Source organism: Streptomyces sp. NPDC057302, assembly GCF_042667685.1.
Lineage (GTDB): Bacteria > Actinomycetota > Actinomycetes > Streptomycetales > Streptomycetaceae > Streptomyces.
Genome location: NZ_JBHUZJ010000027.1, coordinates 1 through 57,130, shown reverse-complemented (window position 1 = coordinate 57,130; position 57,130 = coordinate 1). Strand labels below are relative to the sequence as shown.

Annotated in this window: 48 protein-coding genes and 1 riboswitch (1 of these 49 cut by a window edge); of the genes, 33 read left to right on the top strand and 15 right to left on the bottom strand. The window is 70.6% G+C overall.

Translation table 11 applies throughout. From position 1 onward, the window contains the following. Positions 1-555, top strand: the 3' end of a protein-coding gene (locus tag ACFUPX_RS20415) for a vitamin B12-dependent ribonucleotide reductase (protein WP_383324102.1). The gene continues 2,343 nt to the left of window position 1, outside the view; only the last 555 of its 2,898 coding nucleotides appear in the window; the start codon falls outside the window, past its left edge; its stop codon occupies positions 553-555. A gap of 110 nt (positions 556-665) precedes the next feature. Here the strand turns inward: ACFUPX_RS20415 and ACFUPX_RS20410 are convergent, their stop codons facing one another. Further along, complete coding sequence (locus ACFUPX_RS20410; RefSeq protein WP_383324099.1) at positions 666-1,196, bottom strand: TerD family protein; 531 nt, start codon at positions 1,194-1,196, stop codon at positions 666-668. Between the two features lie 182 nt (positions 1,197-1,378). Here ACFUPX_RS20410 and ACFUPX_RS20405 point away from each other — a divergent pair, with 182 nt between their 5' ends. The 5 genes from ACFUPX_RS20405 (at position 1,379) to ACFUPX_RS20385 (ending at position 6,448) form a co-directional block, all read left to right on the top strand. Continuing rightward, complete coding sequence (locus ACFUPX_RS20405; RefSeq protein WP_383324097.1) at positions 1,379-2,212, top strand: arylamine N-acetyltransferase; 834 nt, start codon at positions 1,379-1,381, stop codon at positions 2,210-2,212. A 33-nt stretch (positions 2,213-2,245) separates the two neighbouring features. Then, the gene (locus ACFUPX_RS20400) at positions 2,246-2,851 is read left to right on the top strand and encodes a YdbC family protein (RefSeq protein ID WP_383324094.1); all 606 of its coding nucleotides are present in this window, start codon (positions 2,246-2,248) and stop codon (positions 2,849-2,851) included. A 118-nt stretch (positions 2,852-2,969) separates the two neighbouring features. Continuing rightward, the gene (locus ACFUPX_RS20395) at positions 2,970-3,629 is read left to right on the top strand and encodes a histidine phosphatase family protein (protein WP_383324091.1); all 660 of its coding nucleotides are present in this window, start codon (positions 2,970-2,972) and stop codon (positions 3,627-3,629) included. Between the two features lie 12 nt (positions 3,630-3,641). Continuing rightward, on the top strand, positions 3,642-4,550 hold the full coding sequence (locus tag ACFUPX_RS20390; protein WP_383324088.1) for an ADP-ribosylglycohydrolase family protein: 909 nt from the start codon (positions 3,642-3,644) through the stop codon (positions 4,548-4,550). A 431-nt stretch (positions 4,551-4,981) separates the two neighbouring features. Continuing rightward, on the top strand, positions 4,982-6,448 hold the full coding sequence (locus ACFUPX_RS20385) for a DUF4153 domain-containing protein (RefSeq protein ID WP_383324085.1): 1,467 nt from the start codon (positions 4,982-4,984) through the stop codon (positions 6,446-6,448). 167 nt (positions 6,449-6,615) lie between these two features. On the opposite strand, the gene ACFUPX_RS20380 is transcribed toward ACFUPX_RS20385, so the two are convergent. Then, a complete protein-coding gene (locus ACFUPX_RS20380; RefSeq protein ID WP_383324082.1) occupies positions 6,616-8,178 on the bottom strand; it encodes an MFS transporter in 1,563 nt (520 codons plus the stop codon). Positions 8,179-8,302: 124 nt separating this feature from the next. Here ACFUPX_RS20380 and ACFUPX_RS20375 point away from each other — a divergent pair, with 124 nt between their 5' ends. The 3 genes from ACFUPX_RS20375 (at position 8,303) to ACFUPX_RS20365 (ending at position 10,427) form a co-directional block, all read left to right on the top strand. Beyond that, positions 8,303-8,917 carry a TetR/AcrR family transcriptional regulator gene (locus tag ACFUPX_RS20375; RefSeq protein WP_383324079.1) on the top strand — a complete coding sequence of 205 codons (615 nt, stop codon included), beginning with the start codon at positions 8,303-8,305 and terminating at the stop codon, positions 8,915-8,917. Between the two features lie 47 nt (positions 8,918-8,964). Next, positions 8,965-9,666, top strand: a complete 702-nt coding sequence (locus ACFUPX_RS20370) for a ribonuclease HII (RefSeq protein WP_383324077.1) — start codon at positions 8,965-8,967, stop codon at positions 9,664-9,666. 77 nt (positions 9,667-9,743) lie between these two features. Beyond that, positions 9,744-10,427, top strand: a complete 684-nt coding sequence (locus tag ACFUPX_RS20365; protein ID WP_383324074.1) for a hypothetical protein — start codon at positions 9,744-9,746, stop codon at positions 10,425-10,427. A gap of 274 nt (positions 10,428-10,701) precedes the next feature. Here ACFUPX_RS20365 and ACFUPX_RS20360 read toward each other — a convergent pair whose 3' ends face one another. Continuing rightward, positions 10,702-11,340, bottom strand: coding sequence for a hypothetical protein (locus ACFUPX_RS20360; protein WP_383324071.1), 639 nt, complete (start codon positions 11,338-11,340; stop codon positions 10,702-10,704). 211 nt (positions 11,341-11,551) lie between these two features. Next, a complete protein-coding gene (locus ACFUPX_RS20355) occupies positions 11,552-13,741 on the bottom strand; it encodes a RecQ family ATP-dependent DNA helicase (RefSeq protein ID WP_383324068.1) in 2,190 nt (729 codons plus the stop codon). A gap of 133 nt (positions 13,742-13,874) precedes the next feature. Here ACFUPX_RS20355 and ACFUPX_RS20350 point away from each other — a divergent pair, with 133 nt between their 5' ends. The 7 genes from ACFUPX_RS20350 to ACFUPX_RS20320 all read left to right on the top strand — a co-directional run bounded on the left by ACFUPX_RS20350 (position 13,875) and on the right by ACFUPX_RS20320 (position 24,644). Further along, entirely contained in the window at positions 13,875-15,341 is a 1,467-nt protein-coding gene (locus ACFUPX_RS20350; protein WP_383324066.1) for a DUF4192 domain-containing protein, read from the top strand. A 240-nt stretch (positions 15,342-15,581) separates the two neighbouring features. Beyond that, positions 15,582-17,642, top strand: coding sequence for a glycogen debranching N-terminal domain-containing protein (locus ACFUPX_RS20345; protein WP_383324063.1), 2,061 nt, complete (start codon positions 15,582-15,584; stop codon positions 17,640-17,642). Positions 17,643-17,762: 120 nt separating this feature from the next. After that, positions 17,763-18,524 (top strand): NUDIX domain-containing protein, encoded by a 762-nt coding sequence (locus ACFUPX_RS20340; protein ID WP_383324060.1) that lies wholly within the window; start codon positions 17,763-17,765, stop codon positions 18,522-18,524. Positions 18,525-18,725: 201 nt separating this feature from the next. Next, positions 18,726-20,636, top strand: coding sequence for an ATP-binding cassette domain-containing protein (locus ACFUPX_RS20335; protein ID WP_383324057.1), 1,911 nt, complete (start codon positions 18,726-18,728; stop codon positions 20,634-20,636). A gap of 161 nt (positions 20,637-20,797) precedes the next feature. Continuing rightward, positions 20,798-21,685 (top strand): FadR/GntR family transcriptional regulator, encoded by an 888-nt coding sequence (locus ACFUPX_RS20330; RefSeq protein ID WP_383324054.1) that lies wholly within the window; start codon positions 20,798-20,800, stop codon positions 21,683-21,685. Positions 21,686-22,105: 420 nt separating this feature from the next. Next, positions 22,106-23,650, top strand: a complete 1,545-nt coding sequence (locus ACFUPX_RS20325; RefSeq protein WP_383324051.1) for an RNA polymerase sigma factor — start codon at positions 22,106-22,108, stop codon at positions 23,648-23,650. Between the two features lie 163 nt (positions 23,651-23,813). Beyond that, entirely contained in the window at positions 23,814-24,644 is an 831-nt protein-coding gene (locus ACFUPX_RS20320; protein WP_383324048.1) for a S1 family peptidase, read from the top strand. Positions 24,645-24,813: 169 nt separating this feature from the next. Here the strand turns inward: ACFUPX_RS20320 and ACFUPX_RS20315 are convergent, their stop codons facing one another. Next, positions 24,814-25,041, bottom strand: coding sequence for a hypothetical protein (locus ACFUPX_RS20315; RefSeq protein WP_351173659.1), 228 nt, complete (start codon positions 25,039-25,041; stop codon positions 24,814-24,816). Between the two features lie 440 nt (positions 25,042-25,481). Here ACFUPX_RS20315 and ACFUPX_RS20310 point away from each other — a divergent pair, with 440 nt between their 5' ends. The 6 genes from ACFUPX_RS20310 (at position 25,482) to ACFUPX_RS20285 (ending at position 32,392) form a co-directional block, all read left to right on the top strand. Then, positions 25,482-27,605, top strand: a complete 2,124-nt coding sequence (locus tag ACFUPX_RS20310; protein ID WP_383324044.1) for a type IIA DNA topoisomerase subunit B — start codon at positions 25,482-25,484, stop codon at positions 27,603-27,605. Positions 27,606-27,785: 180 nt separating this feature from the next. Then, entirely contained in the window at positions 27,786-28,298 is a 513-nt protein-coding gene (locus ACFUPX_RS20305; RefSeq protein ID WP_383324041.1) for a DUF1453 domain-containing protein, read from the top strand. Then, positions 28,295-29,437: a sensor histidine kinase gene (locus ACFUPX_RS20300; RefSeq protein ID WP_383324038.1), complete on the top strand. Its 1,143-nt coding sequence runs from the start codon at positions 28,295-28,297 to the stop codon at positions 29,435-29,437. The genes ACFUPX_RS20305 and ACFUPX_RS20300 overlap by 4 nt, the downstream gene beginning before the upstream one ends. Next, positions 29,434-30,126, top strand: a complete 693-nt coding sequence (locus ACFUPX_RS20295) for a response regulator (RefSeq protein ID WP_383324035.1) — start codon at positions 29,434-29,436, stop codon at positions 30,124-30,126. The genes ACFUPX_RS20300 and ACFUPX_RS20295 overlap by 4 nt, the downstream gene beginning before the upstream one ends. A 125-nt stretch (positions 30,127-30,251) precedes the next feature. After that, on the top strand, positions 30,252-30,803 hold the full coding sequence (locus ACFUPX_RS20290; RefSeq protein ID WP_383324033.1) for a DUF485 domain-containing protein: 552 nt from the start codon (positions 30,252-30,254) through the stop codon (positions 30,801-30,803). Further along, positions 30,800-32,392 carry a cation acetate symporter gene (locus ACFUPX_RS20285; RefSeq protein WP_383324030.1) on the top strand — a complete coding sequence of 531 codons (1,593 nt, stop codon included), beginning with the start codon at positions 30,800-30,802 and terminating at the stop codon, positions 32,390-32,392. The genes ACFUPX_RS20290 and ACFUPX_RS20285 overlap by 4 nt, the downstream gene beginning before the upstream one ends. A gap of 6 nt (positions 32,393-32,398) precedes the next feature. Here the strand turns inward: ACFUPX_RS20285 and ACFUPX_RS20280 are convergent, their stop codons facing one another. From ACFUPX_RS20280 to ACFUPX_RS20265, 4 genes are read right to left on the bottom strand one after another with little or no spacing between them, the layout of a single operon-like run. Next, positions 32,399-33,079 carry a response regulator gene (locus tag ACFUPX_RS20280; RefSeq protein ID WP_383324027.1) on the bottom strand — a complete coding sequence of 227 codons (681 nt, stop codon included), beginning with the start codon at positions 33,077-33,079 and terminating at the stop codon, positions 32,399-32,401. Further along, the gene (locus tag ACFUPX_RS20275) at positions 33,076-34,716 is read right to left on the bottom strand and encodes an ATP-binding protein (protein ID WP_383324024.1); all 1,641 of its coding nucleotides are present in this window, start codon (positions 34,714-34,716) and stop codon (positions 33,076-33,078) included. Before ACFUPX_RS20275 ends, ACFUPX_RS20280 begins: the two co-directional genes overlap by 4 nt. A 28-nt stretch (positions 34,717-34,744) precedes the next feature. Next, positions 34,745-35,692: a sucrase ferredoxin gene (locus ACFUPX_RS20270; protein WP_383324021.1), complete on the bottom strand. Its 948-nt coding sequence runs from the start codon at positions 35,690-35,692 to the stop codon at positions 34,745-34,747. 36 nt (positions 35,693-35,728) lie between these two features. Next, entirely contained in the window at positions 35,729-36,997 is a 1,269-nt protein-coding gene (locus ACFUPX_RS20265) for a citrate synthase family protein (RefSeq protein WP_383324018.1), read from the bottom strand. Positions 36,998-37,103: 106 nt separating this feature from the next. On the opposite strand from ACFUPX_RS20265, the gene ACFUPX_RS20260 reads away from it, so the two are divergent. Then, positions 37,104-38,288 carry a citrate synthase gene (locus ACFUPX_RS20260; RefSeq protein ID WP_383324015.1) on the top strand — a complete coding sequence of 395 codons (1,185 nt, stop codon included), beginning with the start codon at positions 37,104-37,106 and terminating at the stop codon, positions 38,286-38,288. A gap of 54 nt (positions 38,289-38,342) precedes the next feature. Here the strand turns inward: ACFUPX_RS20260 and ACFUPX_RS20255 are convergent, their stop codons facing one another. The 3 genes from ACFUPX_RS20255 to ACFUPX_RS20245 form a co-directional block, all read right to left on the bottom strand. After that, complete coding sequence (locus ACFUPX_RS20255) at positions 38,343-39,041, bottom strand: DUF6082 family protein (RefSeq protein ID WP_383324011.1); 699 nt, start codon at positions 39,039-39,041, stop codon at positions 38,343-38,345. 101 nt (positions 39,042-39,142) lie between these two features. After that, entirely contained in the window at positions 39,143-39,379 is a 237-nt protein-coding gene (locus tag ACFUPX_RS20250; protein ID WP_383324009.1) for a hypothetical protein, read from the bottom strand. A gap of 185 nt (positions 39,380-39,564) precedes the next feature. Next, complete coding sequence (locus tag ACFUPX_RS20245) at positions 39,565-40,089, bottom strand: DUF6082 family protein (protein WP_383324006.1); 525 nt, start codon at positions 40,087-40,089, stop codon at positions 39,565-39,567. 349 nt (positions 40,090-40,438) lie between these two features. Between ACFUPX_RS20245 and ACFUPX_RS20240 the strand changes: the two genes are divergently transcribed. Next, positions 40,439-41,515 carry a CobW family GTP-binding protein gene (locus ACFUPX_RS20240; RefSeq protein WP_383324003.1) on the top strand — a complete coding sequence of 359 codons (1,077 nt, stop codon included), beginning with the start codon at positions 40,439-40,441 and terminating at the stop codon, positions 41,513-41,515. Here ACFUPX_RS20240 and ACFUPX_RS20235 read toward each other — a convergent pair whose 3' ends face one another. Further along, positions 41,516-43,969 carry a DNA topoisomerase (ATP-hydrolyzing) subunit A gene (locus ACFUPX_RS20235; protein WP_383324001.1) on the bottom strand — a complete coding sequence of 818 codons (2,454 nt, stop codon included), beginning with the start codon at positions 43,967-43,969 and terminating at the stop codon, positions 41,516-41,518. 236 nt (positions 43,970-44,205) lie between these two features. On the opposite strand from ACFUPX_RS20235, the gene ACFUPX_RS20230 reads away from it, so the two are divergent. From ACFUPX_RS20230 to ACFUPX_RS20215, 4 genes are all read left to right on the top strand, one after another. Continuing rightward, positions 44,206-45,561 carry a M16 family metallopeptidase gene (locus ACFUPX_RS20230; protein ID WP_383323998.1) on the top strand — a complete coding sequence of 452 codons (1,356 nt, stop codon included), beginning with the start codon at positions 44,206-44,208 and terminating at the stop codon, positions 45,559-45,561. Next, complete coding sequence (locus ACFUPX_RS20225) at positions 45,558-46,943, top strand: M16 family metallopeptidase (RefSeq protein WP_383323995.1); 1,386 nt, start codon at positions 45,558-45,560, stop codon at positions 46,941-46,943. Before ACFUPX_RS20230 ends, ACFUPX_RS20225 begins: the two co-directional genes overlap by 4 nt. Before the next feature lie 198 nt (positions 46,944-47,141). After that, a riboswitch (cyclic di-AMP (ydaO/yuaA leader) is annotated at positions 47,142-47,305 on the top strand. Between the two features lie 12 nt (positions 47,306-47,317). Next, positions 47,318-48,118, top strand: a complete 801-nt coding sequence (locus ACFUPX_RS20220) for a M23 family metallopeptidase (protein ID WP_383323993.1) — start codon at positions 47,318-47,320, stop codon at positions 48,116-48,118. A 228-nt stretch (positions 48,119-48,346) separates the two neighbouring features. Next, on the top strand, positions 48,347-49,060 hold the full coding sequence (locus tag ACFUPX_RS20215) for a GntR family transcriptional regulator (RefSeq protein ID WP_383323990.1): 714 nt from the start codon (positions 48,347-48,349) through the stop codon (positions 49,058-49,060). A gap of 174 nt (positions 49,061-49,234) precedes the next feature. Here the strand turns inward: ACFUPX_RS20215 and ACFUPX_RS20210 are convergent, their stop codons facing one another. Next, entirely contained in the window at positions 49,235-49,516 is a 282-nt protein-coding gene (locus ACFUPX_RS20210; protein ID WP_249587283.1) for an HPr family phosphocarrier protein, read from the bottom strand. Positions 49,517-49,641: 125 nt separating this feature from the next. Here ACFUPX_RS20210 and ACFUPX_RS20205 point away from each other — a divergent pair, with 125 nt between their 5' ends. From ACFUPX_RS20205 to ACFUPX_RS20190, 4 genes are read left to right on the top strand one after another with little or no spacing between them, the layout of a single operon-like run. Next, the gene (locus tag ACFUPX_RS20205) at positions 49,642-52,560 is read left to right on the top strand and encodes a GNAT family N-acetyltransferase (RefSeq protein ID WP_383323986.1); all 2,919 of its coding nucleotides are present in this window, start codon (positions 49,642-49,644) and stop codon (positions 52,558-52,560) included. 42 nt (positions 52,561-52,602) lie between these two features. Continuing rightward, the gene (locus tag ACFUPX_RS20200) at positions 52,603-53,199 is read left to right on the top strand and encodes a DUF5998 family protein (protein WP_383323983.1); all 597 of its coding nucleotides are present in this window, start codon (positions 52,603-52,605) and stop codon (positions 53,197-53,199) included. Next, positions 53,199-54,392 (top strand): alkaline phosphatase family protein, encoded by a 1,194-nt coding sequence (locus ACFUPX_RS20195; RefSeq protein ID WP_383323980.1) that lies wholly within the window; start codon positions 53,199-53,201, stop codon positions 54,390-54,392. The genes ACFUPX_RS20200 and ACFUPX_RS20195 overlap by 1 nt, the downstream gene beginning before the upstream one ends. Before the next feature lie 48 nt (positions 54,393-54,440). Further along, complete coding sequence (locus ACFUPX_RS20190) at positions 54,441-55,100, top strand: thymidine kinase (protein WP_383323977.1); 660 nt, start codon at positions 54,441-54,443, stop codon at positions 55,098-55,100. Between the two features lies 1 nt (position 55,101). Here the strand turns inward: ACFUPX_RS20190 and ACFUPX_RS20185 are convergent, their stop codons facing one another. Next, complete coding sequence (locus ACFUPX_RS20185; protein WP_383323974.1) at positions 55,102-55,908, bottom strand: VOC family protein; 807 nt, start codon at positions 55,906-55,908, stop codon at positions 55,102-55,104. A gap of 320 nt (positions 55,909-56,228) precedes the next feature. On the opposite strand from ACFUPX_RS20185, the gene ACFUPX_RS20180 reads away from it, so the two are divergent. Then, positions 56,229-57,083, top strand: a complete 855-nt coding sequence (locus ACFUPX_RS20180) for a sulfurtransferase (RefSeq protein WP_383323971.1) — start codon at positions 56,229-56,231, stop codon at positions 57,081-57,083. The last annotated feature ends 47 nt before the right edge of the window (positions 57,084-57,130 follow it).

Here is a 57,130-nt window from a genome sequence, read left to right as displayed (position 1 = left end):
TCCAAGCAGGGTTCGACCCTCGCGGGCATGATGGACGCCTTCTCGATCGCCGTCTCCGTAGGCCTGCAGTACGGCGTCCCGCTGGAGACGTACGTCTCGAAGTTCACGAACATGCGCTTCGAGCCGGCCGGCATGACGGACGACCCGGACGTGCGGATGGCGCAGTCGATCGTCGACTACATCTTCCGCCGCCTGGCGCTGGACTTCCTGCCCTTCGAGACCCGCTCCGCGCTCGGCATCCACTCGGCCGAGGAGCGTCAGCGTCACCTGGACACCGGTTCGTACGAGCCGTCCCTGGACGAGCCCGAGGTGGACGTCGAGGGTCTGGCCCAGTCCGCCCCGCGGCAGCCCGAGGTCCTGAAGTCGGTCGCCGTGCCGAAGGCCGAGGCCGAGAAGCCCGCTCCGCAGCAGGCGCACACCAGCGCCGAGCTCGTGGAGATGCAGCTGGGCATCCAGGCCGACGCGCCGCTGTGCTTCTCCTGCGGGACGAAGATGCAGCGTGCCGGCTCCTGCTACATCTGCGAGGGCTGCGGCTCGACCAGCGGTTGCAGCTGATCGCGCACCGGCGAAGCTTCAGGCACTGACCTGGAGTGAAGCCTGAACGCCAAGGGTGGTGGCGCCGAGAAATCGGCTCCACCACCCTTGGCGTTGGAGCGTCGTCGCGCTCAGATCTCGGTGCCCATCACCGCCGCGAAGGACGTCGGGTCGGCGTCGAATCCGCGGATCATTTCGTGGAAGGACCATGAGCCCGACTCGACGTCCCGGGTGAACTCGGCGATCGTCGCTGCCGTGAACCCGGAGACCGCGGAGAGGTCGTTCAGCGCGAGATCGGTGTGGCCGTGGCGGATGCGCACCGCCGTGTTCGGGATGTCGGCGAACGCCTTCTGTCCCCCGTGGGGCTGTATGGCCACACCGACCACCACGCGCGCGTACGTGGCCGCGAGCCGGTCGAGCTCAAGCGTCATGACCTCGTCGAAGCCGAAGCCCTGACCCGTCTTGCTGTCCCTGTTGAGGGTGATCGTCCCGTCCGGGGCGCGGCTGTCGAAGTGCACCAGGTATACGGGGCTGTCGTACGGGGCGTCCGCGGTGTATGTCGCGGCGATGATGTCGAGATCGTGCGGGGGAGTGCCGACGGGGCTCGGATCCCATCTGAGCCCCACCTCGACCTTCTTGATCCCCTTGCTGACACTGCTCACGTAGTTCCCCCTCCTCGTAGACGCCGGCTGACGCTCACGCCCAAGGCATGTCCACATGGCACGCCCTACAGACACGCTACGACGTATGGCTGACATCGCCGAAGTTTCGTGGTCGGCAGGGCTGTTGGGCCCTCGCGGCATTCCCGGTGGCGTACGTACGCCACCGCGACGATCATTGCCCCATGACGTGGAACGGGGAAGAAGTGGACATCGAGGCCTACTTGGCCAGGATCGGCCACGAAGGAGGGACGAAGCCCGACCTCGACACACTCCGCGCGCTTCACCGGGCGCATGTGGCGGCGATCCCCTTCGAGAACCTGGAGATGATGCTGGGCCGGTCCGTACCGCTGGATCTGGCCGCGCTCCAGGACAAGCTCGTGCGCCAGCGCAGAGGCGGCTACTGCTACGAACAGAACCTCCTCTTCGCGGCGGTTCTGGAGCGGATCGGCTTTGCCGTCACGGGGCTGGGCGGGCGGGTCAGGGCGGGCGCCTCGTCGCGTCGCGCGGTGACGCACATGCTCCTGAAGGTGGAGGCGGACGGCCGGCAGTGGCACTGCGATGTCGGCTTCGGTGCCGAAGGACTTCTCGAACCGATCCCCATGGGGGACGAGGGCGACGTACGACAAGACGTACGACAAGGAGAGTGGCGGTTCGGGATCGTGCAGGAAGCGAACGGTGCGCGGGTGCTGCGGACCGAGCACGCGGACGGCTGGTTCGATCTCTACGAATACACGCTGGAAGAACGCCTACCCGTCGACTACGTAGTGATGAACCACTACACGTCGACCCACCCCTTGTCGCCGTTCATTCGCCGCCCGGTGATCCAGAGGCCCACTCCGGAGGAGCGCCGCACTTTGGTCGGTGATCGCCTGACGGTGATGCGGCCGGACGGCACATCGGACGAACGTCGCGTATCGGCAGGGGAGTTGGGGGAAGTTCTCGATCGCGAGTTCGGTATTGAACTGAACGCCGATGATCGCGCCGAGCTGATCCGGGCGCACTACGCCGGAGCGTGACCCGGGCCACGCTCCGCGCCGTACGATGGCGCGGTGCTGGTCAAGTGGATTCGCTGCACCGTGGTGGACCGACGGGGGTTCGAGCGGGGACAGCGAAAGTGGGCGGGGCTTCTGGGGGAGCCGGGGTTCCGGGGACAGGGTGGAGGGTGGAGCCGTGAGCGGCCGGGTGTAGCGCACGTATTCGGCTTCTGGGAGAGCAGAGCCTTCTACGACTCCTTCATGGCACGCTCCCATGACCGGCTCGCCGCCACGCAGTCAGGCACCTTCAAGGACATCCAGATCAAGCTCTTCGACCACCGTTTCGACGTGAAGACGGGCTTCGAACCGCGCTTCACGGACGCCGACGTGGTGCGGGTGGCGCACTGCCGGGTCCGCGAGGCGCGGGTGGAGCACTTCGCGCTGATGCAGGAGAAGGTCTGGAACCCGGCGATGGCGGGCTCTCCGGGGATGGTGCGCGGGCTCTTCGGAGAGGCACCCGGGCACGAATTCCTCGTCCTCTCCATGTGGCTCTCGGCCGCCGAGCACGGCAAGTACCGCAGGGAACGGGTGGAACGCCTCTCGCTGCGCGCCCAGACGGAGGCGGATGTCGCGGCGCTGGCCGGCGACATCGTGGAACTGGAGCCGTCGTGGACGGTGTGACGTCGCACGGGTGAGCTACCGGGAGGCGGGGCCGGCGGATGGCGGCCGCATACGCCGGATGGAGCCCGGACGGCCGACCGGTTGAGCCGCCCGGGAAGGGCCGATCTAGGGTTTCCGTATGGCACGTCCCCGGCGCATCTTCCTTGTCCGGCACGGCGAGTCGGCCGGAAACGCCGACGACACCGTGTACGAACGCGAACCCGACCACGCGCTGGCGCTCACCGAGAAGGGGTGGCGGCAGGCGGACGAGACGGGCGGGCAGCTGCGCGACGCTGTCGGCCTGGAGCGGGTGAGCGTGTACGTCTCGCCCTATCGGCGTACCCACGAGACCTTCCGGGCCCTGCGGCTCGACCCCGACCTGGTGCGGGTGCGTGAGGAGCCGCGGCTGCGGGAGCAGGACTGGGGGAACTGGCAGGACCGGGACGACGTCAGGCTGCAGAAGGCGTACCGCGACGCGTACGGACACTTCTTCTACCGCTTCGCCCAGGGAGAGTCGGGGGCCGACGTGTACGACAGGGTCGGGGCGTTCCTGGAGAGCCTGTACCGGAGCTTCGAGGCTCCGGACCATCCGCCGAACGTCCTCCTGGTCACCCACGGCCTGACCATGCGGCTGTTCTGCATGCGCTGGTTCCACTGGTCGGTGGCGGACTTCGAGTCGCTGTCCAACCCCGGCAACGGCGAAATGCGGACGCTGGTGCTGGGCGACGACGGCAAGTACACACTGGACCGGCCGTTCGAACGCTGGCGCGAACCCGAACCGTACGGCGTCACCGGATAGAGTGGCAGGGCGATGACCGCTGACTCCTCTCCCGACCGGCGCCTGGCCCGCGCTCTGGCCAGCCTGCGTGGACTGGCGGTGGGGGACGCGCTGGGCTCTCAGTTCTTCGTGCCCGCGAACTACCCGCTGCTGAAGCGACGGGAAGTGCCCCCAGGCCCCTGGCAGTGGACCGACGACACCGAGATGGCCTGCTCCGTGTTCGCGGTCCTGGTCCGTCACGAACGGATCGACCAGGACGCGCTCGCCCTGTCCTTCGCCGAGCACCACGACTTCGACCGCGGTTACGGCCCTGCCGTGAACCGGCTGCTCCGGCAGGTCCGGGAGGGTGGGGACTGGCGCGAGCTGGCCTCCGCGCTGTTCAAGGGGCAGGGCTCCTGGGGCAACGGGGCGGCCATGCGGATCGCGCCGCTCGGCGCCTGGTACGCGGACGACCCGGAGCAGGCGACGCACCAGGCGGAGATCTCCGCCTACCCCACGCACCAGCACCGTGAGGCCGTCGTGGGCGCCATGGCGGTGGCCGCCGCCTCGGCGCTGGCGGCCGACCCCGCGGGACCGCCCGCGCCGAAGGCCCTGCTCGACGGCGTCATCGACCTCGTGCCCCGCAGCGCCGTGGGGGCAGGGCTCCGCCGGGCCCGGGACATGCTCGACTACGGAGACGCGGCGACGGTCGCCGCGGTCCTCGGCTGCGGTCGTCGCACGACCGCTCATGACACGGTGCCGTTCGCGCTGTGGTCGGCCGCTCGTGGCCTCGGCGCCTATGAGCGGGCCATCTGGTCCACCGCTCAGGTGGGCGGCGACATGGACACGACCTGCGCCATCGTGGGCGGAGTGGTCGCTTCCGGTGAGGGCGGCGCGCCCTCCGAGGAGTGGTGGGAGCGGACCGAGGCGTTGCCCGGCTGGGTGCCGGTCGCGCCGGGCTGACTTCGGGGCGGCCCCGGGTCTCGTCGTCCGTGGCTCCGGTGTGACTGTCACGGTCATGCCACAGCGCGGCCGATGCGGGGGCCGTCGACGGCCTCGCGGCTACCCTTACCGCCAGGCCGTGAGTTGATCATGACTTGCGTGTCCTCAACGAGATGCCGGTCGCCCGGCGGCCCCGCCACGCGTGCGTGCCGTCTGCTGCGCGTGCGGACCGGCCGGGAGGGGGTCCCGTGTCCGATACACCGTCCACGCCTGAGCCATCAGATGTGGAAGATCCACCAAGAGATCCACCAAGAGATCCATCTAAGAATCCAGAGGGACCTGAGGAGCGCGACCAGCCCGAGGACGCCGTGCCCAGGCCACGTCCCGCGGACGGGAGCCCACAGCCTCGTGCCGACTGGGAGTACCCGGCCGCCCACAAACACGAGCCGTTCATGGCCGATCTGCGGGCCGACCCGCCCGCTCCGGTCCGCACAGGAACGCTCGGCGCGGTGCTCGCGACCGGCCTGCTGAGCATGCTGCTGCTCGGCGACGGCCTCGCACTCAACCTGCTGATCGTCGCGATGCCCGCCGCCCTCGCCGCGTACTTCGCCGCCGAACAGGCCGGTCGCAGGCCGCGGCCCTGGACGCTGGCCTGGGTGATCGGCAGCCTCGCGCTGCTGGCCGTGCCCGCGCTGCGGGACGCGGGATGGCCCTCGTTCCTCGCCATCGTCTCCGCCGTCGCACTCGGCTCGCTCGCCCTGCACGGCTCCCGCACCTGGCTCGGCGTCCTGCTCGGCCCGCTCGGTCTCTTCGACGCGGCGCTCTCCGGCCTGGGCTGGGGCTGGCGCGGGGCGCGGGAGCGCACGGGCGGGGCCCGGAGCGGGCCCGTCCTACGGGCGGTCGCGGTGACCGCCGTGCTGCTGCTGGTCTTCGGCGCGCTGTTCGCCGGGGCCGACGCCGCCTTCGCGGGACTTCTGGGCGACCTGATGCCCGATGCTTCCGTTTCCGAGGGGCCGTGGCGTGTGCTGCTCTTCGCGGCCGGGATCATCGGAGCGCTCGCCGCGGCGCACACCGCTGCCGCGCCCGTGCGCTGGGACCGGCTCGTCGTGGGTCCCGGCCGGGAGCGTGGCCGCGTCGAGTGGGCGCTGCCGCTGATCGTCCTGAACCTGTTGTTCGCCGCGTTCAACGTGGTGCAGCTGGCCGTGCTCTTCGGTGGGTACGACGCGGTACTGGAGAAGACCGACCTCTCGTACGCCGCGTACGCGCGCCAGGGCTTCTGGCAGCTGCTGGTCGCCACGCTGCTCACTCTGGCCGTCATCGTCCTGGCCCTGCGCTGGGCGCCTCGTGACGGGGCCCGCGACCGAGGCCTGGTGCGGGCCGTGCTCGGTACGCTTTGCGCCCTCACGCTCGTCGTCGTGGCGTCAGCTGTGCGGCGCATGGACATGTACGTCGACGCGTACGGCCTGACCCGGCTCAGGGTGTCGGTCGTGGCGGTGGAGCTCTGGCTCGGCCTGGTCGTCGTACTGATCATGGCGGCCGGGGTGTGGGGCGCTCGTTGGCTGCCGCGCGCCGTCGCCGCGAGTGCCGCGGCCGGAGTGCTCGCCTTCGGGCTCCTTTCGCCCGACGGGCTCATCGCCGAGCGCAATGTCCAGCGCTACGAGGAGACCGGGAAGTTCGACCTGGAGTACGCGCGCGACCTGTCGGCCGATGCGGCACCGGCCGTCGACGGGCTGCCGGAGCCGCTGCGCTCCTGTGCCCTTGAGGGCATCGCGAAGGGCCTCGGGCCCGAGCGGGGCCCTTGGTACGCCACCAGCCTGGGGGAGGCGCGGGCCAGGGAGATCATCGAGGAACGACCGTTCGAGGCATCCGCGGTGGGCTGCCACGCGGTTGGCCAGGAGGACGGGGACTCGTACCGCTGAGGCACCCCCCGGCAGGCTGCCTGCCTCGCGGGCCGGGTGTCGGCACGAGCGGCATCGCGAGGCCGACGAGGGCGCGGCTGTGGCCGTCCAAGGCGACCTGAGGGCGTACGTGCCGCCCTCTCCGCCATGGACGGCCCTTGGGCGCGTACGCCCCCGCCGCGGCTCTGTCAGCCGCTTGCAGGACCCGCCGCGCTCGCCGTGCCGGACAGCGCGTCTATGTCGCTCTTGCGCACCCGGACCAGCACCACGGCGGTGACCAAGGCGAGCAAGGCCATCGCGACGGCCGGTATGAAGGCAGTCGAGATCCCCTCGGACAACACCTCGTGTCCCCAGGGCGCCGGTAGCTCACCGGTCTTGGCGAAGGCGGCCTTCTGTTCCGGCGATCCGTTCGCCATGAAGTCCGCCATCTGCTCCTTGCCCTCGTCCCGGCTCGCTGTGCCGAACACCGTGGTCAGGATGGAGAGGCCGAGTGAACCGCCCACCTGCTGCGTCGCGTTGAGCAGCCCGGATGCCGCGCCCGCCTCGTGCGGGGCCACTCCGGAGACGGCCGTCAATGTAAGGGTCACGAAGTTCAGACCCATGCCGAAGCCGAACAGCAGCATCGGGCCCAGTACCCCGCTCACGTACGTACTGTCCGGGCTGATGAAGGTCTGCCAGCCGAGTCCGAGGGCGACGAGGGCCGAGCCGATCACCATGAACGGCTTGGGGCCGAGGACCGGGAGCAGCCGTTGGGAGATGCCCGCGCCCGCCACGATCGCGACCGTGACCGGCAGGAAGGCCAGGCCCGCTTCGATCGGTGTGTAGCCCAGTACGTTCTGGACGAAGAGCACGATGAAGAAGAACATGCCGAACATCGCCGCGGCCAGGCTCAGCATGATCACGTACGAGCCCGAGCGGTTGCGGTCGGCGAACATCTTGAGCGGAGTGATCGGTTCCTTGGCCCGGCTCTCGATCAGGGCGAAGGCCAGGAGCAGCACGACCGCCGCGCCGAACGACGCCAGGGTGAGACTGTCGCGCCAGCCCTCCTCGGCCGCCCGGATGAATCCGTAGACCAGGGAGGCCATGCCGAGCGTCGAGGTGAGGGCGCCCGCGATGTCGAAGCGGCCCGGATGGCGCTCGGACTCGCTGATGTAGAGCGGGGCGAGGAAGGCGATCAGGATGCCGATGGGTACGTTCACGAACAGCACCCAGCGCCAGTCGAGCCACTCCGTGAGCATGCCGCCGGCCAGCAGGCCGATGGCGCCGCCGCCCGCGGAGACGGCCGCGAAGACACCGAACGCGCGATTGCGCTCGGGACCTTCGGGAAACGTCGTGGTGATGAGTGCCAGGGAGGTGGGTGAGGCGATCGCGCCGCCTACGCCCTGCAGTGCGCGCGCCGCCAGCAACTGCCAGGGTTCCTGGGCGAATCCGCCCAGGAGCGAGGCGAGGGTGAAGACGAGGATGCCGGTCATGAAGACCCGGCGGCGGCCGAGGACGTCACCGGCGCGGCCACCGAGCAGCAGCAGGCCGCCAAAGGTGAGGGTGTACGCGCTGACGACCCAAGTGAGGTCGGTGGTGGAGAATTTGAGCGCGTCCTGAATGTGCGGGAGCGCGATGTTCACAATCGTCGCGTCGAGGACCACCATGAGTTGGCAGGCCGCGATGACGGTCAGGGCGATTCCGGGCCGGCCTTCCCGGCGGGCGGCGCCGGGCTTTGGCCCTTGATCCTGAGTTAACTGAGAGGTTGTCACTATGGGTCCCCCACAAGTGCCTTAGTGAACGCTCCCGTTCACTGTCCCCTCAACGGTAGTGACTCCCCATCAGTGAACGCAACCGTTCACTGACACTGCCTCGACACCCAACGGAGTGATATCCATGCCTACTTCGCGCTGGAGCGCCGCTGCCGCTCAGACGGCCTCCCTGCGCCGACGGGGTCCCGTCCTCGAACGGGCGATCCTCGAGGCCACGCTCGAGCAGCTCAGCACCGTCGGCTGGAACGGCCTGACGATGGAAGGTGTGGCCGCGGGCGCGCAGACCGGCAAGGCCGCGGTCTATCGCCGCTGGCCCTCCAAGGAGGACCTCGTCGTGGACGCGCTGCAGGCCGGCTTGCCGAAACTCGACTCCGCACCGGACTGCGGCGGGGTCAGGGAGGATCTCCTGCAACTGTGCCGGCAGATGCGTGAGGCGATGTTCTCGCGGCCCGGATTCGCTCTCCGTGCCGTCCTTCACGAGTGCGACACGGTGGCGGCCGAGCGATTTCATGGGGTGATCTTCGACGGGGTCATCATGCCGAGCGTGGAGCTGATCAAAGAGGTCGTACGCCGGGGGGTCGAGCGTGGAGAGGTGCGTCCCGAGGCCATGGACCCCTACGTGTGCGACGTCATTCCGGCGATGATGATGTATCGCTCCAAGGTGTGCGGGAGCGAATGGGGGGACGAGGAGTTCGCCGAACTGATCGACCAGGTCATGGTTCCGCTGCTCCGTCGGTAGGCCTGGGTGTCGCGGGTGGCATCCGGCGGCGTACGCTGTCTGGCGCCATGCCGTACGAACCACCCACCCACACCGTCGAGCGCTCCCTTCGCGCTACCACCGGAGCGAAGATCGTTGCCGGCGTCGACGAAGTCGGGCGCGGAGCGTGGGCGGGACCGGTCACCGTCTGTGCGGCGATCACGGGACTGCGCAGGCCGCCCGAAGGGCTCACCGACTCCAAGCTGATCACTCCCAAGCGGCGCACCACGCTCGCCGGGGAGCTGGAGAGCTGGGTCACGTCCTACGCCCTGGGGCATTCCTCGCCCGAGGAGATCGACGGCATGGGGATGACCGCCGCGCTGCGGCTCGCCGCCGTGCGCGCCCTGGAGGCGCTGCCGGTGCGTCCTGAAGCCGTGATTCTCGACGGGAAGCACGACTATCTCGGGACTCCTTGGCGGGTTCGTACGGTGATCAAGGGCGACCAATCCTGTGTGGCCGTCGCCGCGGCGTCGGTGATCGCCAAGGTTCGGCGCGACAAAATGATGGCCGAACTGGGTATCGAACATGCAGACTTCGGTTTTGCGGCCAACGCCGGCTATCCGTCGCCGGTGCACAAGGCCGCGCTGGCGGAGCGGGGGCCCACCCCGTACCACCGGATGTCGTGGGCGTATCTTGATGCGTTGCCCCAGTGGCGGCACCTCAAGAAGGCCCGCAGCTGGGCGGATGGAAGCGTTCCGGAAATCGAGGGCCAGCTCGGCTTCGACTTCTGACGCTTCCTGCAGTTCCACTCGCACTCATGTGCCACCCGCCGATGCCGCGCGCATCGGCATTTGATAGACAACAACGCATGCCTCTCAGTCCCGAGGAGCCTCAGATTCACGAGAGTGCCCAGGGTCCCCGCGTGACCCCGGCCAGTGGCCGCATCACGCCGACCCCCCGCCCCGTTCCCGGCCCGCGTCCCGCGGCTGTGCCGCGTCCTGGCCGACCGGGCCCCGCCCGGCCGACGCCGCCGGCGCAGCGCACGTCGCGTGAGCCGGCCGCCAAGCCCGGGCTTTCCGCCCCGGCTGCTTCCGGACCCTCCACCGCTCCTGCCGTGCCCGCTGGTTCGCCCGCGGGTTCCGCCACGGATGCCGGCGCTTCGGTTCCGCAGATCCAGCTGATCCCGGCTTCCGCCGAGGGGGCGCTCGACGCCGCCGAGGAAGCCGTCGACCTGCTGCTCGACTCGGGCCGCGCTCCGGGTGAGGTCCTGGTGGTCACCACCGGCGACCCGCACCCGTGGGCCACGCACGAGCTGTCGTTCGGCGAGGCCTCCTACTGGGCTCAGCACGACGCGGGCGACGACGTCTTCTACGCGGACGCCGCCGCCCTGGACCGTGCCGTGTCCCGCCCCGTGGTCGTCGTCGCCATCAACGGCGGCGCCGAGGAGACCGCGGTCGGCGCGCTGCCGACGGCGCTCACCCGGGCCGGAGCCCTGCTGATCGTCTGCGGTGACCCGCAGCGGATCAACGCGATGCTGGGCGCGGGCGTCTGACGTTCGCTGTCTGACACCCGCGCTCCGGCTTCTGCTGTCCGACGTCCGTCGTCGGTCAGCACCTGCCGAGGCGGGGTGTCGGGTGGTCGACGTCGGGTGTCCGGCGCCAGGCGGGTGGTCGGTGTCCGTGGCATGGCCGGGTGAGCTTTGTTGACCCGCGGCATGTCTGCGTGAGCCTCTGCCCGCATGCGTCGGGTACCCCGCGCCGCGCAAACGGCGGGGCGCACCGGCCCATGCCTGCGGCCCGCCCTCGTGGCGGGGTACGACGGACGCCTCAGCGTGCCGCCGCTCGGCTCAGTACGTCGGACGCGGCGCCGCCGGTGCGCGGTGGCGGCGGATCGGTGTCGGCGAAGGCCTCTGGGCTCGACCCGGTGCTGGGCCGACGGCCGCCGCGGTTCTCGCCGAGCACCTGCCAGCCGTCACGGGTCAGCGTGATGTAGGCGCCGCAGCGCAGCCCGTGCAGCGTGCAGGCGTCCCGCAGCCCCCACATCCACGCGCCGTCCTCCTGCGTCCAACGCGCGTCACCGTCACGGCAGTAGAGCAGGACGGCGGTGCGCACCGGAGTACGGCGCCGCAGATCGTGCGGGATGACCCGACGCAACTGCGCGAGCAGTGCGTTACGGAAGACCCAGCCGTCCGCCGCGCTCGGCCGCCGGGTGAACGAAGCGCTCGCCCGCAGCCGTTCCTCCGGATCGAGGACGGCGACGACAGCTGTGGTGGGCGTCGGGCGATGCCGGGCATGCAGGCCGCTGACGACCTCACGCGGATTGCGCAGCAGGGGAATTCCCGCGGCTGACCACTCCGCGGGCTCGAGCATCCGGGCCAGTCGGTTGGCGGGATCGGCGGACATCTCAGCCGATGTCGAAGACTCCGACATCGATGCCGCAGCGGACGGAGGAAATCCGAAGGTCACGGTCCTCCCTTCGGCTACGCGCCCAGAGGGCGGGGTGGACTGGGGAGCGCACCGCGGCACAGCCCTACCGGGCCACGGGAAGCCGCGCGGGAGCGGTTCCAATTCTTCCCGTCGTACTGCCTTGCGGCAACGAGCAATTGGGACTGCCGACCGGTATCTGGTGATGCGCCACCTATATCCCTGCCCACGGTGGCGCACATCGACGCTTGCGTCAGCCTTGCACGGCCAGGACCAGCGGCAACACCCCCTTGGCCCCGGCTCGGCGAAGCATGCGCGCGGCCACGGCGAGGGTCCAGCCGCTGTCCATCAGATCGTCGACGAGCAGAACGGGACCGCCCGCTTCCCGGAGCGCGGCGGCGAGTTCCAAGGGCACGGTCAGTGCCCCGTCGAGGGCGCGCAGGCGCTGGGCGCTGTTGCTCCTCGGCACGTGTGCCGTATCGGCTCCGGCGGCGTACTCGATGGAGCCGAGGAGGGGAAGGCGGCCGACCTCGGCGATCCGCGCGCCCAGCGACTGGATGAGCTGGGGCCGGGTGTGCGACGACATGGTCACGACGCCGGCCGGCCGCGGCTGGGTGTCGGCGCCACCCGAGGCCCACCCGCCGGGTCCCTTCGCCCAGTCCGCGAGGACGCCGACCACGGCATTGGCCACGTCGTCGGGCACCGGCCCGTCAGGGGCCTGCGGGGCGAGCATCGGCCGGAGCCGGTTGCCCCATCCAATGTCCGAGAGTCGCCCCAGGGCCCGTCCCTGGGATGCCTGCTCGCCCACGGGGATACGTCCCTTGAGGTCGACGCCGACCGCGGCGAGCCCGGTCGGCCACATCCTGCGAGGTTCCACGTCGACACCCGCGCGGACCAACTCGCCCTGTGCCGTGTCCAGTGCTCCGGAGGACACGGCGTCGGTGAAGCGTGCGCCCGCGCAGTTGTCGCAGCGCCCGCAGGGCTCCGCCGCCTCGTCGTCCAGCTGCCGGCGCAGGAACTCCATCCGGCAGCCGGTCGTCGTGGCGTAATCACGCATCGCCTGCTGTTCGGTCTGGCGCTGCTTGGCGACCCAGGCATAGCGCTCGGCGTCGTACGCCCAGGGCATCCCCGTGGAGGTCCAGCCGCCCTTGACGCGCCGGACCGCGCCGTCCACGTCGAGGACCTTGAGCATCGTCTCCAGCCGTGACCTGCGCAGCTCGACCAGCGGCTCCAGTGCGGGCAGCGACAGCGGCCTGCCCGCCTCCGCGAGGACGTCCAGCGTGCGCCGGACCTGCTCCTCGGGCGGGAAGGCGAGCGAGGCGAAGTAGTTCCAGATCGCCTCGTCCTCCTTGCCCGGAAGGAGGAGGACCTCCGCGTGATCGACACCGCGGCCCGCGCGGCCGACCTGCTGGTAGTACGCGATCGGGGAGGAGGGCGAGCCGAGGTGCACCACGAAACCGAGGTCGGGTTTGTCGAAGCCCATCCCCAGGGCGGAGGTGGCGACCAGGGCCTTCACGCGGTTGGCGAGCAGATCCTCCTCGGCCTGCTGACGGTCCGCGTTCTCCGTCTTTCCCGTGTACGAGGTGACGGTGTGCCCGCACTGCCGCAAGAAGGCGGTGATCTCCTCGGCGGCGGCGACGGTGAGGGTATAGATGATTCCCGAACCCGGCAGCTCCTCCAGGTGGTCGGCGAGCCAGGCCAACCGGTGTGCGGCGTTGGGAAGTTGGAGCACGCTCAGGCTCAGGCTCTCGCGGTCCAGGGGCCCGCGCAGCACGAGTGCGTCCGAGCTGCCGCCGGTGCCCAGCTGCTCGGCCACGTCGGCCGTCACGCGCGCGTTGGCCGTCGCGGTCGTGGCCAGCACGGGGACGCCCGGCGGCAGGTCGGCGAGCATGGTGCGCAGCCGTCGGTAGTCGGGCCGGAAGTCATGGCCCCAGTCCGAGATGCAGTGCGCCTCGTCGACCACGAGCAGACCCGTCGCCGCGGCGAGCTTGGGCAGGACCTGATCGCGGAAGTCCGGGTTGTTCAGCCGTTCCGGGCTGACGAGAAGGACGTCCACGTCGCCTGAGGCCACCTCGGCCTGGATGGTCTCCCACTCCTCCGTATTGGAGGAGTTGATCGTGCGGGCGGTGATTCCGGCGCGCGCCGCCGACTCGACCTGGTTGCGCATGAGCGCGAGCAGCGGGGAGACGATCACGGTGGGACCGCTGCCCCGCTCCCGCAGCAGCGCGGTCGCGACGAAGTACACGGCGGACTTGCCCCAGCCCGTGCGCTGTACGACCAGCGCCCGGCGCTTGTCGGCGACCAGCGCTTCGATCGCGCGCCACTGGTCCTCGCGCAACTGTGGACCGCCTGACGGTGACGCTTCGCCGCTTGCGGGCGTCGGGCCGCCGACGAGGCGGGCGAGTACGGAATCGGCCGCCGTGCGCAGATCTTCGTTGCTCATGCCCCCATGCAACCCGATGGGTCTGACATTAGGCGAACGAGTCCACCGAGCTGTGGATAACTCTTGGCGTGCCCCTGATCGTGGTTATCCACAGGCCAAACCGGAATCTTGCGATCCGCGGGAGAGTCGGCGCATGGCGAACCACAGCGAACAAAACGACCCGATCGACACCACTGACACCACTGACTCCACCGGCGCTGCCGACCCCACCAACACCACCGGCGCTGCCGATGCCGCCGGCTCCATCACTCCCGTCAATCCCGGAAACCCCATCGACCCCACCGGCCCCATCGGCCACATCGATGACGAGACCCTGGTGACCCTGCGCACCCCGGCCGAGCTCGCGGACGCCCTGCCGTACCTGCTCGGGTTCCGGCCCGAGGAGAGCGTCGTCCTCATCGCACTGCACGGCGATCGGGGCCGGTTCGGTGGGCGGGTGCGCCTCGGTATTCCAGGGCGCGCGGAGGACTGGCCGCCCATCGCGGAGCAACTCGCCCAGTGTCTGGTGGGCGGCTGCGAGCGGCGGGGAGCGCGGCCCGACGGCGTTGTCGCCTTCCTGTGCGCGGAGCCCGTCGGGGCCGAATCCGGACAGCAGGTCATGGAGCGCCTGCGACCGCTGGCGCAAGTGATCCGCACCGCCTGCGGAAGCCTCGACGTCCCCGTGTTCGAGGTCGTGTGCATCTCTGCGGGAAGCTTCTGGTCCTACTGCTGCCCGAACGAGCAGTGCTGCCCACCGCAGGGCGTGCCGCTGCCGCGGCCCGGCACGTCGGTCCTGGCCGCGGCCACGGCCTACGCCGGGGCTCAAGTGGGCGTCACGCCCCGGGAGATGCGGGCACGCCTCACCCCATGGGTGTCCGCCGCCGCGACGGAGCAGGAGGCGGCCCTCGACGCGGCGGGCATGGCGCTCGTGCATCGGATCCTGGAGGAGGACGGGCACGCCGAGGTCGCCGCCGACACACTCGATCTGGCCCGAAGGATCATGGCGCGCATGACGGACGCGCCTCCGATCAGCGACAGGCCGGAGGCGGATCTCCAGGACGACGACCTCCTCGCACACGACGAGGCGGCGGCGCTGATCCTCGGCCTGCAGGACCGTACGACGCGCGATCAGGCGGCGGAATGGATGGAGGGCGACTGCGCACCACCGGCACTTCGCCTCTGGAGGGCCCTGGCCCGTCGCTGCGTCGGCGCCTACGGAGAGCACGCCGCGGCTCCGCTGTCCCTCGCGGGCTGGGTCGCGTGGTCCCTCGGAGACACCACCGAGGGCCAGGAAGCCCTGGACATGGCGCTGTGCGCCGATCCCAGTTACACCTTCGCGCAACTCCTGCGGCACGCCTGCACCGGCGACCTGGATCCCGAGCCGATCCGCCGCTGCCTGCGCAGGGAGCGAACCGACCGTGACGCGACGGCGGTTCAGCCCGAACTGCCGCTCCCGGACGAGCCCTTGGACCCCGCGGCAGAGCCGGTGGGCGCCGCACCGCGACGCCGCCGTCCCTCGCGCCCGAAGGGCGGCGCCGGGTCGCGGGCCACCGAAAGGCCGAGCACCGGGCCGCAGAACCGCCGTCGCACCATCCGGCGCACAGCGAGGAACGACACATGAACGTGGGAGCTCGGCAGGGAGCACACGTGGGAGCTCGGTACCGCAGAGCGGAGGCGAGAGGGGCACCTGTCGGGACGCCGTGCGCGCGGGACCTGGGCCGGTCGAGTGGCTTCCCGTCCCGTGGGCGTGACTTGGGGCAGGGCAGGTCCGTTCACCTGAGTGGCGGTACCCGTACCTGGGTCGAGCCGCCGTACGGCCTCCCACTCCTCGTAGCGCGGACAGCGCAGAAGAAGCCGCCTCATGCCCCTGCCCGCCTCGTCTCCTGTATCCGGCAGAGAGGGTCCCCAGCGGCCCGCGCCGACTCCACCGCGCCTGTCCGGCGGGCAGGCCCCGGCGCCCGCACCGCGTCGCCCCGCGCAGCTGCCGCCCGCGCACGCCACGCTGATCTGTGTCGCCCTGCCCGCCATGGCGATCTCCACGGACCAGGGGCAGCTGACCGGGCGCGGACTCGAGGGGTTCTACCGAGCGGGGCGCAGGCTGCTGTCCCGCTGCGAAGTGCGGGTGGCGGGGCGCGAGCCGGTCGCCGTGCAGGCCCGGATGGTCTCGGCCGACCGTGCCCGCTTCGTGGCGACGCTGCGTCCGTTCGCGGACGGCGGCCCGGATCCGGACGTGGTCGTCGAGCGGACCCGATACGCGGACGGCACGGAGCGGATCGTGCTGCGCAGTGCCGCAGGACGCCCCCTGCGGCTGCCCGTGGAGGTGTCGCTCGGCACGGATCTGGCGGACCTCGGCGCGGTGGCGTCCGGCAACACGGGTCCCGAACTGCCTGGCAGTGTGCACGACTCCGGCATGCGCTGGGCCTCGCCGGCGGGCCACTGTGTGGTCACCGCGCACCCGGCGCCCGCGGACGCGCTGGCCTCCGCGGGGCTGCTTCGCTGGGAAGTGGAGCTCCCGCCGGGCGGCACCTGGAGCCTGGAGCTGCGGGTACGGCCGGAGGGGGCGGGCCCGGTGCGGGCGACCGGGAACGGGGCTTCGCTCTCCCTCGCCACGGCGCGGGCCGTCGGCGACGATCCCAGGACCGGGGCGCTGCTGGACCGCTCGGTGGAGGATCTGCAGGCGCTGCTGCTGCGGGACCCCGAGCACCCGGCCGACGTCCATCTGGCCGCGGGGGCGCCATGGCGCTGCGGTCTCGCACCGGCCGAGGCGCTCGCGGCCGCCCGGATGGCGTTGCCGCTCGGTACGCGCATCGCTGCGGGGACGCTGCGCACGCTCGCCCGCCGTCAGCTCGTGGGCAAGGGGCCGCGGGCGGGCATGATCCCCGGGCCGTTGCGGAACACGGGGCCGCATCTGCCGCCCGGGTGCACGGGGATCGAGGCCACGCTGCTCTTTCCGGTGCTGCTGGCGGAGGCATGGCGTTGGGGGCTTTTGGCCCAGGAGGCGGAGGAGTTGCTGCCGGCGGCCGAGCGCTGTCTGCGGTGGCTGCTCGCGGCGGCCGACGACCGAGGGCGCCTGCCGGACCCGTATCCGGATGGTCCGGCGCGCTGCGAGACCCAGGCCCATGCCCACCGGGCGGCGCTGCTCGGCGCCGACCTGCTCGACGCGCACGGCCGTTCGGGCGGCAGCGACCTGCGGCAGTGGGCGGAGCGGATGCGGTGCACGTTCCGGGAGGAATTCTGGGTGGAGGACCGCACGGGTGGCCGGCCCGCCGCAGCTCGTCTGGCCGACGGCCGCCCCGTGCCCCTGCTCACCGGCGGTGCCGCCCACCTCCTGGACACAGGTCTGCTCGGGTCGGGCGCGCTCGCGCAAGGACTGCTGGACAAGGTGCGGACCGAGCAGCTCGCCCGGCTGCTCGGCGGGCCCGCCATGGACTCGGGGTGGGGGCTGCGGAGCCTGGGCGTCAAGGAAGCCGCGTACAACCCTTTCGGACATCGTGGCGGGGCGGTCCGTGTCCACGAGACGGCGGTCGCCGTCGCGGGTCTGGCCGCCGCGGGCTACGAGAAGGAGGCGAGCGCACTGCTGCGAGGGGTGCTGGCCGCGGCCGAGACCTTCGGCCACCGGCTGCCCGAGATGTTCGCGGGGGAGCAGCGCACGGAGGGCGGCGCTCCGTTGCCGCATCCCGCTGCCTGTCGCCCGGCGGCCACCGCCGCGGCCGCCGGGGTGCATCTCCTCACGGCGCTCGCCGGGATCCGGCCCGACGCCCCCTCGGGGACGGTGACGCTGAGCCCGGTCCGCGGTGTGCCGCTGGGGGAGCTGGGACTGACGGGGCTGCGGGTCGCGGGTGCGCCGTTCTCCGTACGCGTCAGCAGGCTTGGCCTGGCCATGGTCGAGGAGGCGGCGGACGGGCTGCAGCTGGGGGTGTGACCCACGGGAGGAGGGCCTGCGTCGGGTGTGGCGTGAACCCGACGTCGGGCCCGGTCGATCGAGCCGGGATCGGATGCCGGAGGAGCTGTTTATCGTCAGGCAGACGACTATGATCGCGGCATGTCGCCCTACGACCCGTCGGCCTTCCCGCCCTTTGCTGTCACCGTCGATCTGGTCGTGCTGACCGTGCGCCGCCACGCACTGTGCGCACTTGCCGTACGGCGGGGTGAGGCGCCGTTCCAGGGCCGGTGGGCGCTTCCCGGCGGATTCGTGCGCGACGACGAGGATTTGTCGGCGGCCGCCGCGCGGGAATTGGTCGAGGAGACGGGGCTGTGTGCTCACACTCCGGACGCTCCGGTCCAGGTGAACGGCGCGCACCTGGAGCAGCTCGCCACGTACGGAGACCCCAAGCGCGATCCTCGGATGCGGGTCGTCAGCGTCGCCCATCTCGCGCTCGCACCCGATCTGCCCGCACCACGGGCCGGCGGTGACGCGCACAGCGCGCGTTGGGCGCCGATCGAGGCGCTGCTCAACCGGGGCGGGTACGGCCGCGAGGACGAGCAGGCCGCGCCGCTCGCCTTCGACCACGCGCAGATCCTGGCGGACGGCGTGGAGCGCGCCCGCTCGAAGATCGAGTACTCCTCGCTGGCGACGGCCTTCTGCCCGCCCGAGTTCACCGTCGGTGAGCTGCGCCGGGTGTACGAGGCCGTGTGGGGGGTGGTGCTCGACCCGCGCAACTTCCACCGCAAGGTGACCGGCACGCCGGGCTTCCTCGTCCCCACCGGCGGTACCACCACCCGCCAGGGCGGCCGCCCCGCCCAGCTCTTCCGCGCGGGCGGCGCGACGCTGCTCAACCCGCCGATGCTGCGTCCCGAGGTCTGAGGCCCGCGCCACGGAGCATGCGCTGGTCACCTGTCGGTCCGGCGGGTGTCTGGCCGTGTGGCGGACACCCGCGGCTCACACCCTGACCGAAATGACGGAAATATCGCGTTATCTTGCTGAAGTACCCACGGGGTGCGTCCGTCCCCGACCCGGCGGACGAACCCTGGCCGTCGAGCGGTCGCACATCCCGCGAGAGAAGCGATGATCCAGGCCATCGGACTGACCAGCAATCCCCGCCAGGAGCTGCCGCCCGCCGTCGACGACGTGTCCTTCGAGGCGCGGACAGGCCGTGTCACGGCGCTGCTCGGCGCGCAGGGCGCCGGTAAGACGACGGCGCTGAGGCTCATGCTCGAAATCCAACAGGGCCGAGGAGTCACCTACTTCCGAGGGCGCCCGCTGCACCGCATCGCCCATCCGTCGCGTGAGGTGGGCATCCTCCTCGGCGAGGTTCCGGGACACCCCGGCCGCACGGTCCGCGGCCACCTGCGCATGCTGTGTGCCGCCACCGGTGTGCCCGTCCAGCGCGCCGACGACGTACTCGAAGTCGTCGGGCTCGTCAGCCTCCGCGATCAGCGGCTCGGCACGCTCTCACGCGGAATGGACCGCCGCCTCGGCCTCGCCGGCGCACTGCTCGCGGACCCGCACACACTCGTCCTCGACGGCCCCGCCGACGGGCTCTCGGCCCGGGAGGGCGGCTGGCTGCACGGCATTCTGCGCGCACACGCCGCTCAAGGGGGAACCGTCCTGTTCTCCACGGCCGACGCCAAGGAGGCCGCACGGACCGCGGACCGGGTCGTCACGCTGGAAGAGGGCCACCTGGTCGCCGACCAGGAAGCCGGGGACTTCGCCCGCACCCGGCTGCGCCCCCGGGTCGCGGTGCGCAGTCCGCACGCGGCACGTCTGGGCGCGCTGCTTTCCAAAGAGGCCCGTGCCGGGCGGCGCTCCATCGAAGTGGTGAAGGAGGACGGCAATCGGCTTTCGGTGTACGGCAGCAATTGCGCCGACATCGGAGAGACGGCTTTCCGCCACGGAATTCTCGTCCACCAACTCGCGGACGAGATCGGGGATGCGGGGCCCTGCGTGGGGTCGATGCCCGCTCCCGAGCCCGAACCGGTCATCGAAACCCTCGGTGAGGGACCGGCCGCGACAGCGGACGACGTACCGCCTGAGGCCGATCAGGGGGCGCAGCCCGAGCCCGAATCTGAACGCGAGACCGCGCCCGAGCCCGTGTCCGCGGCCAAGAACCTCATCCCGCTCGCCACCACGGAGCCGCTCGCCATCACCGCCCCGCGGGCTCCCGTGGCGCCGTCCCCCCTGCCGCCTCCCATCTCGGTCCGGCCCGCCCGCAGCCCCCTTCGCCCCTTGCGCTACGAGCTTCGCCGTGCCGCCGGTGTCAGCACGGGGTACCTCACCACGGCCGCCGTGCTCGCCGTCTCCGCCGTTCTCTGCGTCTTCCTCGCCAGGAGCGGTCACACGCCGCAGCCGCTCCTGCTGGCGGCCTGGCCCCAGGAACTCCCCCTGCCGCCCGCGGCGCTCGGCGCCGGGCTGCTGGGCGCCCTCGCCTTCGGGGAGGAGTTCCGCCATCCCGCCCTCGCCGCCGACCGGGGCACCGTCCCCCGCCGCCTGGGGCTGCTCTCCGCGAAATTGCTCGTGGCGGCGGCCATCGCGCTGCTGCTGGGTCTGCTCGTCCTGGTCTCCGACGCCGCGCTGCTCCACCTGGTATACGGAGAGGAGCTCGCGAAGGTTCCCGCTGACTGGCTTTCGCTGAGCGCGAGTTGGATCGCGCTGGTGGCGGGGTGCGCCTGGGCGGGGGTGCTCGCCGGAGGCGTCTTCCGCTCGACGACAGCCGGCCTCGCCGCGGTTCTCGCGGTGCCGATCGTCGTCGTACCGCTCGTACAGAAAGCCTTGGAGGGGCCGTCTGTGCGATCGGCGGCGGGACTGCCGGGGCGGCTGCGCGATCTGGCGCTGGTGCAGTGGCCGTTCGGCGTCGAGCGATATCTGGCGGGCGGAGTCCGGATGGTCGCCCAACCCGTGGGCAGTGCACTGATGTTGTCCGTGACCGCTCTGCTCTGCGCTTATCTGCTCACCGGGATGCGTGGCAGAGCCCGATAGGGACCGTTCGGCGCTTCTGTTCCCGTGCTGCGCACAACTCCCCGGAGAACGCCCATTTCTTTCCGATAAGGCGTCAATTGCGGCGGGGTAAGCGATCACCCTTTCGTGTGCTTTTCACCAAAGACCTCAAGGGACTTGGGAGCCACGCCGACAAAGGATCCGTGAGTACCCTTGCGCACACCATGATGACCGCCGCCCGCTCCGCAGACTCCGGCCTCGCCGGCCCGGGCGAACTCGACCGCTACCCCTACGCCGAGGCCCCCGGTGCCGACCGCGTCGTCGCGCCCTCGTGGGACAGCGCCGACCACGATCTCGGCCGCGTGGGCCGGCGCTCCGCGGGCAACCGCGGCCGCGGGCTGCACGGCCAACTCGTCCAGCAGCTCGGCCAGATGATCGTCTCCGGCGATCTGGGTGCCGACCGCCCGCTGGTGCCCGAGGAGATCGGCCAGCGTTTCGAGGTCTCCCGCACCGTCGTCCGCGAATCGCTGCGTGTACTCGAAGCCAAGGGCCTGGTCAGCGCCAGGCCCAATGTCGGTACGCGCGTGCGGCCCGTCAGTGACTGGAACCTGCTCGACCCGGACATCATCGAGTGGCGCGCGTTCGGGCCGCAGCGCGACGACCAGCGCCGTGAGCTCGGCGAGCTGCGCTGGACGATCGAGCCCCTCGCCGCCCGGCTCGCCGCGGGCCACGGCCGCGACGAGGTGCAGCAGCGGCTCGCCGACATGGTCGAGATCATGGGCCACGCCCTGAGCCAGGGCGACGGGATCACCTTCTCCCGCGCCGACGCGGAGTTCCACTCGCTGCTCATCCAGCTCGCGAGCAACCGCATGCTGGAGCACCTGTCCGGCATCGTCTCCGCGGCGCTCCAGGTCTCGGGCGGCCCGATCACCGGCTGCGACCGTCCCACCGAGGCGTCCCTGGTCCACCACTCGCGCATCGTCGACGCCCTCGGTGCGGGCGACGGCCCCGGCGCCGAGGCCGCCATGCGTCAGCTGCTCACGGTCCACCCTGAGGTGGAGCGCGTCGTGCCCGCCCCCCGCGAGCACTGACGAGCAGGGTCTGCGTCCGTTCGGCTCGCTCGTGTGCCTCGCGGCCCGACCTCATCACTCCGTTGGCGCGGTGCCGTCGCCGGGCCTCTGCGGGTTCCTCGGGGATCCGGCAGGGACCCGGCGACGCGGCTGTAGCCGTCTGGAGGGCCATCACGGCCTAGGTCTGGGCGCTTCTGACCGCATCCGGCCGCTTTTGAGCGCTTACGGGGTGTGACTCGGGCCACGTAGATTGGGCGTAACGCTCGTCGGGGCAGCGCGATGACCTAAGAGGTGATAGCCGAGGAGGGAATACAGCAGTCGTTCGCGACGCTGTGTAGCTCCCCGGCCCCGCCTGCGCCGTCGGCCCATCCCCAGTCGTCGGTCGTCGGTCCTGGTCCACAATGGACGGGGCCGGAAGCCGTTTTCCAACGTTCCGAGAGGTTGTTCGTGTCGGCCAGCACATCCCGTACGCTCCCGCCGGAGATCGCCGAATCCGTCTCTGTCATGGCGCTCATCGAGCGGGGAAAGGCTGATGGGCAGATCGCCGGCGATGACGTGCGTCGTGCCTTCGAAGCTGACCAGATTCCGGCCACTCAGTGGAAGAACGTTCTGCGCAGCCTCAACCAGATCCTCGAGGAAGAGGGTGTGACGCTGATGGTCAGTGCCGCGGAGCCGAAGCGCCCCCGCAAGAGCGTCGCAGCGAAGAGCCCGGCCAAGCGCACCGCGACCAAGACCGTCGCGGTCAAGACGGCCACGGCGAAGCAGGCCACCGCGACTGCCGCCCCCGAGGCGTCGGCCGCAGATGTCGCAGCTGAGGACGCGCCCGCGAAGAAGGTCGCAGCCAAGAAGACGACGGCAAAGAAGGCCGTCGCCAAGAAGACCGTCGCCAAGAAGGCGACGGCAAAGAAGTCGTCCAAGCAGGACGACGAGATGGTGGACGACGAGGCCACCGAGGAGACGCCCGCCAAGGGCAAGCCCGGTGAGGGCGAGTCCACGGAGGAAGGTCCCCAGGCAGGCTTCGTGCTGTCCGACGAGGACGAGGACGACGCCCCGGCCCAGCAGGTCGCCGCGGCCGGTGCCACCGCCGACCCCGTCAAGGACTACCTGAAGCAGATCGGCAAGGTCCCGCTCCTCAACGCGGAGCAGGAGGTCGAGCTCGCCAAGCGCATCGAGGCCGGCCTGTTCGCCGAGGACAAGCTGGCGAACGCCGACAAGCTCGCGCCGAAACTCAAGCGCGAGCTGGAGATCATCGCCGAGGACGGGCGCCGCGCCAAGAACCACCTCCTGGAGGCCAACCTCCGTCTGGTGGTCTCCCTGGCCAAGCGCTACACCGGTCGCGGCATGCTCTTCCTGGACCTCATCCAGGAGGGCAACCTCGGTCTGATCCGCGCGGTCGAGAAGTTCGACTACACCAAGGGCTACAAGTTCTCCACGTACGCCACCTGGTGGATCCGTCAGGCGATCACCCGCGCCATGGCCGACCAGGCCCGCACCATCCGTATCCCGGTGCACATGGTCGAGGTCATCAACAAGCTCGCGCGTGTGCAGCGCCAGATGCTCCAGGACCTGGGCCGTGAGCCCACCCCGGAGGAGCTGGCCAAGGAACTCGACATGACCCCGGAGAAGGTCATCGAGGTCCAGAAGTACGGCCGCGAGCCGATCTCCCTCCACACCCCCCTGGGTGAGGACGGCGACAGCGAGTTCGGTGACCTCATCGAGGACTCCGAAGCGGTCGTCCCGGCCGACGCGGTGAGCTTCACGCTCCTGCAGGAGCAGCTGCACTCCGTGCTCGACACCCTGTCCGAGCGTGAGGCGGGCGTGGTCTCCATGCGCTTCGGTCTCACCGACGGCCAGCCGAAGACCCTCGACGAGATCGGCAAGGTCTACGGAGTGACGCGTGAGCGCATCCGTCAGATCGAGTCGAAGACGATGTCGAAGCTGCGTCACCCGTCGCGTTCGCAGGTCCTGCGCGACTACCTCGACTAGTCACCAGCGCTCCACAAGGAAGACCCGAAGCCTCCCGCGAGGCTTCGGGTCTTCTGTTTGTCCGATGTGTTCGCCCTGGCACGGACGCGCGTGGCGCGGGTGCGGGGCGTGCCGCACTGGATCACTGTGGGTGTGCCATGGCAACCCAGAGTGAGGAGTTCGCATGCCTCGTCCTTTCGCCCGAACATTTACGGCGGCATTGGCCCTTGTCGCCCCGGTGGCGGTGCTGCCGCTGGCCTCTCCGGCCCCCGCGGAGGCCGACAGCGTCGTCATCGGGGGCAGTCCGGTCCGGGTGGCCGACAGCCCCTGGGTGGTGGCGCTGTCCAGCCGTGACCGGTTCGGGGGTACGCGCTCGGGGCAGTTCTGCGGAGGCGTGGTGGTCGGGCCGTCGACGGTCCTCACCGCGGCGCACTGCCTGGGTGAGGAAGTCCTTGGGGTGCGGCTGCGCGAGATGGGTGACCTGAAGGTGATCGCGGGCCGGGAGGATCTCGGCACGTCCCAGGGGCGTGAGATTCCGGTGCGCCAGGCGGCGGTCAATCCGGAGTACGACTCCCACTCGAACTCAGGTGACGTCGCGGTGCTGACCCTGGCGAGCCCGCTTCCGCAGAGCTACGCGATCCCCATGGCGGGGGAGGGGGACCAGGCGTACGAACCCGGGACGCGCGCGGCCGTCTACGGGTGGGGTGACACGACGGGAGCGGGTGATTACGCGCGTTCGTTGCGTTCCGCGCAGGTGCGCGTACTGCCTGACGCGACGTGCGGTGAGGCCTACCCGGGGAATTCCGACGGAACGTACGCGGCCGCATCCATGCTGTGCGCGGGGGAGACCAAGGGCGGGCGGGACGCCTGCCAGGGCGACAGCGGTGGTCCGCTCGTCGCACGCGGCCGGCTGATCGGCCTGGTGTCGTGGGGGAGCGGCTGTGGGCGGGCCGGGAGCCCCGGGGTCTACACGCGGATCTCGGGTGTCGCGCGGGACATGCCTCTGCGCGGCTGAAAACGCGGCAGTCTCTCGCGCGGGGAGGGTGGCACGCCGCGAGAGGCCGCCGAGAAGGTGTCTGGGTGCCCGTGTAACGCGAGCGGGCGGCCGCCCCTGGGGTTGGCAGGGTCGGCCGCCCGGTCACCGGCCTGGCGTGCGCCGGATGGCTCGTCGTGGGTGCGAGGTGTCAGCGATCCTCGTCGGTGGTTTCCGGGACGGCCGTAAGCCGCTCCGTCTCGTCCTGTATCTCAGCGGCGATCTTCTTGAGTTCCGGCTCGAACTTGCGTCCGTGGTGGGCGCAGAAGAGCAGTTCACCGCCGCTCAACAGGACGACGCGCAGGTAAGCCTGGGCGCCGCAGCGGTCGCAGCGATCAGCGGCCGTCAGGGGGCTCGCGGGGGTCAGAACAGTAGTCACGTCGCCTCTTCTCTAGCTCGACGAGCTGTCGTACCAGGGTCAACATCCAACCAGGCCGAAAACGTTCCCGCTCGTGGCTTTTCCTCGAAGTTTTTTCCGAGGCGGCTGTCTGCTGCCGGTTGGCGGCGAATGTGCCGTATTACGTCTCTTACGTGTCGTACGGTTTCGCGCTGTCTGTCAGGTCGGTCGTCCGCCGGCTGGGTTGCCGGTTGTTCATGAGGACGTGCCCGGAGCCTAAATGGTTCATGCCTGGAAGGGAACGTGACGTGCGCTTCACTCCATCGAGGGATCGAACATGCGTGCGGCACTGGACTAGTGTGAGTTGAGACGAGGGTGGCGTGACAACGGCTCTACCAGGCCTCGGTACCCTCTGAGCGGCAACCGAAGCCGGGTCCTTACCCCAAAGGACCCCTTTTGAAATTCAGCGAGGAGCGAACCGCGTGACCGCCGAGACGTCCGTGCCGTCCACAGCGTTGCTGACCGGAGCAGACCGGGACGGTTCCAACTACACCGCGCGGCACCTGCTCGTCCTGGAGGGGCTCGAAGCCGTTCGTAAGCGTCCGGGCATGTACATCGGGTCCACGGACAGCCGTGGCCTGCTGCACTGCCTCTGGGAGATCATCGACAACTCCGTCGATGAGGCCTTGGGCAACTACTGCGACCACATCGAAGTCATCCTCCACGACGACGCCTCCGTAGAGGTCCGGGACAACGGCCGAGGCATCCCGGTGGATGTCGAGCCCAAGACCGGCCTCTCCGGAGTCGAGGTCGTCATGACGAAGCTCCACGCGGGCGGCAAGTTCGGCGGTGGCTCGTACGCCGCCTCCGGCGGCCTGCATGGTGTGGGTGCCTCCGTGGTGAACGCCCTGTCCGCGCGCCTCGACGTAGAGGTGGACCGCGCGGGGCACACCCACGCGATCAGCTTCCGTCGTGGTGTCCCCGGAGCCTTCGCCAAGCCCGGCCCCGATGCCGACTTCGACTCGTCGGCCACGCTGCGCAAGGCCAAGAAGATCCCCAAGAACCGCACCGGCACCCGCGTGCGCTACTGGGCCGACCGCCAGATCTTCCTCAAGGACGCCAAGCTCAACCTCGATACGCTGCACCAGCGCGCCCGGCAGACCGCCTTCCTGGTGCCGGGCCTGACCATCGTCGTACGCGACGAGTACGGCCTCGGCGAGGGCGGCACCAAGGGCGAGGAATCCTTCCGCTTCGACGGCGGCATCAGCGAGTTCTGTGAGTACCTGGCGCAGGACAAGGCCGTCTGCGACGTCCTGCGCCTCTCCGGGCAGGGCAGCTTCAAGGAGACCGTCCCGGTCCTCGACGACCACGGCCAGATGACCCCCACCGAGGTCACCCGTGATCTCGTCGTGGACGTCGCGATGCGCTGGGGCACGGGGTACGACACGACGCTGCGGTCCTTCGTCAACATCATCGCCACCCCCAAGGGCGGCACCCACGTGTCGGGCTTCGAGCGCTCCCTCACGAAGACGATGAACGAGGTGCTGCGCACCCAGAAGGTGCTGCGCGTCGCCGAGGACGACATCGTCAAGGACGACGCCCTGGAGGGCCTGACCGCGGTCGTCACGGTCCGGCTCGCCGAGCCGCAGTTCGAGGGCCAGACCAAGGAGGTGCTGGGCACCTCGGCGGCCAACAGGATCGTGGCGAACGTCATCGCCAAGGAGCTGAAGGCGTTCCTGACGTCCACCAAGCGCGACGCCAAGGCGCAGGCCCGCGCGGTCATGGAGAAGGCGGTCGCCGCGGCCCGTACGCGCATCGCCGCACGTCAGCACAAGGACGCCCAGCGCCGCAAGACGGCCCTGGAATCGTCATCGCTGCCCGCGAAGCTCGCCGACTGCCGCAGTGACGACGTCGAGCGCAGTGAGCTGTTCATCGTCGAGGGCGACTCGGCGCTCGGCACCGCCAAGCTGGCACGGAACTCCGAGTTCCAGGCTCTCCTGCCGATCCGCGGCAAGATTCTCAACGTTCAGAAGGCGTCCGTGACGGACATGCTGAAGAACGCCGAGTGCGGCGCGATCATCCAGGTCATAGGGGCAGGGTCCGGCCGGACCTTCGACATCGACGCGGCGCGCTACGGGAAGATCATTCTTCTCGTCGACGCCGATGTCGACGGCGCGCACATCCGGATCCTGCTGCTCACCCTCTTCCAGCGCTACATGCGCCCGATGGTGGAGGCGGGCCGGGTCTTCGCGGCCGTGCCGCCCCTGCACCGGATCGAGCTGAGCCAGCCGAAGAAGGGCCAGGACAAGTACGTCTACACGTACTCGGACAACGAGCTGCGCGAGACGCTCCTGGAGTACCAGCGCAAGGGAATCCGCTTCAAGGACTCCATCCAGCGCTACAAGGGCCTCGGCGAGATGGACGCGGACCAGCTCGCGGAGACGACCATGGACCCCCGCTTCCGTACTCTGCGGCGGGTCAACATCGGCGACCTGGACGCCGCCGAGCAGGTCTTCGATCTGCTGATGGGCAATGACGTGGCGCCCCGCAAGGAATTCATCACGAGCTCGGCGGCGACGCTGGACCGGTCGCGCATCGACGCGTAGCCCTTGCGCGAGGCCGGTGTGTTCCGCCCGTACGGAACGCACTCCACCCGTGGGTGGAGCCCTTGGCTCCACCCACGTTCCACCCCTGCTCCGATGTTCTGACCAGGTCTTTTCCGTAGCGTCGAAGGCGTCGATCCACTTCGGGTCGGCTCCGTACTTCCTCGTCCCACGGAGGCCGTCATGTCCGGGCTCGCCAATGTTGTGGTGGTCTGTGCCGTCGTCGCGTTGGTGATCGTGCGCCAGTTCAAGGCGCAGCAGATCACCACGGACAGGCGCTGGTGGGTCATACCCGCCGTGCTGGTCTTCCTGGCCGTGCGTGAGCCCGACGTGCTGGATCCCCATCACCAGGCGGCGGCCGTCGTCCTGCTCGGCGCTGAGCTGCTGGTCGGTCTGGCCATCGGCTTCGGGTGGGCGCGGACCACCCATGTGTGGACGGCGCCGGACGGCGCCGTGTGGGGCAAGGGGACCAAGGCCACGGCCATCGTCTGGGGCGTCGGGATCGGGCTGCGGCTCGGCCTGTTCGGCGTCGGGGCCCTGCTGGGGGTGCGGCAGGGCAGTGCCGCCCTGATGCTGGCCCTCGCGGCCACGCTTCTGGTGCGCAGCGGCATGCTGGCGCAGCGGGCCGGCCTGTTCCGCCCGTCGTACGGTGTTGCGGACGCGGCGTACGAGCCGATGCGGAAGGACCCCGTGTGATCTCGGACCGGTGGATGAGCTGGCCCTCCCGGGAAGCGCTCACCCGGGAAGGGCAGAGCCCCGCCCGGCTGTGGTTCGTCAGGTTCGTGCGGGTGGTGATCGCGGGCAGCCTGCTGTGGGAGGCGTTCCACCACGACAGGGGCTGGCGCCTGGTGGCGGGCGTGGGCCTGGTCGTGCTCTGTGCCGGGCTTGCCTGGGCGTATTTCCGCACGTCGTTCGATCGGCGGCTGTGGCCGTCGGCCACCCTGCTCGTCCTGCTGATGGGGTGCGGATATGCCGCGCAGGCGGGCGACTGGAGGGTGCTTGCGCTCGTCCTCTGGTGCGGTACGGCAGTCCTGTCGCTTGAGCGGATGCCGCTCGCCGCGGCCGCGGTCTGTGTGCCCCTGGCGATGGCCGCGTTCGCCGCGTCCAACAACGACAACTGGCTTGTGACGGGCCTCATCGTCATCGGCCTCGCACTGGCCGGGTACACCCTGCGGCTCGACGCCGACGCGCGGGGCAACGCCCAGCGGCTGCTCACCCAGGAGCGGGCGGCCCGCACCGCGGAGGCCGAGACGGCCGCGCTGGCGGAGCGGGCCCGCATCGCCCGGGAGATCCACGACGTGCTCGCGCACAGCCTCTCCGCGCAGCTCGTCCACCTGGAGGCGGCGCGTCTGCTGATCGAGGGGGAGGCGACACGCGAGCAGATTCTCGAGCGCGTGGTGGCGGCGCGGTCCATGGCTCGCGAAGGGCTCTCGGAGACCCGGCAGGCACTCTCCGCGCTGCGCGGTGAGATGACGCCGGTCGAGGACTTCCTGCGCGACCTGGTCGCGTCGGACAAGGCTTCGGTGTCCGTGCAGGGGGCGCGGCGCGCTCTGCCCGCCGAGGCGTCACAGGCGGTGCGCCGCGTCGCGCAGGAGGCTCTCACGAACGTCCGCAAGCACGCCCCGGGTGCCAGGGTGGTCGTGCGTCTGGCGTACGGAGAGGGTGAAGTGACGCTGGATGTGCGGGATACGGGCGGAACGCCGGGAGAGCTCGCCGTCTCCGGGGCCGGGTACGGTCTGCTCGGTATGCGGGAGCGGGCCGAGCTGCTGGGTGGCTCCCTTACGGCGGGACCTGGCGAGGAAGGCTTCATCGTGACGCTGAAGGTGCCCACATGACCATGGAGGGCGGCGCCAAGGCGCCGGCGCGGGTGGTCGTGGTCGACGATCAGACCGTGGTGCGCGAGGGCATCGTGATGCTGCTGGGATTGCTGCCCGGTATCGAGGTCGTCGGTTCCGGGGGTGACGGCGAGGAGGCCGTTCGGCTCGTCGCCGAACTCGCTCCGGATGTCGTCCTGATGGACCTGCGCATGCCCCGGGTCGACGGCGCGGAGGCCACCCGCCGTATCCGCGCCGAGTACCCGGACACGCAGGTCGTCGTGCTGACGACCTTCGTCGACGACGACTCGCTGTTCCCCGCGCTGAGAGCCGGTGCGCGCGGCTATCTGACCAAGGACGCCGGTGGGGACGAGATCGTGCGGGCCGTGGAGGACGTGCTCTCGGGCGACGCGGGGCTCTCGCCGCAGATCCAGCGGCGACTGCTGGAGCGGCTGTCGGAGCCCGAGCAGGCCGCGCCCGCACCGGAGCCGCCCGACGGTCTCACCACGCGTGAGACCGAAGTGCTCGTCCTGATCGCCGAGGGCATGTCGAACCAGGAGATCGCCCGCGCGATGCATGTCTCCACGGCGACGGTGAAGACGCACATCAACAATCTCTTCGCCAAGACCGGGCTCAAGGACCGTGCGCAGGCCGTCCGTTACGCCTACGGGCACGGGCTCGCCAAGCCCCCGAGCGCCAGGCCGACCTGAGTGAGGTCGTTGATGAGGTCCTTCACCTGATGGGGTGAAGAGAAGGGAGGGAAGAGTCAGGGATCTTCCCGTTCTGTCCATCCTTGGGCACGCAGCCGAACAAGGCTGCGGACAAGGAGAGTTCGGTGGAGAAGCACGACGGGCGCGATGCCGGGCAGGCGCGGACCGGAGATCCGAGGGATCCCTGGTACGACGCGCTTGCTTCCGGATGGGGCGAGTTGGACGGCACGGGTGCGCCGGCGCCCGTGGCACCGCCCCGAGCCGCGCCGGAGCGGAGCGCGACCGCGGCCGACATCTATCTGGAGGTCCAGCGCAGTGCTGCCTTCCAGGAGGTGCGCAGCCGCTACCGGCGGTTCGTCGTCCCCGGGGTGGCCGTCTTCTTCACCTGGTACGTCGCCTATGTCGTGACGGCGACGACGGCGCCCGGCCTTATGGCGCGGCCCGTCGCCGGAGCGGTGAACGTCGCGATGCTCGCCGGCCTCGGGCAGTTCCTCTCGACCTTCCTGCTGACCTGGGCGTATGCCCGGCATGCCCGGCTGAGGAGGGATCGCGCGGCGCTCGATCTGCGCTGGGCCGTGTTCGAGCAGAAGCGGGAGCAGGACCAGAAACGGATCCTGGACCAGCGGGAGCACGATCAGCGCAGCGAGCAGGAACCGGCCAGGGGGAGCGAGCGATGACCGGGAACCACCAGACGCTCGCGCTCCTGCTGTTCGGCGTGTTCGTGGCCGTCACGCTCGCCATCACGACGTGGGTGAGCCGCAACCGGCACGGCTCGGCGGAGGAGTTCTACGCGGGCGGGCGGCTCTTCTCGCCGATGGAGAACGGTTTCGCCATCGCGGGCGACTACATGTCGGCCGCCTCCTTCCTCGGCATCTCCGGACTGATCGCGCTCTTCGGGTACGACGGGCTGCTCTACTCGGTGGGATTCCTGGTCGCCTGGCTGGTCGTGCTGTTCCTGGTGGCCGAACTGGTGCGCAACTGCGGCCGGTTCACGCTCGCCGATGTCGTCGCCTCCCGGATGCGGGAGCGGCCCGTACGCATCGCGGCGGGAACTTCCTCGGTGACCGTGTCCGTTCTCTATCTGGTGGCGCAGATGGTGGGGGCGGGCTCACTGGTCGCGCTGCTGCTCGGCGGGACGAGCGAGGCGGCACAGACCTGGACGGTCATCGGCGTCGGCGCGCTCATGGTCATCTATGTGTCGTTGGGAGGGATGCGGGCCACCACCTGGATCCAGATCGTCAAGGCGGTCCTGCTGATGTGCGGCGCGATCGCGCTGACCGTGCTCGTTCTGGTGCGATTCCACGGCGACTTCGACCAGTTGCTGCGGACGGCGGCCGACCGCAGCGGACACGGCAGCCAGTTCCTCGCGCCAGGGCTGAAGTACGGCGGCGACTGGACCTCGCGCCTGGACTTCATCAGCCTCGGGCTCGCGCTCGTCCTCGGCACGGCCGGTCTTCCGCACATCCTCTCCCGCTTCTACACGGTGCCGACCGCGCGCGCCGCCCGCCGCTCCGTCGTCTGGTCCATCGGGCTCATCGGCAGCTTCTACCTGATGACGATCGTGCTCGGCTTCGGCGCCGCCGCGATCGTGGGCTCCGATGCCGTGCGGGGATCGAATGCCGCGGGGAACACGGCAGTTCCCCTCCTCGCGCTCGATCTCGGCGGCGGCGCGGACACCACAGGCGGAACGGTTCTGTTCGCGATCGTCGCCGCCATCGCCTTCGCCACGATCCTCGCCGTCGTCGCCGGGATCACGCTGGCCTCGTCGGCGTCCGTGGCCCACGACCTGTACGCGTCGCTGCGGCGCAAGAACGCGAAGCCGCGCAGCGAGGTGGCGGTGGCGCGTCTGGCCGCCGCCGGGATCGGCGTGGTCGCGATCGCCCTGGGGCTGCTCGCCCGGGATCTCAACGTGGCGTTCCTGGTGGGCCTCGCCTTCGCGGTCGCCGCGTCCGCGAATCTGCCCGTGCTGCTCTACTCGCTGTTCTGGCGGAACTTCACCACCCGGGGCGCGGTCTGGTCGGTCTACGGGGGCCTGGTGCCTTCCCTGGTGCTCGTCCTGCTGTCACCCGTGGTCTCCGGAGGGCCGAGCTCCCTCTTCCCCGGGACGGACTTCCAGTACTTCCCGCTGGAGAACCCGGGGCTCGTCTCCATCCCGCTGGGCTTCCTTGCCGGATGGCTGGGCACCGTCACCTCACCGGAGCCCGCGGACGAGGCCAAGCACGCGGAGACCGAGGTGCGCTCGCTCACCGGGGCGGGGGCGGCGTGACGAAGGCTACGAAGCGCTGGGCGCCCATGCGTAGCGGTGCTCCGGGCGGCCCGTGTCGCCGTACTTGAGGCTGAGCCGGACGCGGCCCGAGCGCTCCAGGAGCTTCAGATAGCGCTGGGCGGTCTGCCGGCTCAGTCGCGTGCGGTCCGCCAACTCCTGGGCGGAGAGCGGCCCCTCGGCGCCCATCAGGGCCCTGCGGACCAGCTCGGCCGTGGTGGGGGAGTGCCCCTTGGGCAGCTCGGGCGCCGGAGTCGCCGAGAGGGCGCCGAAGATCCGGTCGACCTCGGCCTGCTCCGCCTCGCCCCCGCCGTCCAGGGTCCGGCGCAGGATGGCGTACGCGTCGAGCTTGGCGCGAAGTCCCGCGTAGGAGAACGGTTTGACCAGGTACTGCAGGGCGCCGTGGCGCATCGCGGCCTGGACGGTGGCGACATCACGCGCGGCGGTCACCATGATCACGTCGGTCTCGTGGCCGCGCTCACGCAGCGTACGGACCACCGCGAGACCCGTCTCGTCCGGCAGATAGTGGTCCAGGAGCACCAGATCGACGGGGAGCTCCTCGACGAGCCGCAGCGCCTCGGCCGCGCTGTGGGCCTTCGCCGCCACGTGGAAACCGGGGACCTTCGCCACATAGGCGGCGTTGACGTCCGCGACCCGGACGTCGTCGTCCACGACGAGCACCTCGATCATCGTGACTCCTCCGTGGGGGCGAGGTCGGCCTGGGCGAGCGCTTCGGGCAGGACGACGGTGAACTCGGCGCCTCCCTCGGGCGACGCGTCGGCCCGCGCGCTGCCGCCCTGCCGCTCGGCGAGCCTGCGGACCAGGGCGAGCCCGATACCCCGCTTGCCGTGCGCCGGGGGCTCCTTGGTGGACCAGCCCTCCGTGAAGATCGTCTCGCGCTGCTCGGACGGTACCCCAGGGCCCGTATCGCTCACCTGGAGGACGACCGTGCGCCCCTCGGTGCGCACATCGACCTCCACGCGCGCGTGGAGAGTGCCCGCCGCCGCGTCGAGCGCGTTGTCGACCAGGTTGCCGACGATGGTGACGAGGCCGCCCGGGTCGATCAGGCGGTCGGGCAGTGCGGTGTCGCGCGGCACGGCGAGCACGACGCCACGCTCGGCGGCGACCGTGGCCTTGCCCACCAGGAGTGCGGCGAGCAGCGGATCGCCGATCTTCTCCGTGATCTGCTCGGCGGTCACGCGGTGCGCGCCCGCCACCTCGCCGACGAACTCCGCGGCTTCTTCGTACATCTCCAGTTCCAGGAGTCCGAGCAGCGTGTGCATGCGGTTGGCGTGCTCGTGGTCCTGGGCGCGCAGGGCGTCGATGAGGCCGCGGGTGGAGTCCAGTTCGCGGCCCAGCTGCTCCAGTTCGGTGCGGTCGCGCAGGGTGGCGACGGCGCCTCCGTCGTCCGTGGGCATGCGGTTGGCGATCAGGACGCGCTGGCCGCGGACGGTCAGGAGGTCGGTGCCCGTGACCCGTCCCGCGAGCACGTCGGTCGTACGGCCCGGACCCAGTGCGGTGTCGAGCGGCTGCCCGATGGCTTCCGTGCCGAGGCCCAGGAGGCGCTGGGCCTCGTCGTTGAGGAGGCGGACGCGACCGGCGCGGTCCAGTGCGACGACGCCTTCGCGGATGCTGTGCAGCATGGCCTCGCGTTCCGCAAGGAGGGCTGAGATATCGGAGAAGGCCAGGTCACGTGTCTGCCGCTGCACCCTGCGTGAGATCAGATAGGCGGCGAGCGCCCCGACGGCGAGCGCTCCGCCCGCGTACGCGAAGAGCCCGGGGATCGCGTGGATGAGCCGGTCGCGCACGCTGTCGTACTCGATGCCTACGGAGACGGCGCCCACGATGTCCCCGTCGATGTCCCGCAGCGGCACCTTGCCGCGGGCCGAGCGGCCCAGCGTGCCGTCGTCGATCTCCATGATCTCGCCCCCGGCGAGCGCGTCGCTGGGGTCGGTCGAGACGACCCGGCCGATCTCCTCGTGGTCGGTGTGGGACCAGCGAACGCCGTCCTTGTTCATGATCACGACGTACTCGGCGCCACTCGCACGCCGGATCCGGTCCGCCTCGGCCTGCACGGGCCCGTCGGCCGTCGGCTTCGAGGAGCGCAGGTCATCGGCGATGTGCGGCTGGGCGGCCGTGGTCTGTGCGATGGCCAGCGCGCGGCGCATCGCCTGGTCGTCCAGCTGATCGCTGAGCGGCGCCAGGAAGAGCCCGGTGGCGAGCACGGCGACCCCGGCGGCGATCGCCAGCTGCATCAGCAGCACCTGCGAGAAGACGCGCCGCGGCAGGCCGAGGCGGAGTCTTCGGGCCGGGGAGGAGGGGCTCATGTGTACGAACGGTACGGCGGGCGGAGGGCTACTCCGAAGTCACTGTGGCGGGGATCTCCTGTGCGGCGCCGCACGCGAGCGGCCGCACCGCCACGACGTCCATGCGTGCCGGGGCCGCCAGCGCCGCGCCGCAGCTCTCCGGCCGTGGCGGCAGGGAGGCTCCCTGCGCGACGGTCACGCGCCAGTGCCGTCCGTCGGTGTGGGCGACCGTCACGTCCCAGCGCGGGGCCGTGCCGCCCGTGTGGACGACGCTCAGGGCGCCTGCGGCGTCCTCGCCGCTCGCGGCGCGCACCGCGAGCTCGGCGGCCTGTCCCGGGCGCTCCCAGGCGGAACTGCCCCGGCAGCCTTCGGTGACCACGCGGCCCGTACGCACCCCTTCGAGGATCTCCTTGACGGCAGCCTGGCCGGAGCGGCCGTACGCATAGCCGTAGGGCAGGACCAGCAGGGTGGGGGAGAAGCGGTGACCACCCAGATGAGTGACTTCCCAGGCACCCTGTTCACCGGATGCGGAGAGCGACGCGGCGAGTGGTCTGCCCAGGAGGGCGCAGCAGCGGTCACGCTTGCCGTTCGTGCAGACCAGGGCGAGCGGGTCGCCCGTGTGCGGGGCGCCGAATCCGCCGTGGTCGCCCGCGCCGAGGGCCGTGAAGTCCAGGTCGAGCAACTCCTGCGGCCTGTCCGTGACGTGGCTGCGCAGCCACGTGTTGCCGGGCACGGTGTGGGCCACGTAGACGCGGCGGTGCGCCGGGGGACGGCTGTCCGCGTGGCGTCCGGGGCGGCGGATGAGCGCGATGCGTACGCCTGTCCCCTCGACGGCGGCTTCCAGGGCGCGGCCGACGTCCGGATCCAGGTGGCTCGAAGTGAGCGCTTTGGCGCCCCAGGGGCCCGGCTGCTCCAGCAGAATCCAGGTTCTGGCTGTGGCCGCGGTCCCCGCGAGAGGCTCGTCCAGATCCCGCGAAGCGGTGGCGCACTTACTCACGGAGGTGAGCCTAACCCGCGCCGGGTCTGCGGTGATTCATCCGCCGCCGGAGGCCGGCAGGGGCGCGGGCATCGGCTGGGGCGGACGCAAGCCGACGTACTGACCGCTGGGGCGCATGCGCAGAGGCCGTTCCCCGTACTCCTCCAGGGCGTGGGCGATCCAGCCGACCGTGCGCGCCACGGCGAAGATCGTCTCGCCCGCCTCGGCGGGCATCCCGGACGAGGCGGTCAGAACGGCGAGGGCCAGGTCGACATTGGCGTGCAGGTCCGTGTGGCGAGCCGTCGTGGCCACCACGTCGCGGGCCGCTGCCAGGGCGGGGCCCGCCTTGGGGATGACCTCCAGGAGGGCGAACAGGGCCTCCGCGCGCGGGTCGTCGCCGGGGTACAGCCGATGGCCGAGGCCGGGGACGCGGCGGCCCGCGCGGAGTTCGTCGGCCACTACGGGGGCCGCACTGCCCCGGTCGAGGACGTCCAGGAGCATGCGGTGCGCGAGGCCGCTCGCCGCGCCGTGCAGGGGGCCCTCCAGGACGCCCAGGCCTGCCGACACCGCCGCGTACGGGTGGGCGCGGGCGGAGGCGGCGACGCGGACGGCGAGCGTCGACGCGGCGAGGTCGTGGTCGACGAGCAGGGCGAGCGCGGTGTCCAGGGCGTGCAGGGAGGCGTCGTGCGGCTGCCGGCCGGTCAGCCGTGCCCAGAGCTGGTGGGCCAGGGGGCCACTGTCCCGGTGGGTGCGGCTGACCGGTGGCAGCGCTGTGACGAGCGTGGGGATGAGGGTGCGCGCGGTGCCGATGACGGCTTCTTCGGAGAGGTCGAAGCGGAGGGGGTCGGCTGCCGCGGCCGAGATGGCGGCCACGCGCAGGCGGTCGGTCGGCCCGCTGTGCTCGGGCAGCGCGCTGACGGCGCGGCGTGCGGCGTCAGCGCTCTCCTTGGGGGCGGTGAAGCGGATTCCGGGGTGCATGACACCGGTCCACAGCCACTCGGCGACCTCTTCGTAGGAGTGCGCCAGGGCCAGGTCCTTCGCGTCGACGCCGCGGTAGTAGTAGCGGTCCTTGTCGATGAGCGTGATGCGGGTGCGGACGGAGAGCTCGCCGCTCGCGGAGGTGGCCGCGGGTTCCCTGCGGTTCCTGCGGGCGAGCGACTCGACCTCCTTGGCGTCGAAGGTGCTGCCCCGGGAGCCGGGGCCGCGGCGGCTGCTGAGCTGGCCGCGGCTCACGTAGGCGTACACGGTCTCCGGCTTCACGCCGAGCAGTTCGGCGGCTTGCTTGGTGCTCAGTCGCCGGTCTTGCGCGGCCCCTTGATCCGTCATGGGCGTCACCGTATCCGCATCTTCATATTGATTCAATCAATATTGACAGAGATTGAGTCAAGCATGGACAGTCACATCAAGTCCAGGGAGGAAGTCGAGGAACAACATGCCGACCAATGGCTCCACCAGCACCCCCACTGCCCCCGTCGCACCTGTGGAGGTCCCCCGGGGACTCGCGGGCGTCGTCGTGACCGAGACCCGGCTCGGAGACGTCAGGGGATACGAGGGCTTCTACCACTACCGCCAGTACTCGGCCGTCGAGCTCGCGCAGACCCGCAGCTTCGAGGACGTCTGGCACCTGATGTTCCATGGCGCGCTGCCGGACGCGGGGCAGCGGGCCGACTTCGCCGCGCGGACCGCGGCCCTGCGCCGGCTCCCTGAGGAGGTGCGGGCGGCGCTGCCCGCCATAGCCCGCGCCAGCGCCCTGTCGGGGCCGCTCTCCGGGCTGCGTACGGCGCTGTCGCTCTTCGGCGCGGCCAAGGGATTCCGTCCGGTGTACGACATCGACGGCGACCAGCGGCGTGCGGACGCGCTCGCGGCGTCCGCCGTGGTGCCGACGCTGCTCACGGCGCTCTACCGCCTCGGGCAGGGGCTCGACCCGGTCGAGCCGCGCGACGACCTCTCGTACGCGGCCAACTACCTCTACATGCTGACGGGTTCCGAACCGGAGCCCGATCGTGCGCGGGCCATCGAGCAGTACTTGATCTCCACCATTGATCACGGTTTCAACGCGTCAACGTTCACGGCCAGGGTGATCACGTCGACCGGGGCGGATGTCGCGGCCTGTCTGGTGGGTGCGGTGGGCGCGTTGTCGGGGCCGCTGCACGGTGGGGCGCCGAGCCGCGCGCTCGACACGCTCGACGCGATCGGTACGCCGGACCGCATCGACGGCTGGATCCGCGAGCGGGTGCTCGCGGGGGACCGCATCATGGGATTCGGCCACCCCGTCTACCGCACGGAGGACCCGCGTTCGCGGATGCTGCGGGGCATCGCGCGGCAATTCGGCGGCCAGATGGTGGAGTTCGCGGTGGAGGTCGAACGCCAGGTCGAGGCGATCCTGGCCGAACTGAAGCCGGGGCGAGAGCTGCACACCAACGTGGAGTTCTACGCGGGCGTCGTCATGGAGCTGTGCGGACTGCCGCGCGAGATGTTCACGCCTACGTTCGCGGCGGCGCGGGTGGTGGGCTGGGGGGCCAACGTCTTTGAGCAGGCGGAGGACTCGAAGATTATTCGGCCTGCGGCGCGGTATGTGGGGCCGACTGTGCCCCAGGCGGTACCGGCGTTCAGCTGAGGGCGCGACCGGGGGCATGCCCAGCCGGTCTGTTCCGTTTGTCGGCGCCCCCGCTCACGACGCGGCCGGGGGCGCCCCTGCCTGGTGGGCTGCCAGAGCCTGATCGAAGACCCGGAAGAGGCGCCCTTCCGCACTCTCGGCCGGCACCTCGCTCTTGGCTGCTCGAGAGGCATTCCAGTAGCGGAGGAAAGCGGGACTCCGGAGGAGATTGTGGGCGTAGGCGATCAAGTCTTCCTCGGAGTAGCTGCCCCAACTGAATGCCAGTACGAAATGGTTGAAGACGAGATTGGCGAAAAGATTCTGGCGGACCTCGACGTCGGACATGCCTTCGTAGTCGTTCCACACCTCGGCCAGTGAGGGGTCATCCATCGCCATCTGCGTCAGTTGCATGTGCAGAGCCCGCATGTCTGCCTCCGCACTCCGGCGCAGTTCGGTGCGCGAGGCGATCATCTCTTCGCGCTGCATCGCGAGCTCTCTGCGCTGCAACTTCAACTCGTGCTGCTGGAACAGCAGCGTGACGATGAGCAGCAGGAGCGCGATCCCGGAGAAGACGGCGCTCACGCCGCCGAAGTAGTCCCCGAGGGCGCTGCGTTCCTCCGCGGCCTTCCGGCTTCCGCTGGCCGCTTCGGCCCCGCGTGCGAGCCAGCCACTGATGACGACGGAAGCTGTGCCCACCAGTGCGACGCCCGCGATGGCGGCGGTCAGCCACGCGCAGACCGAGAGTGCTGAGCGCCAAGTACCTCGGCGTGCCATGTTTCCTCCCCTGAAGACCGCGGGATTCTTCCCGCGGTCTTCAGGGGAGGGAAACCGGACGGTGGCGGACGGGACAGGATCTGCCCGACCGCCGACTACCGCTATACGTCAGGGATGTCACCCTTGGCGCGGACAAGCGTCTCGCGGCTCACGATCACGATGCGTTCGTAGTCCGCTCGCGAGGCGTCGGGCGGGAGTTCTTTCTCGAGCGTCGCTGTGGCCTCTGTCCCGATGACGGCGAAGTTTCCATCGCTCAGTTCGAAGACATCCGGGCATGACTGTCCTGAGGCGCTTCCCCGCTGCTGGGGAGAGGCACCGATGCGGCGCACGATCTTCAACGGTTTTCCAGTCTTAGGAGCGGTGGCGGGGCGTGTGGGGGCAGCGTTGTCTGAGGTGTTGCAGAAGGTTTGGGGTGCAGCGTCTGGGGTACAACGCGACGCGCGCGCCTACCCTAGGGACTGTCAATGCCTGAGACAAGCTGGGGCAACCCCGCGCGTCAGCTCGGCCATAGAGTCAACTTGCCTTATTCGCAAGGTGGTTCGCCCACCACCCACCAGTCGTCGGTGTCCGCTTCCTCCAGATCCCGTATGAGCTTGTCGACCATTCGGCCCATGCGGGCCTCGTCGGAAGCGTCAAGCAGGCTGGCTCGGTGCGGTCGTGTGGCCTCCCAGTAGCTGCGGAAGACGGGGTTCTGGCAGATGAGGCGCAGGTGCCCGTGCACCTCTTCCCAGGTGAAGTTGCCGACGCGCCAGAACAGCAGTGCGTTGGTGTACACGGCGTTGGCGAAGAGGTACTGCCGGAGTGTCCGGGGGGCGAGTGCCACGTCGAAGGTATCCAGGACGGCCGCCAGGTCAGGGTCGTCCATCGCCTTGCTGAGCATGTCGAACTGCAGCCGCTGTTGCGCGATCAAGGTGGTGTTCTGCTGGTGCACCGACGGTTCCGTGCACCCGACGCGCAGCCGCAGCGCCCCGTGCTTGCGTTGCTGAGCGGTCAGGACCGTCAGAGCCCCGACGGCGAAAGCAAGGCCCGCGACGGCTGCGGACCCCAACCCCCGTATCGCAAATTTCTGTGTGGCCATGTCAACCCCCGAATCGGCGACCGTCCGCCGGTCGTCGGATGCGGGTCGACAGAGAGAAGACCGGCGAGCGATGGGCGGCGCGCTTGCCGCCTTCCAGGATGCCGAGCGGCTCTGATCGGCAGGGAGGCGGAGAGGAGGCGCACGGAAGCAGCGGTGGTCGCATGTCCAGGCGCCGTGCCCAGTGTCTGCCCCGCCCGTGCCGCTAACAATCGTTCACTTCACGGCGCTTCTACGCGCTCGTATGCTGGGGCAACATCCATTCGTCGTACGAGAGCCGGACACGCGCCGGTGCACGCGTCAGTGTGAAAGGGGTCGCACGTTGACTCGGTCGAGTGTGGGGCAGATCCCCGTCATCGTCCTCACCGGCTTCCTCGGCTCGGGCAAGACGACCCTGCTCAATCATCTGCTCCACCGCAGCGGCGGCAGCCGGATCGGTGCGATCGTCAATGACTTCGGGTCCATCGAGATCGATGCCATGTCCGTCGCCGGGCAGCTCGGGGACTCCACCGTCTCGCTCGGCAACGGGTGTCTTTGCTGCGCCGTGGATGCCGGTGAGCTCGACGAGTATCTGGAGCGGCTCGCGCGGCCCTCCGCCGGGATCGACGTCATCGTCGTCGAGGCCAGTGGGCTTGCTGAGCCGCAGGAGCTCGTGAAGATGGTGCTGGCCAGCGAGAATCCGCACATCGTGTACGGAGGGCTCGTCGAGGTCGTCGATGCTGCCGAGTTCGACGCGACCCGGCAGCGGCATCCCGAGGTCGATCGGCACCTCGGGATCGCCGATCTCGTCGTCGTCAACAAGGTCGACCGGGTCGAAGAAGGCGAGCGGGAGCGGATCCTCGGCGCAGTCCGCGGCTTCGCCGATCGCGCGGCCGTCGTCCCCGCCTCCTACGGGCGGGTCGACGTGGAGCTGCTCCTGGACCGCAAGCCCGTGGGGGAGCGGGTCGGGCAGCTCTCCTTCGACGACCTGCATCAGCATGACGACCCGCATCAGCATGAGGAAGACGGACAGGACGGGCGCCATGCCCACCTGCACTCCGCCTACGAAAGCCTCTCCTTCTCCTCCGAAGTGCCTATGAGCCCCCGCCCCTTCATGGCCTTCCTCGACAGTCGGCCCGAAGGGCTCTATCGCATCAAGGGGTACGTCGATTTCGGCGCCGCCGATCCGCGCAACAAGTACGCCGTGCACGCCGTGGGGCGGTTTCTGCGCTTCTACCCCGAGCCGTGGGCCCCGGGCGAGTCCCGGCTCACCCAGCTCGTGCTCATCGGGTCGGCCGTCGACGTACCCGCGCTGGAGAAGGAGCTGGAGGCGTCACGCGCGTACGCCCCACACGCCGGTGCCGATGAGCACAGCATGTGGGGCGTACTGCGGTACGTACAGGAGCCGCGGAGCGAGTGACTAGGCCGGGCCCGCCACCGCGGCCACCGGCTTCGCCAAGGAGACCCCGGAGCCGTCCCTGCGCGGGTCGATCTCCGGCAGCTCCGCCGGCAGGCCGCTGCGCTGGGCCGCGAGCGGCGGCGTCGGACCCGCCCACGCGAAGCTCAGGCAATCTTCTCCCTTGAGGAAGCGCTGGACGCGAACTCCGCCCGTGGCCCGGCCCTTGCGGGGGTACTGGTCGAACGGTGTCACCTTGGCCGTCGTCTGCACCGAGTCGTCGAGCGTGCCGCGCGAGCCCGCCACCGTGAAGACCACGGCGTCCACGGCGGGATCCACCGCCACGAAGGAGATGACCTTGACGCCGTCCGCGAGCTTGATGCCCGTCATGCCACCCGCGGGACGCCCCTGCGGACGCACCTGCGCGGCCTGATAGCGGAGCAGTTGGGCGTCGTCCGTGATGAAGACCAGGTCCTCCTCGCCCGTGCGCAGCTCCGCCGCGCCGACGATCCGGTCACCGTCCTTGAGGGTGATGACCTCCAGCTCTTCCTTGTTGGACGGATAGTCCGGGACCACGCGCTTGACCACGCCCTGTTCGGTGCCGAGGGCGAGGCCGGGCGAGGACTCGTCCAGGGTCATCAGGCAGATCAGGGTCTCGTCCCCCTCCAGGGACAGCAGCTCCGCGACCGGCGCGCCTCCGGAGAGGTTGGGCGCCGCGTGCGTCTCCGGAAGCTGCGGCAGGTCCACCACGGAGAGGCGCAACAGCCGTCCGTCGGACGTCACCGCGCCCACCTCGCCCCGCGCGGTCGCGGGGACGGCGGAGATGATCACGTCGTGCTTGACGCGCTTCGTGTCGCTCTCGGCGAACGGCTCGCCGTTGGCCGTACGGGCAAGGAGGCCGGTCGAGGAGAGCAGCACGCGGCACGGGTCGTCCGCCACCTGCAGCGACACCGTGGCCGCCGGGGAGCTCGCCGACTCCAGCAGGACCGTACGCCGGTCCGTGCCGAACTTCTTGGCCACGGCGGCCAGTTCGGTGGAGACCAGCTTGCGCAGCTCCGCGTCCGACTCCAGGATCCGGGTCAGCTCGTCGATCTCGGCCTTGAGCTTGTCGCGCTCGGACTCCAGCTCGATGCGGTCGAACTTGGTGAGGCGGCGCAGCGGCGTGTCGAGGATGTACTGCGTCTGGATCTCGCTCAGCGAGAAGCGCTCCATCAGGCGGTCCTTGGCCTGCGCGGAGTTGTCGCTGGAGCGGATGAGGCGGATGACCTCGTCGATGTCCAGAAGGGCGACAAGGAGCCCCTCGACCAGATGCAGCCTGGCCTGCTTCTTGCCGCGGCGGAACTCGCTGCGGCGGCGCACCACGGTGAAGCGGTGGTCGAGATAGACCTCGAGGAGCTCCTTGAGGCCGAGCGTGAGGGGCTGGCCGTCCACCAGAGCCACGTTGTTGATGCCGAAGGACTCCTCCATCGGCGTCAGCTTGTAGAGCTGCTCCAGGACGGCCTCCGGGACGAAGCCGTTCTTGATCTCGATGACCAGGCGCAGGCCGTGCGAGCGGTCCGTGAGGTCCTTGACGTCGGCGATGCCCTGGAGCTTCTTCGAGCCGACCAGGTCCTTGATCTTCGAGATGACCTTCTCGGGTCCTACGGAGAAGGGCAGTTCGGTGACGACCAGGCCCTTGCGGCGCGTCGTCACGTTCTCGACGGCCACCGTCGCGCGGATCTTGAAGGTGCCGCGTCCTGATTCGTACGCGTCCTTGACCCCGGTCAGGCCGACGATGCGGCCACCCGTGGGAAGGTCCGGGCCCGGCACGAAACGCATCAGCGTCTCGAGGTCGGCCCCGGGGTGCTTGATCAGGTGGCGGGCGGCGGCGATGACCTCGCCGAGGTTGTGCGGCGGCATGTTCGTCGCCATGCCGACCGCGATGCCCGAAGCGCCGTTGACCAGGAGGTTCGGATAGGCCGCGGGCAGGGTGACCGGCTCCTGCTCCTGGCCGTCGTAGTTCGACTCGAAATCGACCGTGTTCTCTTCGATCGACTCCGTCATGAGGGACGTCGCGTCGGCCATCTTGCACTCGGTGTACCGCATGGCGGCCGGCGGGTCGTCGTTGCCGAGCGAGCCGAAGTTGCCGTGGCCGTCCACCAGCGGAAGCCGCATGGAGAAGGGCTGGGCCATGCGCACCAGGGCGTCGTAGATCGACGCGTCGCCGTGCGGGTGCAACTTACCCATGACCTCGCCGACGACGCGGGCGCACTTCACGTAGCCGCGGTCGGGGCGCAGGCCCATCTCGTTCATCTGGTAGACGATGCGGCGGTGCACGGGCTTCATGCCGTCGCGGGCGTCCGGCAGGGCGCGCGAGTAGATGACCGAATACGCGTACTCGAGGAAGGAGCCCTGCATCTCGTCGACGACGTCGATGTCGAGGATCTTCTCCTCGAACGCATCGTCGGGCGGCGGGGTCTTCGTGCTGCGGCGGGCCATCGCTGCTGCGGCTCCTTCACGGTGTCTGCCAGGGCATCAACAAGATCTGACGCCGACCATCAACGGGATCTGACGCCGACCATTGTGGACTGTCCCACTGACAACGCCGACCACGACCCGGACTTCGGCCGCGACTACGCCGAGCGCGGAGCGGGAACTTCACCGGTTGTCAGCACGCTTGCATACAGTGGCACGACTGGCAGAAATTCCAGCTTTTCGCGATCGAAGGGACGTACATGCCCATGGGTCACACGGCCACAGCCGAGGCCGGTTCCGGCGGCCTGACAGCAACCGAGCACCGGCTGGCCAACGGCCTGCGCGTGGTGCTCTCCGAGGACCACCTGACCCCGGTCGCCGCGGTCTGCCTCTGGTACGACGTAGGTTCGCGCCACGAGGTCAAGGGCCGTACGGGCCTCGCGCACCTCTTCGAGCACCTCATGTTCCAGGGCTCGAAGCAGGTGCACGGCAACGGCCACTTCGAGCTGGTGCAGGGTGCGGGCGGTTCGCTGAACGGCACCACCAGCTTCGAGCGCACCAACTATTTCGAGACGATGCCCACACACCAGCTCGAGCTGGCCCTGTGGCTGGAAGCCGACCGGATGGGCTCGCTGCTCTCCGCGCTCGACGAAGAATCCATGGAGAACCAGCGGGACGTCGTCAAGAACGAGCGCCGCCAGCGCTACGACAACGTTCCGTACGGCACGGCGTTCGAGAAGCTGACCGCCCTCTCGTACCCCGAGGGCCACCCCTACCACCACACCCCGATCGGCTCCATGGCCGACCTGGACGCGGCGACGCTGGAGGACGCGCGGAACTTCTTCCGTACGTACTACGCGCCCAACAACGCCGTCCTGTCGGTCGTCGGCGACATCGACCCGCAGGAGACCCTCGCCTGGGTCGAGAAGTACTTCGGGTCCATCCCCTCGCACGACGGCAAGCAGCCGCCGCGCGACGGCTCGCTGCCCGACACGATCGGCAAGGAGCTGCGCGAGGTCGTCGAGGAAGAGGTTCCGGCCCGCGCCCTGATGGCCGCCTACCGGCTCCCGGAAGACGGCACACGCGCGTGCGACGCGGCCGACCTGGCGCTCACGGTCCTCGGCAGCGGCGAGTCCTCACGGCTCTACAACCGCCTCGTGCGCCGCGACCGCACCGCCGTGGCGGCCGGCTTCGGCCTGCTGCGCCTGGCCGGAGCCCCCTCGCTCGGCTGGCTCGACGTGAAGACGTCCGGTGACGTGGAGGTCCCCGTCATCGAGGCCGCCGTCGACGAGGAGCTCGCCCGCTTCGCGGAAGAGGGCCCCACCGACGAAGAGATGGAGCGCGCCCAGGCCCAGCTGGAGCGCGAGTGGCTCGACCGGCTCTCCACGGTGTCAGGACGCGCGGACGAACTGTGCCGGTACGCCGTCCTGTTCGGCGACCCGCAGCTCGCCCTCACCGCCGTGGGGCGCGTCCTCGACGTCACCGCGGAAGAGGTCAAGGCGGCCGCAGCGGCCCGTCTGCGGCCCGACAACCGCGCGGTGCTCGTGTACGAGCCCACCGAGCCCACCGCGGCCCCCGAAGCCGCCGACGAGGACGAAGAGGAGGCGGCGAAGTGACCGAGGCCGCGACGATGCAGTTCCACCCCCAGCCCCAGGCGGGCACCGCACGGCCGTGGGCCTTCCCCGCGCCCGAGCGCGCCACCCTGGACAACGGCCTCACCGTGCTGCGCTGCCACCGCCCCGGCCAGCAGGTCGTCGCCGTGGAGATCCACCTCGAGGCGCCGCTCGACGCCGAGCCCGCGGGCCTCGACGGCGTCGCCACGATCATGGCGAGGGCCTTCAACGAAGGCACCGACAAGCACTCCGCCGAGGACTTCGCCGCCGAACTCGACCGCTGCGGCGCCAGCATGGACGCGCACGCCGACCACCCCGGTGTCCGCGTCTCCCTCGAAGTCCCGGTCTCCCGCCTCCCCAAGGCGCTGGGCCTGCTCTCCGACGCCCTGCGCGCCCCCGCCTTCGCGGACAGCGAGATCGAACGCCTCGTACGCAACCGCCTGGACGAGATCCCGCACGAGGCCGCCAACCCGGGCCGCCGCGCCGCCAAGGAGCTCTCCCGGCAGCTGTTCCCCGCCACCGCGCGGATGTCGCGTCCCCGCCAGGGCACCGAGGAGACGGTCACGGCCATCGACTCGGCGGCGGTGCGCACCTTCTACGAGAAGCACGTGCGGCCCGCCACGGCGACCGCCGTCGTCGTCGGCGACCTGACCGGCGTCGACCTGGACGGCGTGCTCGCCGACACCATCGGCTCCTGGACGGGCGGCACGGCCCAGCCGCGCCCGGTGCCCCCGGTGACCGCCGACGACACCGGGCGTGTCGTCATCGTGGACCGCCCCGGCGCCGTCCAGACGCAGCTGCTCATCGGCCGCGTGGGCCCTGACCGGCACGACCGCGTCTGGCCCGCCCAGGTGCTCGGCACGTACTGCCTGGGCGGCACCCTCACCTCGCGCCTGGACCGCGTCCTGCGCGAGGAGAAGGGTTACACCTACGGCGTGCGGTCGTTCGCCCAGGTCCTGCGTTCGACTCCGGACGGCACGGGCGCCGCGATGCTGGCCATCAGCGGCTCCGTGGACACGGAGTCCACGGGTCCGGCCCTCGACGACCTGTGGAAGGTCCTGCGCACCCTCGCCGCCGACGGCCTCACGGACGCCGAGCGCGATGTCGCCGTGCAGAACCTGGTGGGCGTCGCCCCGCTCAAGTACGAGATGGCGGCGTCCGTCGCGGCCACCCTCGCCGACCAGGTCGAGCAGCACCTGCCGGACGACTTCCAGGCCCAGCTGTACCGCCAGTTGGCCGCCACCGGCACCGTGGAGGCCACCGCGGCCGTGGTGAGCGCCTTCCCCGTGGACCGCCTGGTGACGGTGCTCGTCGGTGACGCGGCGCAGATCGAGGAGCCCGTCAGGGCGCTCGGCATCGGTGAAGTGAGTGTGGTCACGGGCTGAGTGACAGTCAGGACATATGGGGACCCCAGTGGCTGGAATCGGCTCCTGGGGTCCTCATATGTCCGAATTGATATGGAGGTTACGTGTCTGCCCTGTGGCGTGCGCTACAAAAGTTCTGATCCGTTTGTCGATTGAAAGATGACCCGCTTAGCGTTCGGTCCGACTGTTCGTCATGCAGTACGCCGCACCCGCGGCACCGGGCAGTCATCGCCGAGTCCCCGTACGGCGCGAGCCAGGGGAGCCGGGGACCCACATGTCCCCCTGGGGTGAATCGGGAACCTTGCCGTGAGGTGAGGGACTCGTAGGAGACCTTCCTGCTCCGAACCCGTCAGCTAACCCGGTAGGCGAGAAGGAAGGAAAGGATCAGCCGCTTCATGGCGTTCACCCGTGCCACCGGGAAGCACCGTCGCCCCAGCCGCCTCACGCGTACGACCGCGAACGTGGCGGGCGTCGCCGCCCTCACCACCACCGGTGTCATCGGAGGCCTGGCCGCTCCGGCCCTCGCCGCCGACGACGCGGCCCTTGAGCACACCGGCCTCACCCAGGCGATTTCCGTGGGCGACTCGCTCGCCCAGAGCATCGACGCGCAGGCCGCCGCCCAGCAGCAGGCCGCCGACGACGCCGCAGCCGCCAAGAAGGCCGAAGAGGCCGCCAAGAAGAAGGCCGAAGAGGCCAAGCGCAAGGCTGAGGCCGAGGCGAAGGCCAAGGCCAAGAAGGAGCGCGAGGCCAAGGAGCGTGCCGCTCGCGAGGCCGAGCGCAAGCGCCTGAACACCTACGTCGCCCCGATCTCCGGTTCGTCCATCTCCACGGGCTACCAGACCGGCGGTGGCATGTGGTCCTCCGGCAGCCACACCGGCGTCGACTTCCACGCGGCGTCCGGCACCTCGGTCCACGCGGTCGGCTCCGGCACCGTCGTCGAGGCCGGCTGGGGCGGCGCCTACGGCAACAACGTGGTCATCAAGATGAACGACGGCACGTACACCCAGTATGGCCACATGTCGTCCCTCGGTGTCACCGTCGGCCAGGCGGTCACTCCGGGCCAGCAGATAGGCCTCTCCGGGTCCACCGGCAACTCCAGCGGTCCGCACCTCCACTTCGAGGCCCGCACCGGCGAGGAGTACGGCTCGGACATCGACCCCGTCTCGTACCTCCGCTCGCACGGCGTCAACGTCTGATCCCAGGAGTTTCGCGCGACGCGCGTCTGATCCGCACCGAAAGCCCCGGCTCGTCGAGAGCCGGGGCTTTCGTGGTTCCGTATCGCCCCGCATCGCCTTTGGCCAAAAGTATCCATGAATTCTGGCCACCCGTCGGAAATTCAGCCGCTCTGCAATAGAGTCGCTGGAGAATCACTGAACGGGCGTCGATCGACCGCGTCTCGCGGGGATTAAGGCGGAGGTCAGGTCATGCGCATTCCCGCGCACTCGGTGTGCACGGCCATCCGGGACGACATCGTCTCCGGTGTCTACGAACGGGGCGGCCGGCTCACCGAGGAACTCCTCGCGCGCCGCTACGGAGTCTCCCGCGTCCCCGTGCGCGAGGCCCTGCGCACCCTGGAGGCCGAGGGCTTCGTCGTGACGCGGCGGCACGCGGGCGCGTGCGTCGCGGAGCCGACCGAACAGGAGGCGGCCGACCTCCTGGAGATCCGCATGCTCCTGGAGCCGCTGGGCGCCGCCCGCGCCGCACAGCGCCGCACGGAGGCGCACCTGAAGGTCCTGCGCGGCCTCGTCCGGCTGGGCCAGGAGCGCTCGCGGCGCGGCCAGAGCGATGACCTGCGCTCCCTGGGCGGCTGGTTCCACGAGACGCTCGCTCAGTCGTCCGGCAGTCCGGGCCTGACCGCGCTGCTCACCCAGCTCCGGCACAAGATCGCCTGGATGTACGTCGTCGAGACCTCGGCCGCTCCCGCGGAGTCCTGGGCGGAGCACGCCGCGATCGTCGACGCGGTCGCCCGCGGCGACGCGGAACGGGCCAGGTCGCTCACCGCGGCGCACACGGAGCGGGCGACGGCCGCGCACCGGCCGCGCTTTCCTCCGCACGGTGAGCGCCGCGACAGGGACCGCGACCGCGATCGTGTGAGGAATTCGCAACATGCCGTAAACACGGTGGGCCTCCGTCATTAACAGAGGCGCCGTATACAAAGAAGTGTTATTCGGCGGGGATTATTCGTGCTGCCCGAATTCAAGGAAAGTCGCCCGGTATTCGACGCGTGGAACCGGGAACGCCGAAGGGCCCGCCCCGATTTCGGGCAGGCCCTTCGGCGTATGAGTACCGGTCTTTACCGGTACCAGTCTCTACTAGACGGTCTCGGGGAGTTCCTCAAGACCGTCCGCGACCAGCTTCGCCAGACGGTCGAGAGCGGCGTCCGCACCCTCGGCGTCGGAGGCGAGCACGATCTCCTCGCCGCCCTGCGCGCCCAGACCGAGCACGGCGAGCATGGAGCCGGCGTTCACGGGGTTGCCGTCAGCCTTGGCGATCGTCACGGGGACGCCGGCGGCGGTGGCCGCGCGGACGAAGATGGAGGCGGGTCGGGCGTGGAGGCCCTCGGCCCAGCCGACGTTGACGCGGCGCTCAGCCATGTGTTGCTGCCCTTCCAGGTGTCTCACACTTGTCTAGACCAGTGTCTCATGCCGTCACGGGTGCTCTTCCGGCGACTCCTAGCCTGCCCCGGCGAAGGCGCCGCCGCGACCCGTACTCTGGCCCCATGCAGACCCCGTCCGACAGGCACGCATACCCCTCCCACTGGGAAGCCGATGTCGTCCTGCGTGACGGAGGCACCGCCCGGATCAGGCCGATCACGGTCGAGGACGCGGACCGCCTGGTCAGCTTCTACGAGCAGGTCTCGGACGAGTCGAAGTACTACCGCTTCTTCGCGCCCTACCCCCGGCTGTCCGCCAAGGACGTACACCGCTTCACCCATCACGACCAGGTGGACCGGGTGGGTCTCGCGGCCACCGTGGGCGGCGAGTTCATCGCCACCGTGCGCTTCGACCGCATCGACTCCCGCGGGATGTCCGCGAGCGCGCCCGCCGACGAGGCCGAGGTCGCCTTTCTCGTGCAGGACGCCCACCAGGGCAGGGGCGTCGCCTCCACCCTCCTCGAACACATCGCCGCCGTCGCCAGGGAGCGCGGCATCCGCCGCTTCGTCGCCGAGGTGCTGCCCGCCAACACCAAGATGATCAAGGTGTTCACGGACGCGGGCTACCAGCAGAAACGCAGCTTCGAGGACGGCGTCGTACGCCTCGAATTCGATCTGGAGCCCACCGACCGCTCGCTCGCCGTGCAGCGCGCCCGTGAGCAGCGTGCCGAGGCGCGGTCGGTGCAGCGGCTGCTCACGCCGAAGTCGGTCGCCGTGATCGGCGTCGGGCGTACGCCGGGGGGCGTGGGGCGCAGCGTCCTTCGCAACCTGCGCGAGGCGGGCTTCACGGGGCGGCTGTACGCGGTGAACAGCGCGTTCGAGGAGGGGGCCGAGGTCGACGGTGTGCCCGCCCACCGCTCCGTGCGGGACATCGACGAGACCGTCGAGCTGGCCGTCGTGACCGTGCCCGCCGAGCGGGTGCCGCAGGCCGTCGCCGAGTGCGGCGAGCGCGGGGTGCCGGGGCTCGTCGTGATCTCCGCCGGGTACGCGGAGAGCGGGCCCGAAGGGCGGGAGCGGCAGCGCGAACTGGTGCGTCAGGCGCGGTCGTACGGCACGCGGATCCTCGGCCCGAACGCCTTCGGGGTCATCAACACGTCGCCGGACGTGCGGCTCAACGCCTCGCTGGCCCCGCATCCGCCCGAGCGCGGGCGGATCGGCCTCTTCACCCAGTCCGGTGCGATCGGCATCGCGCTGCTCTCCGGGCTCCACCGGCGCGGTGCGGGCCTCTCGACCTTCGTGAGCGCGGGCAACCGCGCGGATGTGTCCGGCAACGACGTGCTCCAGTACTGGTACGAGGACCCGGACACCGATGTCGCCCTGATGTACCTCGAATCCATCGGCAACCCGCGCAAGTTCACCCGGCTCGCCCGGCGGGCGGCCACGGCGAAGCCGCTGGTCGTGGTGCAGGGGGCGCGGCACAGTGGGATCGCGCCCACGGGGCACGCGGTGCAGGCCACGCGGCTTCCGCATGCCACGGTGTCGGCGCTGCTGCGCCAGGCGGGGGTCATTCGGGTCGATACGGTCACCGAGATGGTGGATGCGGGGCTGCTTCTGGCGGGGCAGCCGTTGCCCTCCGGGCCGCGGGTGGCGATCTTGGGGAACTCCGAGTCGCTCGGGCTTCTTACGTACGATGCGTGCGTTGCCGATGGGCTTCGGCCGGCGCCTCCGCGGGATCTGACCACGGGGGCCACCCCTGCGGACTTCCGCGCGGCACTTGCCGAGGCCTTGTCGGACGAGTCCTGTGACGCGGTGATCGTGACGGCGATCCCCTGGGTGGGGGAGGACGGCATCACGGCTTCCCCGGAGACCCTGGCCGGCGAGTTGCATGCCGCGGCCGCCGGGTGCCCCGCGAAGCCCGTAGCCGTGGTCCACGTAGAACTCGGCGGGCTCGCCGAAGCACTGGCCGCCGCGACCCGCACCAGGCCTGACGCCCCGGTATCAGCACCCGGCGGTGAGCGCTGTGCCCACCCTTCCCCAAGCTCTCGACTTCGCTCGAGCAGGGGAGACGCCAATCGCCCTGCGGGACGCCTGCCCGCAGCGACGGCGGCCACAGAGAGCGCGCCCACAGCAGCAGCGGAGCCCGAGGCCCAGGACCGCCCCAGCCCCGCGCAGCCGTACCGGATTCCTGCCTATCCCGCCGCCGAACGCGCCGTCCGCGCCCTCGCCGAAGCCGTGAAGTACTCCCAGTGGCGGCGCGAGGCCAGGGAGCCCGGCAAGGTGCATGAGTACGAGGACATCGACGAGAGCGGGGCCGCCCGGCGGATCGACGAGCTCCTCGTCGAGCAGGACGACCCGCGTGGCGCCACCCTCGCCCAGGGCGACGCCCGCGAACTGCTCGGGCGCTACGGCATCGACGTACGGGACGCCCTGCCCGCGCCCGACCCGGACGCGGCCGTGGCGGCGGCCCGCACGCTCGGCTACCCCGTGGCCCTCAAGACCACCGCCCCGCACCTGCGCCACCGCGCCGACCTAGGCGGTGTGCGGCTCGACCTGGCGGACGAGGAGCAACTGCGCCGCGCCTACGGCGAACTGACCGAAGCCTTCGGCAAGCCCGAAGAGCTGCGCCCCGTCGTGCAGGCGATGGCGCCCCGCGGTGTCGACACCGTCGTCCGCGCGGTCATCGACCCGGCGGCCGGAGCGGTGCTCTCCTTCGGGCTCGCGGGCGCCGCGTCCGAGCTGCTCGGGGACACCGGGCACCGGCTGATCCCGGTCACGGAGCGCGACGCGGGCTCCCTGGTCAGATCCATCCGGACCGCCCCGCTCCTCTTCGGCTGGCGCGGCTCGGCGCCCGTGGACACCCCGGCCCTGGAGGAACTGCTCCAGCGGGTCTCGCGCCTGGTGGACGATCACCCCGAGGTGGTCGGCGTGTCCCTGGAACCCGTGGTCGTGGCCCAGCGGGGCCTCTCCGTGCTCGGCGCCTCCGTGCGGCTCGCACCCCCGCCGGCCCGCAGTGACCTCGGCCCGCGGTCCCTGCCGGGGTACTGAGGCGGCCGGTGGGGCACCGTGCGGCCTCCGCCGGGTCGTAGGATGGACGGCATGGCAAAGACCGGTACGACGACCCAGGGGCTGCGCGCGGCGATCGAGCGCAGTGGCTACTACCCGGCCCTCGTGGCCGAGGCGGTGGAGGCCGCGATCGGCGGCGAGCCCATCGGGTCGTTCCTGGTCCACCAGGAGACCACGTTCGACGCGAACGAAGTGCGCCGGCACGTGACGGTCCTCGTCCTGACCGGCAATCGCTTCATCGTCAGCCACACCGACGAGCAGGCGGCGGACAGCACCTCGCCGACGCCGTACGCGACGACCTCCACGGAATCCGTGAAGATCGGCCGGATCTCGTCCGTCGTCGTCAGCCGCGTCGTCGCCAATCCCGAGAAGTACGTCCCGGGCTCGCTGCCCCGCGAGGTCGTCCTGACCATCGGCTGGGGCGCCGTGGCGCGCATCGACCTGGAGCCCGCCGCCTGCGGCGACCCCAACTGCGAGGCGGACCACGGGTACACCGGCAGCTCCACCGCCGACGACCTCAGCCTGCGCGTCAGCGAGGCGGGTGACGGCCCGGACGCCGTGCGCCAGACCCTGGCCTTCGCGCAGGCGCTGTCCGAGGCGACCGCGGACACCACCCGCTGATGTCCTTGCCCGCCTGGGACGACGTGCAGCCGCTCTCCCTCGACTCCGCGCCCCTGCCCGAGTACGGCGTGGGCTCGCTCGCCGACCTGCTGCCCACGCTCGTCTCCCACCAAGGCGTCGAGGGCTTCTCGCCCGTCATCCAGGAACTCGCCCCGGCCGACCGGAACTGCGTCTTCCTGATCGACGGCCTCGGCTGGGAGCAGCTGCGCGCCCACCCGGCCGAAGCGCCCTTCCTGACCTCGCTCCTCGGTTCGTCGCGCGGCGGTACGGGACGTCCGATCACCGCGGGCTTCCCCGCCACCACCGCGACCTCCCTCGCCTCGGTCGGCACGGGCCTGCCGCCCGCGTCGCACGGCCTGCCCGGCTACACGGTCCGCAACCCCGCCACCGGCGAGCTGATGAACCAGCTCCGCTGGAACCCGTGGACCGACCCGCGCAAGTGGCAGCCGTACCCCACCGTCTTCCAGCAGGCCCACGCTGCCGGCGTACACACCGCCCAGGTGTCGTCGCCGACCTTCGAGAGGACCCCGCTCACCAAGATCGCGCTGAGCGGCGGCAGCTTCCGGGGCAAGCTCTCCGGCGAGGAGCGCATGGACCTCGCGGCCGAGCAACTGGGCGCCGGAGACCGCTCGCTGGTCTACACGTACTACGCGGAAGTGGACGGCAAGGGCCACCGCTTCGGCGTCGACTCCGACGCCTGGCGCGGCCAGCTCATGTACGTGGACCGGCTGGTCCAGCGCCTTGCCGAGCAACTCCCGCCGCGCAGCGCCCTGTACGTCACCGCCGACCACGGCATGCTCGACATCCCCTTCGACGAGCAGTCCCGCATCGACTTCGACGAGGACTGGGAGCTGCGCGCGGGCGTCGCCCTCCTCGGCGGCGAGGGCCGTGCCCGCCATGTGTACGCGGTGCCGGGCGCCGAGAACGACGTACTGACCGTCTGGCGCGAGGTGCTCGGCGAGCAGTTCTGGGTGGCGAGCCGCGACGAGGCGATCGCGGCGGGCTGGTTCGGCCCGCCCGGCGCCGTCGACGAGCGGGTGTACGGACGCATCGGCGACGTCGTGGCGGCGGCCCACGACGACGTCGCGATCATCGCCACCGAGAAGGAGCCGAAGGAGTCGGCCCTGGTCGGCATGCACGGCTCCATGACCCCCGTCGAGCAGCTCGTGCCGCTCATCGAAGTGCGCCCCTGACCGCCGCCCCGCTGTCCCCCCGTACGTCTCGAAAGGTCTCAACTCACCATGCCCGAGCTGGTGTTCTTCTCCGGAACGATGGACTGCGGGAAGAGCACCCTGGCTCTGCAGATCGAGCACAACCGCTCGACCCGCGGCCTGAAGGGGATGATCTTCACCCGGGACGACCGCGCGGGCGAGGGCAAGCTCTCCTCGCGGCTCGGCCTCGTCACGGACGCGATCGAGGCCGCCGACGACTTCGACTTCTACGCCCATCTCGTCGACCACCTCTCGCAGGGTGGCCGCGCGGACTACGTGATCGCGGACGAGGCGCAGTTCCTCGCCCCCGGCCAGATCGACCAACTGGCGCGCGTCGTCGACGACCTGAGCCTGGACGTCTTCGCCTTCGGCATCACCACGGACTTCCGCTCCAAGCTGTTCCCGGGCTCGCAGCGGCTCGTCGAACTCGCCGACCGCGTCGAGGTGCTCCAGGTCGAGGCCCTGTGCTGGTGCGGCGCCCGTGCCACCCACAACGCCCGCACCATAGGCGGTGCGATGGTCGTCGAAGGCGCCCAGGTCGTCGTCGGTGACGTCAACCACGCGGCGGACGAGGTGGGTTACGAGGTCCTGTGCCGCCGCCACCACCGGCGCCGGATGACGGCGGCGACCGCGCACGCAGGTGCCCTGTCGCCCGACGTGCTGCCGGTCGACGAGGCCGCCCGCGTCTGAGTCAGCCCTCGGACCGCACGAGGGTGAAGACCGCGCCCTCCGGGTCGGCGACCGTGGCCACCCGCCCGTGGGTACCCGCCCGCGCGGGCTTGACGACGTGCCCGCCGAGCTCGACGACCCGCTCCACCGACTCGTCCACGTCGGCGACCTCGAAGTACGTCATCCAGTGCGCGCCCCGGTCCCGCGGCAGGGCCTGGCCCATGCCGTGCACCGAGGCCACCGGGTGGCCGTCGACCTGGAGGGTCACATAGTCGAAGTCGGCCGAGACGACCGCCTCCTCGGTGTACCCGAAGACCGCTTGGTAGAACTTGACGACGCCACCCGTCTCGTGGGTCACCAGTTCGTTCCAGGCGGGCGCTCCGGGCTCCCCGGCCAGAGCCCCGCCCAGGTGCTCCGCCGCCTGCCAGATGCCGAACACCGCGCCCGCGGGATCCACCGCGATGGCCATCCGCCCGGCCGGGCCCGCGTCCAGCGGGCCGACTCCGATCGTGCCGCAGCAGTGCCGCACGGCCTCGGCGGTCGCGTCCACGTCGTCCGACGCCAGATAGGGCGTCCAGGCGATCGGCAGATGGTGGTCGGGCGGCAGCTGGCCGATCCCGGCGACCTCGTGGCCGTCGAGCAGCGCCCGTACGTAGGGCCCGAGCTGTTCCGGGCCGGGCTGGAACTCCCAGCCGAACAACGCTCCGTAGAACTCCTGGGTCGCGGCCAGGCCGTGCGCCATCAGGCTCACCCAGGTGGGTGTGCCGGGCGTGCGGCGGACGGCCCCCAAGCCGTCACGCTGGCCCGTCGACCCCCGTGCCTCCGTCATCGTCACTCTCTCCTCGGCCCGTCATGGTGGCCGCTCGGCTCCGCTTTCGAACGCACGTACCTATTCCGCGCGTTTGCCCGCCCGTGCAGATGCTCGCACCACCTGCGGCACCGCGCGCCCCGGCCGCGCCGCTCGGCCCGGCTCCGCTCAGAGGATGCCCGGTTTGCCGTTTCTCATCCGTTAACGCGCGATTGCTCTGTGGTGTCGTTCAGCAGTACACGGCGTGCCCGATTCCGTACACCGCGTGTTCGTCGGGCGTCCGGCGGAGCAGGGTAGCCGGACCTGGACGATGCGGCCACCCCGTAGGTAAGGATGGGGCCATGAATGCCATCATCTCCGCATCCGAACTCGAGAGCGACCTGGCGGGCGAGAACCCGCCAGTGCTCCTGGACATCCGCTGGCAGCTGAGCACCGCGAAGGCGGCGGGCGCCCCCGCCTTCGACGGGCGGGCCGAGTACGAGAAGGGCCATGTCCCCGGGGCGGTCTTCGTCGACCTGGACGCCGATCTGGCGGGCTCGGCGGGTTCGGCCGGACGGCACCCCCTGCCGGATCTGGAACGCTTCGGAGCGGTGATGCGGGCGGCCGGGGTCTCGGCCGACCGGGACGTGATCGTGTACGACGGCGGGCAGGGCTGGGCCGCCGCACGCGCCTGGTGGCTGTTGCGCTGGACGGGTCATCCCTCGGTGCGGGTGCTCGACGGCGGGCTCGGTGCGTGGAGCGGCCCGCTGACGGCGGGGGACGAGCGCCCGGAGGCCGGGGGCTCGTTCGTCCCGGAGGCGAACACCACGGACCTCCTCGACGCCGACGCCGCGGCGGCCCTGGCCCGCTCCGGGCTGCTCCTGGACGCCCGCGCGGCCGAGCGCTACCGCGGTGACGTCGAGCCGATCGACCGCGTCGGCGGCCACATCCCGGGTGCGGTCTCCGCGCCGACCACGGAGAACGTCACGGCCGACGGCACCTTCAGGCCGGCCGAGGACCTCGCGGCCCGCTTCAACTCCCTGGGCGCGTCCGGCACTTCCGAGGTGGGTGTCTACTGCGGCTCCGGTGTGTCCGGTGCCCATGAGGTGCTCGCGCTCGCGGTGGCGGGGATCCCGGCGTCGCTGTACGTCGGCTCGTGGTCGGAGTGGTCGTCCGACGCGTCCCGTCCGGTGGCCAAGGGCCCGGACCCGCAGTAACGGGCGGCACATACGTGGTCGGGCCCCGCACCTGAACGGTGCGGGGC

Coding starts and splice junctions, on each gene's coding strand:
- ACFUPX_RS20205 (WP_383323986.1), top strand. CDS start 49,642: ATGCAGACCCCGTCCGACAGGCACGCATACCCCTCCCACTGGGAAGCC.
- ACFUPX_RS20345 (WP_383324063.1), top strand. CDS start 15,582: ATGCCCCTGCCCGCCTCGTCTCCTGTATCCGGCAGAGAGGGTCCCCAG.
- ACFUPX_RS20265 (WP_383324018.1), bottom strand. CDS start 36,997: ATGACGGATCAAGGGGCCGCGCAAGACCGGCGACTGAGCACCAAGCAA.
- ACFUPX_RS20370 (WP_383324077.1), top strand. CDS start 8,965: ATGCCGTACGAACCACCCACCCACACCGTCGAGCGCTCCCTTCGCGCT.
- ACFUPX_RS20405 (WP_383324097.1), top strand. CDS start 1,379: ATGACGTGGAACGGGGAAGAAGTGGACATCGAGGCCTACTTGGCCAGG.
- ACFUPX_RS20305 (WP_383324041.1), top strand. CDS start 27,786: ATGTCCGGGCTCGCCAATGTTGTGGTGGTCTGTGCCGTCGTCGCGTTG.
- ACFUPX_RS20210 (WP_249587283.1), bottom strand. CDS start 49,516: ATGGCTGAGCGCCGCGTCAACGTCGGCTGGGCCGAGGGCCTCCACGCC.
- ACFUPX_RS20365 (WP_383324074.1), top strand. CDS start 9,744: ATGCCTCTCAGTCCCGAGGAGCCTCAGATTCACGAGAGTGCCCAGGGT.
- ACFUPX_RS20220 (WP_383323993.1), top strand. CDS start 47,318: ATGGCGTTCACCCGTGCCACCGGGAAGCACCGTCGCCCCAGCCGCCTC.
- ACFUPX_RS20215 (WP_383323990.1), top strand. CDS start 48,347: ATGCGCATTCCCGCGCACTCGGTGTGCACGGCCATCCGGGACGACATC.
- ACFUPX_RS20200 (WP_383323983.1), top strand. CDS start 52,603: ATGGACGGCATGGCAAAGACCGGTACGACGACCCAGGGGCTGCGCGCG.
- ACFUPX_RS20340 (WP_383324060.1), top strand. CDS start 17,763: ATGTCGCCCTACGACCCGTCGGCCTTCCCGCCCTTTGCTGTCACCGTC.
- ACFUPX_RS20275 (WP_383324024.1), bottom strand. CDS start 34,716: ATGAGCCCCTCCTCCCCGGCCCGAAGACTCCGCCTCGGCCTGCCGCGG.
- ACFUPX_RS20320 (WP_383324048.1), top strand. CDS start 23,814: ATGCCTCGTCCTTTCGCCCGAACATTTACGGCGGCATTGGCCCTTGTC.
- ACFUPX_RS20335 (WP_383324057.1), top strand. CDS start 18,726: ATGATCCAGGCCATCGGACTGACCAGCAATCCCCGCCAGGAGCTGCCG.
- ACFUPX_RS20280 (WP_383324027.1), bottom strand. CDS start 33,079: ATGATCGAGGTGCTCGTCGTGGACGACGACGTCCGGGTCGCGGACGTC.
- ACFUPX_RS20295 (WP_383324035.1), top strand. CDS start 29,434: ATGACCATGGAGGGCGGCGCCAAGGCGCCGGCGCGGGTGGTCGTGGTC.
- ACFUPX_RS20375 (WP_383324079.1), top strand. CDS start 8,303: ATGCCTACTTCGCGCTGGAGCGCCGCTGCCGCTCAGACGGCCTCCCTG.
- ACFUPX_RS20195 (WP_383323980.1), top strand. CDS start 53,199: ATGTCCTTGCCCGCCTGGGACGACGTGCAGCCGCTCTCCCTCGACTCC.
- ACFUPX_RS20235 (WP_383324001.1), bottom strand. CDS start 43,969: ATGGCCCGCCGCAGCACGAAGACCCCGCCGCCCGACGATGCGTTCGAG.
- ACFUPX_RS20285 (WP_383324030.1), top strand. CDS start 30,800: ATGACCGGGAACCACCAGACGCTCGCGCTCCTGCTGTTCGGCGTGTTC.
- ACFUPX_RS20190 (WP_383323977.1), top strand. CDS start 54,441: ATGCCCGAGCTGGTGTTCTTCTCCGGAACGATGGACTGCGGGAAGAGC.
- ACFUPX_RS20185 (WP_383323974.1), bottom strand. CDS start 55,908: ATGACGGAGGCACGGGGGTCGACGGGCCAGCGTGACGGCTTGGGGGCC.
- ACFUPX_RS20260 (WP_383324015.1), top strand. CDS start 37,104: ATGCCGACCAATGGCTCCACCAGCACCCCCACTGCCCCCGTCGCACCT.
- ACFUPX_RS20395 (WP_383324091.1), top strand. CDS start 2,970: ATGGCACGTCCCCGGCGCATCTTCCTTGTCCGGCACGGCGAGTCGGCC.
- ACFUPX_RS20255 (WP_383324011.1), bottom strand. CDS start 39,041: ATGGCACGCCGAGGTACTTGGCGCTCAGCACTCTCGGTCTGCGCGTGG.
- ACFUPX_RS20355 (WP_383324068.1), bottom strand. CDS start 13,741: ATGAGCAACGAAGATCTGCGCACGGCGGCCGATTCCGTACTCGCCCGC.
- ACFUPX_RS20180 (WP_383323971.1), top strand. CDS start 56,229: ATGAATGCCATCATCTCCGCATCCGAACTCGAGAGCGACCTGGCGGGC.
- ACFUPX_RS20350 (WP_383324066.1), top strand. CDS start 13,875: ATGGCGAACCACAGCGAACAAAACGACCCGATCGACACCACTGACACC.
- ACFUPX_RS20230 (WP_383323998.1), top strand. CDS start 44,206: ATGCCCATGGGTCACACGGCCACAGCCGAGGCCGGTTCCGGCGGCCTG.
- ACFUPX_RS20390 (WP_383324088.1), top strand. CDS start 3,642: ATGACCGCTGACTCCTCTCCCGACCGGCGCCTGGCCCGCGCTCTGGCC.
- ACFUPX_RS20385 (WP_383324085.1), top strand. CDS start 4,982: ATGGCCGATCTGCGGGCCGACCCGCCCGCTCCGGTCCGCACAGGAACG.